Here is a 51881-nt window from a genome sequence, read left to right as displayed (position 1 = left end):
TGGTGTAAAAAACAACGGGTACCTGGGACCAACAGACCCCGAGAGATTGCAAATGGACACCGGTGAACTTGAGAAAAAGCTTCTGAGCATCATATCCGACATCGCCGAAGGGCTGTATTCCGACGACATCATGGAACTGACCAAGGACCACGTGCCGGACACCGTCCGCACCATAGCGGAAGCCGTGGCCCTCATGATGGTCAAGGTGGAGGCCCGGGAGTTCCAGCTTCAGCAACTCGTGGACGAGCTCAGGGAGCTCAATGAACAGATCAGGAAGAACACCATAGCGTCCGTTACCGCCATGGCCCATGCGTTGGAGGCACGGGACACGTACACCGAGGGTCACGCATCGCGGGTGGCGGACCTTTCGCATGCCATCGCCCTGAAGCTCGGCGTGGAAGGCGAGGAGCTGGAATACATCCGCCTCGGCGGCGCTCTTCACGACATCGGGAAGATCGGGTTCCCGGACATTCTCTTCGCCGACCATGAAGGGAAGCTTCCGTCGAACCTTGTCAAGGAGATAAACCGCCATCCCGCCATCGGCGTGAAGATCCTCAAGCCCCTCGATTTCCTGGGGCCCGCCATCGACTATGTCTCCGCCCATCACGAACGGCTCGACGGAAGGGGCTATCCCCGGGGGCTCAAAGGCGATCAGATCCCCCTGGGAGCCCAGATCGTGTCCGTTGCGGACATCTACGACGCCCTCACATCGGAACGCCCCTACCAGAAAACAAGGACCCGTGATGAGGCCCTCGCCATTCTCCACGGTATCGCGGGCACGCGCATCAGGATGGAGATCGTAGAGGCGCTGGAACGAGTGCTGGCCGATAACGGCGCGCCGCACAGCAACCCGCGGCGCCCCCTCGTTTCCGGCCCTTGAAACACTGGAACCGCTTCACTTGCTCAGCGCCTTCGCGTAGGCAAACACCGCTTTCACATAGCTGTCGCAGTGATTGTAAGCGTACACTGCCTGCCGATTCTCTTTCGGTCTCCCTTTTTCCCAACCGTGGCTCTTGAGGTAGTTGGCAACGCTCGCAACGGCGTCGCTCATTGTGAAGAGGTCGACCTTGCCGTCTGAGTTACCATCCACGGCGAACCTGACATAAGAAGACGGGATGAATTGGGAGATGCCGAAGGCCCCTGCCCAGGAACCGCGTATCGTAAAGGGGTCCCTGTTCTGCTCCTTGCAGATGGCGAGAAGTTCGGAAAGCTCCTTGCGGGCCCATTCCGAGCGCCTGTTATCAATGATGGCCATCGTCGCGAGACTGTTGAGGACCGGGTAGACCCCGGTTGCAGAACCGAAATTCGTCTCCACCCTGAGAATGGCTACGATGATCTCCTTTTCAACTCCGTACGATCTCTCGGCGTTTCTCAACGAATCCCCGTATGTCTCCAGCATGCTCCGGCCGCGTTTGATCGATCGTTTCGTCAAGAGGCCGAACCGCCGGCCCAGGTAGTTCATGCCTTTTCCGGTCCTGCCGACTATGCGCGGATAGAGTTCGAAGCGGCTGTCGGAAAAGATCTTCGCGAGTTCCTCGCTGGCGAACCCCTGTTTCTGGAGGTCTTCCTGAAGCCTGTCCAGACCCTCCTGATAAATGGGATCGACCCCGGCGTGGATGAGAGCTGAAAGGACCAGGAGGAAGAGTCCGGATGCAGCTGCAATGCATGCGGCCCGCCGCAACGCTCTCATCGCCCCCCCGAATAATGACGCATGATGCATCCTTCCTTCATCGTGCGTCGTGCATCTTTCGTTTATCGTGCATCCTCATTCCTTCCTCCTGCCATCTTGGTGACCATGGAACGAAGGCCCGCGGCATGGTCATTCTTCGCCGATCTCGCCACGAGGATGTCTGCGGGGCTGACATCCCTGCCGTAGTAAGCCTTGTTCAGCCCTCCCCTCACGGCAACGACGGCGCCTTCAAGAGAGACCCCGCCGTACAGGCCCTTTGAACGGGAAAAGCTGATGATATCGGCGCTCAGATTGGCCGTGGATGCTTCGGCGCCGCCGCCTATGGGGCCGACGGCGATACCGATATCCGCACCGAGCTTGACACTGCTCGAAAGAAGCGCCGTCACCCCCCGCTCTGTCATTGCGAGGAGGACCACCTCCGATGCGTCTCCGCCTATCTGGAGGCCGAAGCTTGCCTCACCAAGGGTGTAGAACGCGGGTCCCGTCCAATCGCCCCTATTCTTGTCGCGGACGAGAAAAACGCCGCTGCCGCCTGAAGCTCCGAAGATGAAGGCCCCCCTTAGTATCTGGGGTGAGACGAAAACACCGCGGGCATTCTTCATGAGATTCCGGAAACCCTCCATCTCACTGGCGCGTCCGAAGGATTCCAGTGTCATCCGCGCCTTTTCCACAAGCTGCCTGGCCTGCACGCCGTCATCGCCGAATGCGGGCACCGGCCCGAAAAGGGACACCCCGCACATGACAAACAGAAAAACACAAAAGACCGTAAGTAACCGAACCGATAACCGAGACATTCCTTTTCTCATTAAAATACTCCTCCATAGTGTCATCCGGCGGCATTCCCTCGAACCATACCCGGCCCCGTTGCATAACATGGTAAAGGAATACTTTTTCCTTGTCAATGCCGGGCAAACCGTTTTATGATTGCCCTATATACCGGATTCCCTGAAGGGAACAGGTCCATTTTTGCTTCCTGGTATTTATCTCTTTCTCCTCCCATGTTTCACGAGATGGCCCATTCGGGGCGCGCTATCTCGCTCGAAATATGAAAACGCGGTTTGACCCGAAGGGAGGTATCGGCAATGAATGGCAACAAGCTGTATGTGGGTAACTTGAGCTATTCCGTGACAAATGAACGATTACGGGAATTATTCGCCGGTTACGGGGAAGTGGGGGAAGTGCGGGTCATTGAGGGAAAGGGGTTCGGATTCGTTGAAATGGCAACAAAAGAAGATGCCGATAAGGCGAAGCAGGCCTTGAACGGGATGGACTTCGAAGGCAGAACGTTGAGGATCGACGATGCCCGTCCACAGAAGGAAAAACCACGGGGAAGGGGGGGGCCGCGCCGGTACTAGGAGGCGTGCGCACTCTGGGAATGCAGCGGATGGGGGTGAGGAATATAAACGACACACACTACGGAGGCTGCAATGGCATCAGCAAAATCAGGCGATACCGTCAAGGTCCATTACGCGGGAACGCTCTCAGACGGAACGGTCTTTGATTCGTCCCAGGACCGGGAACCCCTCGAATTCACCATCGGCCAGAACATGGTCATACCGGGATTCGAGAACGGCATCGTCGGCATGAATGAAGGGGATTCAAGGGAGATACCCATCCCCGCCGCGGAAGCATACGGCGCTTATAACGAAAACCTTGTCGCCGCCGTACCCCGCTCGCAGGTACCCGCTGAGATGGAACTTGAACTGGGGATGATCCTCCAGGTTCGTTCTCCCGAGGGAGCCCTTGCGCGGGCGATGGTAAGACAGATCACCGACGCGGAGGTCACCCTCGACCTCAACCATCCGTTGGCAGGCCAGGACCTCGTTTTCCAGGTGCAACTGGTAAAGATCGTCTAGAGAAGACAGTTTCGGGTTCCAGGCTTCAAGCTGAAAGAAACAGGAAGATGGTTTCAGAGTTAAGATCTTTTCTGTTTTGGCTTGAAACCTGGAACCCGAAACTGTCTTCTCCCCTGTCTTTGATTGACTTCATGAACTCAATTGGGTTAGAAAACAGTAATAAGATTTACGGGCATTATGGTCGGAGTTGACCCCTTTTGAGCTCACCGGGACGGAGGCGGCATATGCGGGCTAAGACCAATGATAAGGTGAAGGTCCATTACAAAGGTTCTTTGAGAGACGGCACTATTTTTGATTCATCTCTCAACAGGGAGCCTTTCGTCTTTGTCATTGGAGAAGGTTCGGTCATCCCGGGATTCGAGAAAGGCATCGTCGGCATGTGCGCCGGCGACACAAAGACCATCACTCTGCCGCCGGAAGAGGGATACGGTCTTCACAGGGAAGAGCTCTGCGCCGTGGTTGCCCGGTCCCGGATACCCTCCACGATCAATCTCCGGCAGGGAATGAAGCTCGAAGTGCAGTCATCGAGCGGCACCTCCGCCCAGGCCCTTGTCCTCCAGGTGACCGATTCGAACGTCACCCTTGACCTCAACCATCCACTGGCGGGAAAAGAACTCGTATTTGAGCTCGAATTGATAGAGATACTCTAGGGCAGGGCCGGGTACAGGATCCCCGTCCGTACGAAGAACTGGTCGGCGATTCCACGTTGCGCCTTATTCTCCCTGTTTGACCGTCCAGTCATGGTGTGAAGGATTTAGTAGAGAGACAATTGCCAATGATCGCAAGGATGATCCATTTCTTCAATGCCGGCATATGGGAGATCAAGTTCGAAGGGCTTCCCTTCTTCAAGGCGGCCGTGGTCCGTACGGCCCGCATCATCGTGATGGCCATCCACAAGTTCCAGAACGATCACTGTCAGCGCAACGCCTCGGTGCTCACCTATTATTCGTTGCTCAACATCGTGCCTCTCTTCGCCGTAGTGTTCGCCATCGCCAAGGGATTTGGATTGGAAAAACTGGTGTTTCGGCAGATAATACAATTGGCCGCGGACGCCAACTGGCAGCCCGACGTCACCGCCAGGATAATCCAGTTCTCCCGTTCCCTCCTCTCTCACGCAAAGGGGGAGATCATTGTGGGCGTGGGGATCGTTATCCTCTTCTGGACGGTCATATCGACGCTCGGCAGGATCGAGGAGGGCTTCAATACGATATGGGAGGCGAAACGGTCCCGTACCATCGTACGCAAGTTCACCGACTACCTGTCGATGATGGTCCTGGGCCCCATCCTCCTTGCCCTCTGGAGCAGTGTGAATGTGCTCATCGTGGGCGAGGTCAGAGGTTTCATGATCGATATGGGCTTCATCGGCTCGGCCGGCACGATCACCCTCTTCCTGCTCAAGCTCCTGCCCTATTTCTCCATCTCGATACTGCTCCTGGTCGTGTACCTTGTCATGCCCAACACAAGGGTGCCCGTCGGGTCAGCCGTAATTGCCGCCTTCGTTTCGGGCACGCTTATCCAGGCGGTCCAGTGGGTCTATATCACGTTCCAGATAGGTGTATCCACGCAAAGCGCCATATATGGCAGTTTTGCGGCAATTCCTCTTTTCCTTGCGTGGCTGCAGATAAGCTGGACGATCGTCCTTTTCGGGGCTGAGATAGCTCATGCGGCGGAGAATTGCAGGACCTACGGGTTCCATCCCGATTATTCCCGTATCGGCCAGGGCACCCGGCGGCGCCTCATGCTCAGGATCTTCCATCTTCTCGTCAAGAGATTTGAGGCGGGTGAGAAGCCTCTTAGCGTCGCGGAAACAAGCAGGATGCTCGAGATCCCCGAGCGTTTCGTCAGACAGATCCTTTTCGATCTTGTCGATGTGGACCTCGTTTCAGAGATAACAGAGGGAGCCCGAAAAGAATCCCGTTTCCAGCCGGCAAGGGCGATCGGCGACATAACGATCAAGCAGGCCATGGATGCCTACGAAAAGAACGAACCCGTCGCTGACGGCACCCAGGAATCCGACAGGCTTCTCCTTTCTCTTCAAACTCTTTTCGACACCATGGAAAAGTCACCGGCAAATGTGAAGCTGAAGGAGATATAGAGACAGTTTCAGCTTTCAGAAAAGGAATAATACAAATCCCTCCCTCCCCCTCCCTTTCTTGACACCGGGCATCACGACTGCGTACTATGTCAAGAAGATGATCGACGAAACGGCACTCAAGGTACTCCGGAAGAGATACCTTGCACGGGATGATGAGGGAAATCCCCTGGAGAACCCCGAAGATATGTTCCGCCGCGTCGCCGACCATGTGGCATCCGCCGAAAGGACCCTTGATCAGGCACAGAGGCGAGAGCTCGCCGATGCCTATTTCCAGATCATGAGCGACCTGGAATTCCTGCCGAACTCACCCACTCTCATGAACGCCGGACGGGAACTCGGCCAGTTGTCCGCCTGTTTCGTCCTGCCCGTCGAAGACTCCCTGGATTCCATCTTCGAGTCAGTCAAGGAAACCGCCAGGATCCACCAGAGCGGCGGAGGCACCGGGTTTTCCTTTTCGAAGCTCAGGCCTGCGGGTGACGTCGTAACCTCGACAATGGGTGCGGCCAGCGGCCCCATCTCTTTCATCAGGGTCTTCAATATGGCCACCGAGGTCATCAAACAGGGCGGCACCCGGCGGGGTGCCAACATGGGCATCCTCCGCGTGGACCATCCCGATATCGAGGAATTCGTGACCGTCAAGAACGATCCCCGGGAGCTCAACAACTTCAACCTCTCCGTGGCCGTCACAGATGCCTTTATCGCGGCCTGCCGGGAGGATGGGCCATTTTCCCTCGTCAATCCCCGCAACGGTCGAGAGGCGCGAAAGATACGCGCTCTCAGCCTCCTCGACCTTATTGCGCGCTCCGCCTGGGGATCGGGCGAGCCGGGCCTCGTCTTCCTCGACACCATCAACAGGTCGAACCCCACGCCCCACGCCGGCGCCATAGAGGCAACGAACCCGTGCGGTGAACAACCCTTGCTGCCCTACGAATCCTGCTGCCTCGGTTCCATCAATCTCGTGAAGGTCCTCCGAGGCGAGGCAATAGATTGGGAAAAGCTGGAGAGGCTCGTCCATCTGGCGGTGCGTTTCCTCGATGACGTCATAGACGCGAGCAGGTATCCCCTCCCGATAATCGAAAACATTTCGAAGGCAAACAGGAAGATCGGCCTCGGCGTCATGGGCTTTGCCCATATGCTCATCGGCCTCGGCATTCCCTATGATTCTGAGGATGCCGTGAAAATGGCCGGAGGCGTCATGGGCTTCATAGAAAAGGAATCGAAGATAGCCTCCCGTGAGCTGGCGCTGCACAGGGGGGTCTTTCCCAACTACCGGGGAAGCGTCTGGGAAAAGAAAGGCCTCCCGCAGCGGAACGCCACGACGACGACCATCGCCCCGACGGGCACTTTGAGCATCATAGCCGGGACATCGAGCGGTATCGAACCGCTCTACGACATCGAGTACACACGGATCATCTTCGGCGGGCTCAGCGTCCACGTCGTCGACCCGCTGTACAGGAAGGTGAAGGATTCCATCGATCCCTCCCGTCTCGAACACCTCTTCAGAAAAGCCTGCGACGTGAGCCCCGACTGGCACCTGGCGATACAGAAGGCCTTTCAGGGCCATGTCGACAACGCCGTCTCCAAGACCATAAACCTGCCCGCGCACACCTCTCACGAGGAGATACGCTCCATCTGCCTCAAGGCCCACGCAATGGGCCTCAAGGGTATCACCGTCTTCCGCGACACCAGCAGGGACGCCCAGATCCTGTCCTGCAGAACACAGCAAACGTGCTAATAAGGCAATGACCAAATTCCAATGGATCAATGAAGACATTTTCCCTGCGCCATCCGAGGGTCGATTTCCGGTAAATTGGGGATTTTTCCTTCTACCTCGTCATTGGTCATTCTCTTTTTTTCCCTGTGCTATAATTACACTAACAGGTGATTGCTTTGTCAGGGACGGAGTCATGGGCAGGAAGATCATAAGACAGGAGGTCATGACATTATGCTGAAACCGACGAAGATCCTGGTACCAACAGATTTCTCACGTTTTTCGGTCATTGCATACAGACAGGCCATCGACATCGCCGAACAGTACGGCGCCGAGGTCCACGTCCTGCATGTAGTCGAAGAAAAGGTCCGCATCAGTATATATGAGTATGATATGGCCGACAAGGAAATCTCCCCGGGGAGCATCAAACGGTTCGAGGGAAGGATGAGAAAAGAGGCCGAGGGAAGGATGATAAAGTTCATGAACAGGCACCCCCCGGGCGACAAGGTGAAAGTAGTTTCACATGTGGTCAAGGGCACCCCTGTTACCGACATACTGCAGTTCCAGAAGGATAAGAGCATAGACCTCATCGTCATTTCCTCTCTTGGCCACGGGGCACTTGCCGAGTATTTCATCGGATCGGTCGCCCGCAACGTTTTGAAGGGCGCCACCTGTCCTGTCCTCTTGACGAAGAGCTGACCCGGACCGGTTTCGGGCAGGCCCTTCGCTCACTGACGGGAAATCAAAAGGAGGAGGCTATGTTGAAACCAACAAAGATTCTGGTGCCGACGGATTTCTCGGAATATTCAGACAAGGCCCTCAAGCAGGGCATCGATATTGCGCGGCAATACAATGCGCAGGTATACCTTCTCCACGTCATCCCCGTGGAGCTCGCGCATGTTGTCGTGGATTATGCCATTCCCATAGAGGCAATCGAAACCTTTGAAAAGCAGCAGACAGAGCTCGCTCTGGAGAATATGAAGACACAGCTGGCGAAGTTTCCCGAGGCCCGGGGCGTAGAGGTCTTCATGGATATCGGAAGGGGTATCGCCTACGACGAGATACTCGAGGAAGAAGAGAGAAAAGGCATCGACCTGATAGTCATCGCCTCCCTGGGCAGAACTGGACTCGCAAAGTATTTCATAGGTTCCGTTGCCAGGAACGTCCTGATACACGCCATCTGCCCGGTATTGCTGACGAAGTGAATAAGACAGGTCCCGGGTTGCAGGTCATGGCCCATGGCAACAACCGGGACCGGCAGCGGGCGGCGGCTCATCCGCGGCGGCTTTCTGCCTCCTCCATCACCCATCACCTGCCTTCTTGTGTATCCTCCCCCTTGCCAGTGAAGCAAAGACGCCCAGAAAGGACAGGAAAGCAAAGATGAAGAAGGTCACCCTCGTGCTTTGCAGGAACTGTCCGAAATATTGTTCCGTTATCTGGATCCTTCCCATGAAAAGCATGAAGACAAACATCACGATGCCCATGCTCAATGTCTGTCCGATGACGCGCATCGTCGCCATGGTGCCCGAAGCAACGCCGAAGAACTTCTTGTCCACGGAACTCATGATGGCATTCGTGTTGGGAGAGACAAAAAGGGCAAAACCGAAGCCCAAAAAGAGGAGGTTGAGGACCACAAGATAGGTTTGCGTTCCCTCATTCAGAAAACCGAAAAAGATCAACGCTATCATAAGGGAGATCATGCCCATGGAAGACACGATGCGCGGCTCCACCCGGTCCGAGATCTTTCCCGTAAAAGTTGACAGGAGGGCCTGAACCAGCGGCTGGGAAACAAGGATGAGGCCCGCCGCCTGCGGGCTGAGCTTCTTGATGTATTGAAGGTAGAGGCTGATGAGAAAGGTGATGGCGAAGGTGGAGCTGTAGTTTATGAGGGTTGCAAGGTTGGAAAAGAGAAAGGCCCTGTTGTTCATGAAAAGGCGCATCTCGAGAACGGGGTGCTCGACCCTCAATTCCCAGACGCCAAAAAGGAAAAGCCCCGCGAGACCGCCAACAAGAAAAGAGAACCCCCTCATCGAGGGAAGACTGGTAAGACCGGACATTGCCGCCGTGAATGCCACGACATAGAGGATGGAACCGATGATGTCGAATCGTTCACCCTTTGCCTCCGCCCATTCCTCTTTGATCTTCCAGAGGATTATCACGATGACGATCATACCTATGACGACATTGGCGAAGAAGATGCTCCTCCAACCCAGGTAATCCGTAAGGATACCCCCGATGAAAGGCCCGGCTGAAAGACCCACATAGACGGACGTAAGGACAATGCCGAGCGCCTTGCCCCGTTCGTTGACAGGGTAAACGGAGGCGACAATGGTCACGCCCGTTCCGAATATCATGGAACTCCCGATACCCTGAATGACCCTCCAAAGAATAAGCTCCGTTCCCGAGGTCGAAAAGGCGGCAAGGAGGGCGGACAGGTTGCTGAGCGCCATTCCCCAGAGAAAGACCTTCTTTCTTCCGTATATGTCGGAAGCTCTCCCGACGGGAACGAGAAAGGCGGCAGCGGAAAGGAGGTATGCCGTTGCCACCCAGCTCAATGAGATGGCGTCCATCGCAAGGTCCAACCCTACACGCGGCAATGCGACGGTGACGGACGAAGCGGTGAACGGCCCGAGGAAAGAACTCAGTACGGAAGCAAAGAGGGCGTTTCTCTTGAGGCTTGCCTTAACATCCATAGGCCACTATTGTCCACCTGGTGAATAAGCCATATCACAACGACCCCGCCAGAGGGAGCACTTCCCCTGCTGGGCCCCGCTTGTCCATTCGATGTTGTCCATATCGCCAGGGATGATGGGAATACACTTCACGAGAAGCATTGTACCACAGACCGCGCGCCATTTCCTTCATCTTCAGGCCCGGTCACTTCCTTCCGGCAGGCGCAATGCCTGAAACAGGTCAACTTTTGACCCATTCACCGCCAGGAGATCACAGTCATCTATGCAAGCTTAATTCATCATTAAATCTTGAGAAAGGGGTCAAATGTAGGGGTAAGGCTGACAAAAAGACCAGGAGAGGAAAGATCCGGCGAGGACCTTTGCAGGATCTCTCACGAACTCCCCCGTGAGATCTGCCAACGACCGGCTTGAGGGAACGCTCCGGAAAGTCGCCGTCTTCTTCTGTCTGAAACTTGAAACCTGCGAGATGAAACGGTCACTTGAACTTGTGATGGTCCTTGTTCTTCTCGTACAGGATCTTCAGGCCTTCAAGAGTGAGGAACTCATCGACGACGTCGATCGTCTCGGAACCCTTGTAGATCAGGCTTGACAGGCCTCCTGTCGCAATGACGAGGGGATCGGTCCTGACTTCCTCTTTCATTCTCTTGACTATCCCGTCGACGAGGCTCACATACCCGTACGTAATACCTGCCTGCATCGCCTGCACGGTGTTCTTGCTGATGAGCGTCTTGGGCTGGACAAGTTCGACCCGCGGAAGCTTTGACGCCCGTTCGAAGAGGGCGTCCAGAGAAATGAGGATACCCGGGGCAATGGAGCCGCCGGCATACTCACCTTTGGGGGTGATGTAATCGAAGGTGGTAGCCGTTCCGAAATCAACTATTATCAGCGCCTTCTTGTGCTTCTCATAGCCGGCCACGGCGTTCACGATCCTGTCGGCGCCAAGTTCCGTCGCGTTCTCGTAAAGAATGGGCATTCCCGTTTTAATTCCCGGTTCGATCACGATCGGCATGATACCGATGTACTTCCTGCAGACAATCTCGAAAGGAATGAGCAACGGCGGCACGACACAGGACACAATGGCACTGTGTATCTCACTGAGACGTATCTTTTCGATATAGAGAAGGCTGTTGAGAAGGATGGCATATTCGTCCACGGTCTTCCCCAGGGCCGTGCTCAATCTCCAGTGGTTGACAAGCTTGCCCTCATGATAGACGCCAAAGACAATGTTCGTGTTTCCGATATCGATGACAAGTAGCATTAGAAGTTCACGTCTCCTGCAAGAATTTTTTTCGTAACGCCCATTATATCCAGAAGGATCGCACCATCGCGGTCGATACCTCTTGCTGTCCCGATGAACACCTCGCCCATCTGGTTTATCTCGAGGTGCTTCCCCCTGATCTGGGCCCTTTCTTCCCATATATCGCAGATGGCCCGGGCGCCGTCTTTCTTGAAAAGACCATAATATCTTTCAAGATTCGACAGAAGAATACCACACACCCTTGGTCTTTCATATATTTTTTTTGTCTCCATAAGCAAGGAGGTCGCCTTCGCCTTTATGTCCTTGTCCATGTCCTCCGGCCCCATGTTAACGTTAAGACCGATCCCGATAACGACGAACCGCACCATGTCGGCCTCGGTGGAGAGTTCAATGAGCGTCCCCGATATCTTTCTCCCTTCTACGAGCACATCGTTGGGCCACTTGAGGGTTGCCTTTATGCCCGTCAGTTCACCGATCGTGTCCGACACGGCGAGGGAGGAAAGGAAAGTTATGGGATAGACCAGCGAAGGGTGGATGGAAGGGCGCAGTATCACCGAGAGATAGATGTTTTTCCCCTGGGGAGAAGACCATTGTCTCCCGAGCCTGCCCTTGCCTTTTTCCTGCGCTTCGGCCACCACGCAGACTCCTTCGGCCTCGCCGGCGAGGGCCTGTTTGAAAGCGAAGACGTTCGTCGAATCCAGTTTGTCCTTGTGAATGATCTTCGAACCAATGCTGCCCGCGCTCCTGTACCGGTCGATCTCCCAGCCATAGAGCCTGTCAGGGGTGTCGATGAGCCGGTAGCCCTTCCCCTTCGACTTGTCGATATCGTATCCATAGCGCTCGAGCTGGTTCATGTATTTCCAGACCGCAGTGCGCGATACACCAAGCCTCCCGGCAATGTGATCGCCCGATATGAACCCGCTTGCGTCACGCAGGTGCCGGAGCACTTCACTCAGGTTATCCATTCTCTATCCTGTCGTAGCGGGAAAAGTACATCGTAAAGGAGGCCCTTCCCTGGGAAAGGGACCTGATATCCGTGGAATATCCGAACATGTTTGTGAGGGGAGCATCGGCATCGACGACGGTATACTTGTCCTTCGTAGTAATATTGGCTATATGGCATTTGCGGGAATTGAGATCGGCAATGATCTCCCCGAGAAACTCGTTGGGGACCGTCACCGTAAGCGACATGATGGGTGCGAGCAATATGGGCCCCGCCTGCCGACAGGCATCCCTCAGGGCGTCATAGGCCGCCATCTTCAAAGTAAGCCGGGCAAATTCAGGATTGTTGAAGGTTGCGTCGTTGATCTCGACACGCACGTCCGTCAAGGGATACCCTTTGAGCACCCCGATGTTGGACGCCTCTGATATGCCCTCCTCTACGGCGTTCACAAAAGGATAGACGGGGTTGTCTTCCGTTACCCGGGGGACGATGAGATTACCCTCCCCCCTGACATTGGGCGACACAGCAATCGATACCCAGCCCTTGCACAGAACATTGTTGATGACCTTTTCAAAGCTGTGCTCCCGGGACAGAGACCCTTCGATGCTCTCTTTGTACACGACCTGGGGCTTGCCCACCTGAAGGTCGATGCCGAATTCCTCCCTGACACGGTGCATGATAACATCAAGGTGCAGTTCGCCCATCCCCGATACAACGGTCTGGTAGGCGTCTTCGTCGGCCTTGATGACAAAGGTGGGATCTTCCTGGGCTATCCTCTGGAGGGCAAAGATGAGCTTCTCCTGGTCCACGTTCCGCGACGCCTCCACGGCCACGGAAATGACGGGCTGATAGATCTCGATAGACTCAAGAAGGAGGGGTTTGCCCTGGGTAAGGGTGTGTCCCGTGGAGGTCTCCTTGAGACCGACAATACCGACGATGGCCCCTGCCCTCGCCTCCTCGACACGGTCCTTGTGGTTGGCATGCATCTTGTAGATGCGTGATATTTTTTCCTTTTTTCCGAGGTTGACGTTATAGACGTCGCCACCGACCTTTATCGACCCCGAATATATGCGTATGTAGGTCAGTTTCCTTCCTTCTTCCATGACGATCTTGAACGCCAGGGCCGCAAGGTCTTCATCTTCGCTCGCCCGGCGCTCCTCCAGTTCCCGGGTCTCGGGATTCTCGCCCGTTACGGGAGGGACATCGAGGGGAGATGGGAGATAACGGATTATGGCATCGAGGAGCGGCTGGATACCCTTGTTCCTCAGAGCCGCGCCGCAAAGCACCGGGATGCACTTGAGGGCGATGGTGCCCTTGCGAAGGGCCCCGTAGATCCGGGAAGGCTCTATCTCCTTGCCCTCCAGGTAGAGCTCCATCAATTCATCATCAAAAAGGGAGAGTTTGTCGAAGAGCTTCTCCCGGTAAGAATCCGCCTCTTCCTTATATTCACGGGGTATGGAGATCACCTGGTATGTCGCCCCCAGATCATCGCCCTCCCAGACCATGGCCTGCATGGTCACAAGATCGATGACACCGTAGAAACCGTCTTCCCTCCCCAGGGGGATCTGAAGCGGTATCGGGTCTGCTCCGAACTTTTCCACGATCATGTCGATAACACGGAAGTAATCGGACCCGACGCGGTCAAGCTTGTTGATAAAGGCAATCCGGGGAACATGGTATTTGTCTGCCTGATGCCAGACCGTTTCGGTCTGCGGCTCCACGCCGCCGACACCGCAGAAGACGGCCACCATGCCGTCGAGGACCCGCAGGGAGCGTTCCACCTCAATAGTGAAATCGACATGGCCCGGGGTGTCGATGAGTTGGATCTCGTGGTCGTCCCAGTAGAGAGTGGTCACCGCGGAGGTTATGGTGATGCCGCGCTCCTGTTCCTGGGGCAGATAGTCCATGACGGCCGTGCCTTCATGGACTTCCCCGATCTTGTGGGTCCGCCCGGTATAGTAGAGGATGCGCTCTGTCACCGTCGTCTTTCCGGCGTCGATGTGAGCAGCGATCCCAATATTTCTGATCCTGGAAAGCCGCACCGGTTGTTTTTTCATTTTCGCATAAGATATAGACCTAAGATGAGGGAAAAGTCAACAAAGAAGGCTGAAAGCAAAGGGTTTTTGGCAACTTGAAAATCAGCTGCGGAAAGTGTTTACTGTAGAGAAACACGAGGGCACATCTCACGAAAAAGGACGAAGACAATGAAGACACCCCCCATGCTTTATTCCAAAGAGGAGAACATAGCCATACTCACCATCAACAGGCCTCAGGCGCGCAATGCGTTCAGCCCTGAAATGATAAGGCTGTGGCGCCAATATCTTGAAGAGGCGCGGGGCGACGACAGCGTCACCGTCATCGTCGTCACGGGAACGGGAGACACCTTCTGCTCGGGAGGCGACATCCGGGACATGGCGGAGGGAAAGCTCCGGTCATGGGACATGAAACGATTTCTGTGGGAAGGGGTCCATCGCGTCATCCTGACCCTCGAGGACCTCGACAAGCCCGTTATCGCAGCGATCAACGGCGCCGCCATGGGGGCCGGCATGGACATGGCCATCATGTGCGACCTCAGGGTCTGCTCCGATAGGGCGAGGCTCGGCGAATCGTACATTCAGATGGGCCTCGTCCCCGGGGACGGAGGGGCCTGGTTCCTCCCAAGACTGGTCGGTGTCTCAAAGGCCATGGAGCTTTTTCTTACGGCCGACATCCTCAGCGCGCAGGAGGCTTTGTCGCTCGGCATCGTCAACCGTGTCGTGGCCCATGAGAACCTTATGGAAGAAACCATGGGACTTGCCCGCAAAATTGCACAAAAACCGCCTCTGGCGGTGAGAATGATGAAACGGGCCGTTTACCAGGGGACGACGAGCACACTGAGAGCCCACCTCGACTACATCTCGTCACAGCTCTCCCTGCTTTCCGAGACCAGTGACCACGTGGAGGCTGCGCGGGCATTCCTGGAAAAAAGAAAACCGGTGTTTACGGGAAAATAACGGCTTCAGGTTGAGGAACTTTGGGTCTTCGTTCCTTGAAATAGCGGCCTGAAGGGACGTAAGTCCCTGAAAACTTTTGCGAGAATTTTTCTGTTTACTCCTGCGGTCATTTATATTATGTATTTGTAGGGCTTGGGCTGGTGTGTCAATAGGGGTTTTATCTGCCTTCGGGCATATTGATACTACACAGGGGGTTCACTATGGGTAAGCTCAGCTCAGCACTCGCACTCGCAGCAATCACCGTTTCTCTCTTGTTTCCTCTCCCGGCTCTCTCGCGGTCAACGGACATCATGTACCCCGAAACGAAACAGGTTCTCAGCATCGTTGAGGAGGCTTCACAAGCGGTCGCTCAAAAGGGAGAGGCTGCCTTTGCGGAGTTTCGGAAGAAGGGCAGCAAGTGGCTTCATGACGATACCTACGTGTTTGTCATCGATACACAGGGCAAAGTCATCCTCAACCCCACCCGTCCGGAGCTGGAAGGCAAGAACCAGCTGAAGCTCAAGGACGCTGTGGGAAAACCCTTCATCAAATGGTTCATCAAGGAAGTGACGGACTACCCCGGCAAAACACAGGGATGGTCACACTATGTCTGGTTCAAGCCGGGTCAGGAGATCCCGTCCTGGAAGACGTCTTTCGTCAAGTACGTCAAAACGCCGTCGGGAAAAGGATACATTGTCGGCAGCGGATCATACGAGATGAGACCCGAGAAGGCCTTCGTCGTCGACATCGTCGATGAGGCCGCACAGCTCGTAAGCAAGGAGGGACGCGGCGCCTTCGCTACGCTGCGCGACAAGACGGGGGAGTTCAACTATCTCACCACATATGTCTTTGTCATCGATTCAAGGGGTGTGGATCTTGTCAACCCGGCTTTCCCGCAGCATGAGGGCAGGAACGTTCTCGCCCTCAAGGACAGCAAAGGTAAGTTCTTCATCAAGGATATGATCGCCATGCTTGCCGGCAAGGATACCGGCTGGATCACTTATTCCTGGCCAAAACCGAGGACGACAAAACCGTCCGACAAGGAAACGTACGTGGAGAAGGTCAAATACGGCAATGACGTCTTCTACGTAGGGTCAGGCATATACCTGGAATAACGGCCTTTACACATCGTCAGAGCCCCGCAGGGATCTTTACGGGAGGCATGCCTCCCGTAGACGTCATCGCCGCATCTGAAGCCCGGCATGTGACCGCGGCAAGGATTCCCCGGAATGGCCTGTGATGGATATTTATTTTGGGATGCACGCGCAACGGGTCTGTACCCTGTGGCAGCATTGATAAAACAAAAAAGGGGGTAGCACAATGAATCCGGTTCAATCTGATCCTATGTTTCCGTGGTATATCTGGTGGTTGATGGTCATCGGCCTGTTCCTCATGACCTTTATCGGGACGTACATAGTCACAAGGAGGTGGGACGAATGAACACGCAATACATGCCCATCCCTGAGATCACAACCACGATGGCCATCACCTCGTCCATCGGCATCGCCATCCTGCTCGGGGTCTCCATCCTCCTCGGGCTCCTCGGCAAGAAGCAATGGAAGTCCTTCGACGAATACCTTGTCGGCAAGCGGGACATGGGTCCCGTGGTCACCGGCTGTGCACTTTCAGCTTCATATCTTTCCGGCTGGGCCTTCTGCGGCAGCACGGGCATCGTTTATTCCGTCGGTTTTTCCGGCATGTGGTTTGCCGGCATGTGGAGCCTCATCGGGGTCATCCCCTGCCTCTGGCTCGCATCCGCCAAAACAAGGGAGTTCGCCGTGAAGCTTGGCGCCGCGACAGTGCCGGAGCTCATGGGACGGCGTTACGAATCCAAGGCGCTGCAGACGGTGGTGAGCATCAGCATGCTTTTCTTCCTGTTTATCTATTCCGTGGGCCAGCTCAAGGCTGCGGGCGGCGTCTGGTACGCCGTGACGGGGTTCCCCCCGGCCCTGTGCCTGTTCCTCGGCGTTTTCATCGCCTGGATCTACATGGTCCTCGGCGGGTACGTGGGCACAAACTGGTCCATGGCCTTTCAGGGCGGATTTCTCGGCATCACCGGCGCACTGGTGGGCATCATCGCCCTGGTGAAGTCGGGAGGCTTCAGCGAAATATCAACGCAGATCATGGCTCAGGATCCAAGGCTGCTGCTCCTTGTCCGGCCCGACCTCCCCTCAACGGGGCCCACAGAGCTCTTCTCGAGCTGGATAGGGCTTCTTTCCATCCCCCTCATCTTCTTCACCATGGCCATCGGTTTCCCCCATAATTTGGGAAGGTTCCTTGGTATGAAAAAGATGAGCAAGAAGGAATTCTGGATCCTTGTCCTCATCGTCTGGGCCATCACAGGCATACCGGTCATGCTCGCCGCATCGACGAACGGCCTGATCACGAGGATGCTTTTCGGCCCCGAGCTCTTCAAGATAGAACCCTGGAAGGCCGACCTTGCGGCGCCGCTTCTCACCTATGCCGTGGGCGGCATCCCTCTTCAGACAATTTACGTCATGGGCCTGTTCGCGGCCACGCTCTCCACCCTTGCGGGCATGGTCATGATCATGAGCGCCAACGTGACGCGTGACATCATCACCCTCTGGCGTCCCAAGGTAAAGGACAAGACCCTCATCAGGCTTTCCTATTTCCTCATCGCCCTGTTCCTCTTTCTGCCCTTCTACTGGACGTGGAAGAGGCCGCCCGAACTCCTTTCCGTGTTCATGGGCCTTGCCGCCATGGGCCTGGGCGCCATCTTCTTCTTCGTCACGGCCATGTCCTACTACTGGAAGGGCGCATCAAAGTGGGGCGCCATGGCCACCGTCATCTACGGGACCCTGGCCTGCCTGGTGGGCGGCTATCTTGTCTTCCAAAAAAAGGTGCTCGGCATGGGCACCATGGAATGGATCCTCCTGATAGGCTGTTTTGTTCTCTACGTCGGGGTGAGCCTTATAACGAAAAAGCCTTCAAAAGAACTGATCGATCAGTTGTTCGCCAAGAGCAAGTGACGGAGCTATAAATAGAAGAGGCCGGAGGAAACCCTCCGGCCTCTTTTTCCCGGACAGATAACCAACGACCAAATATCAATCGACCATTGGTTATTATCTTCTACTCTCCATACGCGATCTGTTTCAACAATTCCATTGCCCGGCGGGCTTCTTCGACGCTGAGACTGCCGAGACCGCAGCTTGTGGTGAAAAGAATGCTGTCCGTGTCCGGGGCGGTCACCGTCGCTATCTTTTCGATGAACGATGCGGCGCGGTCCCGAACGGTATCGGGCGTCTCCTTCATAACCTCGGGAGATGAGGGAACGACACCGGGCGCGATCCATCCTCCCCTGTCAAGGAAATACTTGAGGTCATCATTGAAATAAAAGAGCGTATCGAGATAGGTGAAGGCATCGTAATTGACGATATCCACGTCCGACCGGAAAGGAACGGACCAGTCCGTATTTCCGCACACATGAATACCCCGCCGCGCGGGCAGGTCTTCGAGGACCTCATTCAGCGAGGAGATGACCTCTTCCCTGGAAATGGATATATACGCGGAACCGAAAGAGACCATGTAAGGTTCGTCAAAGAAAATGATGATATCCACACCCGGATAGGCTGTCTGGATGCTTTTTATCATCCACTTCGCTTTCATGTGAAGGGCCTTTTTTATTATGTCATAGAAGGCAAAATTGTAGATGACGGGTTTGTCGTTCTCGTCTTTCAGGCCGAGGCCCATGCTGAAAGGTCCCGTCACCTGGCACTTGATGAACTGAACGTCGTCCTCTATTTCACGGAGCCGATCCAGGAACCTGTAAAAGCCTGGCGCATACCTTTCCGATATGGCAAATGCACTGAGATTATCGGCTGCAACATTTTCGTAGAATTCCTCTATCCCGCTGGTTCGCCCCGTGTCGATGAAGATCGTGTTCTTTTCTTCATCGCTTACAATGCAGGGAACACCCTCGAGAAAAGTGGTGTACATGTTCTCCAGCGGGGAGCGTTTCGGCAACTGCGGCCAGAATGGTATCCCCCTGCAGGTGGAAAAAATGAGGTCGATCGCATCATCGATGCTCGTAAAAGGGAAACTGCCGATACCGGTTATCATTCTCATCCTCGGATAATGGACTTTAATGGCAATATTTAAGAAAATTTCTATCACAGGTGGCCCGGTGAAGTAAAGAGAAGACAGGTGATGGGCAGTAGACTGCGGGGTCATGGGTGACTGCGGAAGATGCATGAGCCATGCCTCTTCCCATCATTAACCTCATCGGGTCTTCTTGTCAATTCTCATCATACCTGATATCTTATCCCCACAAACTTATTTTATGGGATGATCGTGTGACAATCTACAACGGGGTTTCGGCGGCGGGTGTTCTGTGTTTTCTCGGCTTCCTGCTTCTCTTTTCACGGCATCGGCGGCGGGTGAGCCTTCGCGTGGTCGCCTGGGGAGTGGGGATCCAGATCGTCTTCGCCCTCTTTGTCTTTCTTGTTCCCTTCGGATCGAGGCTCTTTCTTGTCCTTAACGATATCACGATGCAGGTCATCGACAGCGCCTTCGAGGGTATCCGCTTCCTTTTCGGTCCCCTTGCCCTGCCCCCGGGTACGGCCGGGTCGCCGGGGTTCATCCTGGCCTTTCAGGCCCTGCCCTCCATCATATTCTTCGCGGCCCTCATGGAACTCATGTATTACGTGGGGATCATGGAGCGTCTTATCGGCCTTTTCGCGCGGGTCTTCGTAAAGGTCATGGGCATCAGCGGAGCCGAATCTCTCTGTGCCTCCGCCCAGATATTCCTCGGCATCGAATCAAACCTGACGGTGCGGCCCTATCTCAAGGAAATGACCACGTCTGAACTTATGGTGGTCCTCACGACGGGCATGGCTACCATCGCGTCGAGTGTACTCGGCTTCTATGTCATCATTCTTTCGGGCGTCTTCCCGAAGGTGGCGGGGCACCTTATCTCGGCCTCGATCCTGCTCGCTCCCGCGGCGATCGTGGCGGCAAAGATCCTCTTTCCCGAGACCGGCTCTCCGAAAACCCTGGGGAAGGTTATAGCGGTGGAATACCAGAAGGCGGCAAATCCCATTGAGGCGATCATCAACGGGGCCATGACGGGCGTCAGGATGCTCGTTGGCATCGGCGCGCTGCTCATCGCCTTCATCGGCCTCGTGGCACTTTTCGACAGCGGCCTTCTCTACCTTGGAAAGCTTATCGGTTCGGCGGCCGGCGCGACTGTCGATCTGTCTCTCAATCATATCCTCGGCTACATCTTCTACCCTTTCACCGTCGCCATGGGCGTTCCTCTCGAAGACGCCCCGCAGATAGCGCGGATACTCGGCGAGCGCATCATCATGACGGAGGTCAAATCTTACCAGGACTTGAGCGCCCTCGTGCAGGCGGGAAAGATAGTCCACGAAAGAAGCGTCTTCATCGCGACCTATGCGCTGTGCGGATTCGCCCACATCCCATCACTGGCAATCTTTGTGGGCGGAACATCAAGCCTCGTCCCGGAGCGCACAAAGGACATCGCCGTGATCGGACTCTGGGCCCTCCTCGCCGCCAATGTGGCCTGCTTCATCACGGGAGCCATGGCGGGGATCTTCTACACGGGAGGCGGGGGTATTCTCTTCACATTCTGAATAACCAACCGATAAAGACAATAACCAATGACCACATTCCGATCAACCACAACGGGGGCTTCTTCCTGCTTTCCTGTTGGGTCAATTGATCATTGGTAGATTGGTCATTCTCTGGTTATTGGAATCTGGTCATTGGTTATTCTTTCTTTACGAAGCACATCAGCGCCGCAGCAATTCCTGCAAGGCCTATGGCCACAACGAAGGGAATGGAGAAGGAGCCCGTTACATCGCGGATCATGCCCCCGAACCAGTGGGCGCTTATGGCACCGAAGGCGTAAAAGGGCGTGAATGCACCGATCACCGTCCCTATTATCTCCTTTCTGAAATAATCCCCTCCGCAGGCGCCATAGAGTGGGAAAGTCGCCCCGTAGAATATCCCGAAGAGGAAGATACCCGTATAGAGCATGCCGGCATTGGCCCCTGAAAGGACTATCCAGACAATGGTCGCCGCGATGAGAATATTCGAAACAAGTATTGTTTTCTTCCGCCCCAGGCGGTCGGAGATAAGAGGTATCGTGAGAACCCCCGCCACCTGGCCGAACCCATGCATGGTCGCCAGGAATGAGGCCCGGTCGTATGCGAAGCCCAGTTCGTAGCGCGCGTAGTCGACCATAAAGGTTGTGATCATGTACAGCGCGGCGCCAATCGCAAAATAAGAAGAGGCGATCATCCAGAAGCGCTTCGCCGAGAGGATCTCGCCGTAGCATGAACGCTGCTTTCCCCCGGGGGCCGCGGGCGCCGTCGTCAGGGCCGGATCGTCAGGCCTCGTTCCCCAGGGAAGACGCCCGGTGTCTTCAGGTTTGCTCCTCAAGAGGACCACGTTGACCAGGATCATGACGAGTGCGGCAATACCGAGAAAGTACCAGCAATACCGCCAGTTCCAGTGCGCGACTATGATGGGGTAGAGTCGTCCCATGGTCGCAAAACCGAGACCGAACCCCGCCGAAAGTATCCCGAGAGCCATCCCCCTTTTGTTGACGGCAAACCATCTCTGCACCAGCGTGATGATGGGCGTCCACATGGCGGCCGCCCCGATGCCGACAAAACAGAAGGTGAATGCCGCCTGCCAGAACCCGTCCGAATATCCCATCAGGAATGTCCCGACGCCCAGGACCACCCCGAAGACAGGTATTACGACACGGGCACCCAGCCGGTCTGTAAAGTATCCCACGAAAGGCGAGAAGAGGATGTACGCGTAGAAGTAGGCGTTGAAGATCTCCCCGCCTTCCTTCCTGGTGATGCCCATGGTCCGTATCATTTCCGGCAGAATTACGCCATAGCCCAGGCGTATGCCGTAATTGATGAAAAGGTTTACGAAACATACCGCGAGAATGATCCATGCCCAGTGGAGGGTTTGTGACTTAGCTGTTCCTGTACCTTCCATAATAACGCCCCCTTGCGAGGCACACGGGTATAAGGGTCTGCGCTGACGCGCAATCGGGGAAAAGATCAAATCATATTAAGGTTTGTGCCGTATATGCCCTTGCACTCTCGTGTGTCCTTTATTCCCTGCCCGTTGTGGTTCTGCATTGTGCAGCGATGCTCCGGTGCTGCTGCTGTCTTTCATCTTTTCTGACATTCTAGGATAGGCAAGCAAAGATTGCAAGAACAGAAGAGATGCTGACGGGCAGACGGGTCGGCGCTTCGCGCCCGTATGCATCTTTCCCTTTCCCCCGTGAACATGCTATAGTGAATAAAATATGAACGGAGGGCGCCATGATAATCGGCGAGATACAAAAAGTGGGCACCGATAAGATCATCGTGACGGTGAAGGAATTCAAGGGGAAGACTTACGTCGACGTAAGGAATTTCTTCGAGAACGACCAGGGCGAGATGGTCCCGACGAAGAAAGGCGTCTCCCTGACGCCTGAAAACCTTGACGAACTCATACGTCTCCTCGGCGAGGCAAAGAAACAGCTTCCGCAAGAAACTGATCCCGGCAGCACACCTTAAGCAGAACCGCATTCGGTCCCTTCGCGGACCCGCAGCACAAGAGGACAGGTGAGTGGAGCTTTTTTCAGACGATACCGTTTTCAAGGGAAGGTCTCAGAAACCTCTCGCGGACAGGGTGCGCCCCAGGTCGCTTGACGACGTCATAGGCCAGGAGCACCTTCTCGGAGAAGGAAAGCTCCTGCGGGTCCTCATCGACCGGGGGGATATTCCCTCTTTTATCTTCTGGGGGCCCAGCGGCGTCGGAAAAACAACCATCGGCTGGCTCATCGGCAGGATGATGAAGCTTCCCTATGTCTCCCTTTCCGCCGTCTCAATCGGTGTCAAGGAGGTCAAGGAGGTCATCCAGAAAGCCCGCAATCAGCGGATCATCCTCTTTGTCGATGAATTCCACCGCTTCAACAAGCTCCAGCAGGACACCTTTCTCCCCAATGTGGAGAACGGCACCATCATCCTCATAGGCGCCACTACGGAAAACCCCTCTTTCGAGATCATATCCCCGCTCCTGTCCCGCATGAGGGTCCTTACCCTCAAGCCTCTTGTCACCGCCGACCTGGCAAAGATCCTGGACAAGGCCCTGAGGGACGATGAAGAGCTGGCAAGAGCAAACATCTCCATAGATGCCGCTACGATAGAGGAGATAGCCTACCTGGCTGACGGCGACGCACGCCGCGCCCTGAACCTCCTGGAGGTGTGTTTCAAGATGGTCGGGGAAGGTCCTTCGGGAAGCCCCGTTATCGATCACGACATCGTCCAGGAGGCCTATCAGAAAAAGATCGCCCGGTACGATAAAACGGGCGAGATGCACTACGACCTCATAAGCGCGCTCCACAAAAGCATGCGGGGCTCTGACGCCGACGCGGCCCTCTACTGGCTTGCCCGGATGATCGAGGGCGGCGAGGACCCGCTTTTCGTCATGCGCCGCCTCGTGCGTTTTGCCTCCGAGGATGTGGGCAACGCCGATCCCCACGCCTTGACGCTCACGATCAGCGCCACGGAGGCCTTCAAGTTCATCGGGCCTCCCGAGGGCTATCTCGCCCTTGCGCAGGCGGCGGTCTACCTGTCTCTCTGTGAGAAAAGCAACGCCGTCTACACCGCGTACGGGGCAGCGGCCCGCGATGCCCGGAACCTCCCCGAATACCCCGTCCCTCTGCACATCCGCAACGCACCGACAAAGCTCATGAATGAACTTGGCTACGGTGAAGGATATCTCTACCCCCACGACCACCCCGGCGCCCTGGTCAAGCAGACCTACCTCCCCGAGGAACTCCTCGGCAAACGCTATTACCGCCCCACCGACAGGGGCGAAGAACGCCACCTGAAGGCCTTCATGGAGAAGGTTCGCAATTATCACAAAAAGTAGCGGCGGTTCCAGCAACAGGCCGAAGACGAGCTTACGTATGGCCGCTCCTTCTTTTATTCTTTTCCCTGAAACCTGAAACTTGAAACGGTTTTTTTGCTGGGTTATGATGTTCCTTCGTCATGGAGATATCGGAAAATAATTTAGTTGAGAGCATTCGTAAGTTTGCCCGGAAAAGTAATAGTGTCGTAAGGAGTATCGGTGACGACGGCGCCGTCGCGGACCTCGAGGCCGGCCAATACGTCTTCGCGCAGGACGCCATGGCCGAGCATGTCCATTTCGAGCTCTCTTTCATGGACCCTTACTACGTGGGCAAGAAGGCCCTGTACTCCAATATATCCGATGTCCTGGCGATGGGTGCAAGGCCCCTTTTCTATCTCGTGACCGCAGGCATACCTGCCAGGCTCTCATCGGGGGACATTCTGAAGATGTATCGCGGGATGGACAGGGCCGCCCGGGAATTCGGTGTCACCCTTCTCGGCGGAGATACCGTCGCAACGGCTCGGGACCTCTTCATCGATATCTCGGTGATCGGGAAACTGGCCTCCGCGCGATACTTCGGCAGGGACAAGGCGCGCGAGGGTGACCTCATAGCCGTCACGGGAAAGCTCGGGGAGGCTGCCCTGGGTCTCAAGATACTCAAGGAGGGAACGGGCACGGCGGGGATGAAGAACTGTATCCAGCGCTTTCTGAGCCCCAGCCCACCCTACGCACTGTGGAAGGAACTCGTGAAAAGTGATATAACAGATGTCATGATGGACGTGAGCGATGGGCTCGTCATGGACCTATCGAGAATGATGAACGAAAGCAGGAAACAGGCCCGTATCCATGTCGAAAAGGTCCCCATGCCCCGCCAGGCAAGGCAGAAGGGACTCGAAGAGCTCGCCCTCAGTGGTGGAGAGGATTACCAGCTTCTTTTCACTTTCCCCCGGGAGAAACTCCCTGCCGTCACGGCGATAATCGAAAAAGGCGGCGCCATCACCATTATCGGCGAGGTGATGGCGGGCAGGGGCGTAAGGGTCTATCGGCACGGTTCGGAAGTTGCGAGCCCGAAAAAGGGCTACGATCATTTTGGGGGCAAACCTTGAGCAAGACGACCTTTGTCAGCGACATCACCGGGAATCAGCATGAGGTCAACGATCTCTTCGTGGTTACAAAGAAAGGCACATACACCGCAAAGAACAACACAAAGTACATGATGATCGGCCTCAAGGACGCCACGGGGTCCATCGAGGGCAGGGTATGGGAACGCGTGGACGAGTTGGAAGGCCTCTTCGAAAAGGGCGACATCGTGTCCATACGGTCGAAGGCCCGCCTCTATCAGGACAGGCTGCAGCTGCATATAACCGACATCAGGAAGCTCGATGCCGACCTTGCCGTCAGCGATATCGCCCATTTCTATCCTTCCGGCAGCAAGGAAAGAAGCTGCCTGGAGAAGGAACATGCGGAGATCGTCGAAGAGATAGGAAACCCCTGGCTCAAAGAGCTCCTGAGGGTCTTTCATGACGACGCGCAGCTTCGGGACAGGTTCTTCTCATATCCCGCGTCGACCACCGTACACCATGTCTACGTCGGGGGGCTGCTCGACCATTCCCTGTCCGTGGCGAGGATGGGCATGGCCGCCGCATCCCTCATCGGAGGGGACCGCGACATAATAATCACCGGCTCCATCCTCCATGATATCGGAAAGACCCAGGAACTGGACATAACCCGGGGTTTCAGGTTCACCGACCGGGGCAGGCTCCTTGGCCATATAACCCTCGGCGTTATGATCCTCGAGGATATGATCCGGCGCATCGACGGATTCCCCCAGGAACTCATCGACATTCTCACACACATTATCGTCAGCCACCACGGCCTCGAAGAATGGGGGTCACCCAAGAAACCCATGTTCCCTGAGGCCATCATCGTTCATCACCTCGACAACCTTGACTCGAAGGTAATGGGCGTGAAGGAACACATGAAAGACAACATGGCAGATGAGCGCTGGAGCGAATATCATCGGCTATATGAAGCAAAATACTACAAAATAAACTGAGAGCCAGAATCGCACATGGAGATCAGAAGGGTTTTCGTCGACAAATTGAAGATCAAGAACGGCATGGTCCTCCTGACAGGTCCCATGCACAGATACATCATCGGTGTCCTCAGAAAACATCCCGGGGACAGGGTCGATCTCATTGACGGAAAGGGTTACCTCTATCGTTCCACCATCCAGAGCGTCAAAGGGAAGGAACTCTATCTGCAGGTGCTCGACGTTGTGCACAAACCTCAGGAAAAGAGGCCGAAGGTTATACTGTGCGTAAGCCCCATCAAAGGGCCTCGGATGGATTGGCTTGTCGAAAAAGCGACGGAGCTGGGGGCGGAAAAGATCGTGCCCACGGTGTTCAAGAGGACCATCGTGAAGTTCAATGACCACGGGAGCGAGAAGATCGAACGCTGGAGAAGGATCACCGTGGAGGCCTCTCGCCAGTCAGGGCGGTTCACAATCCCGGAGATAGCGGAGCCCACACCGCTCAGGGGAATCACCGAGCTTATCGGGGACGCCGAGGAGCGTGTGGTCCTCTACGAAAAGGAAAGGCATACGACCCTCAAGGACGTTTTCGGCTCCAAGAGGGGCGAAACAACGTGCGTCGTCATAGGGCCCGAGGGCGGTATTGAAGAAACGGAAGCCGAATGGCTCAAGGAAAATGGTTTCATCGCCTGCACCCTGGGAGAGAATATATTCCGCACCGAGACGACGCCGCTCATCGTTCTGTCGGTAATCCTTTACGAATACGCCAGTGCAAGCAAAGAAGACCGGGGGAGCCCTGTTGTTTCACAGAACACCTGTAAAGGGGAGGTATAAGAGGCATATGGGCAGTACAGGCAAGGCTGGTTGCGGGTGCCTCATCGGCATTCTTGTGATAGTAATGATATTGACTGGCGTACTTTTCCACCCCTTGAGCCTGAAGTTCATGGGGAAGGGTTTTCGGTACGAGGACAAGGTCGTCCCCGCTGACGCCATATTTGTGCCCAGATTTCCGGAAGACCATAAGGGAGAGATCTATGTCGAGGCCTTCAGGGAGTATTTTGCAGGCAACGGCAAAGTCGTGTATATCGAGGACGACAAGGTCCTGGGCACGGATATATACGATCTTGTGTCCCGGATGGCGAAGTCCCGGGGCCTCAAGGAAGGCGCAATGAAACCTCTGTACGCCGGAGACGGCAGGGACCGTGCAACGATAGTCTTCAAAGAGAGGTTCAAAGAGGCCCGCCTCAAGAAGGTACTTGTCGTCGTACCGGAATATGCATCAAGACGGTACCACCAGATGTATGATTCCTCCCGCGACGGGGGTGAGGTCCTTTACATGATCAAGCCCGCGAAGGTCGATTATTTTAAGGCAGACCGTTGGTGGCGCGATGATCTTTCGCGCTCGATCATGGCGCGTGAGTTCTTTACCTCTCTCTTGTACTATTATTCGCTCCTCCGAAAAGACAACGCAAAATAGGCCTGAAGACGTTTCAGGGATGATTTTTTGCAGCAGGATACGTATGGACGAGTGTTCCCATGGATGAAAAACGCGCCCTCATGGCATTGTCTCGGGTGAAAGGCTTGACCCGCCTGGCAAAACGCAGGATCTGCGACGCATATCCCGATGTCACCCGGTTATTTCAACCTGGCAGGAGTGATGACCCGGCACCGGCCGGCATTGCCGCACGCTTTCAGGACTGGAAAGGGATCGACAGGGACATGGGGCTTCTCGACAGGATGCATGCCCGGCTCCTCACCATAAGGGACCCCGATTACCCGCGCCTCCTGAGACATATACCTGACGCCCCGATCGTCCTGTATGCCCGGGGACCGCTCGCACCCGGGGACAGGGCCCTTGCCGTCGTGGGGTCGCGGAAGGCATCCGCCGAAGGCATCAATCTCGCCGGGAAGATCGGTGAAACCCTTTCGTCCGCCGGGATCACCATCGTCAGCGGTCTCGCTCGCGGTATCGACACGGCGGCCCATAGACAGGCCCTTACCGGGACAGGAAAAACACTGGCGGTCCTGGGATGCGGAATAGACATCTGTTATCCCCCCGAGAACGGGGAGCTTTTCGAAAAGATCACCGAGCAGGGCCTCGCGGTGACGGAATACATGCCCGGCGAACAGCCCCTGCCTTATCATTTTCCCGAACGCAACCGCATCATTGCGGGCCTGGCGAGAGGAGTGCTGGTCGTGGAGGCGACGGCAAGAAGCGGCTCCCTCATCACTGCGAGACTCGCCCTTGAATACGGCAGGGAGGTTATGGCGGTCCCGGGAAACGTGCTCAAGATGGAGCATACCGGCTCCAACAGGCTCATCAAGGAAGGGGCGAGGCTGATCGACTCGGTGGAGGACATCCTCACGACCTGTTTTCCCGACGTGCGCACGGCAAAACCGGAACCCGTGAAACTGGACAGCGGGGAAAACAAGGTTTATTCTCTGATAGGATTTGAAAAAGTACACGCAGATGAGGTAATAGAAAGAAGCGGCATGGACACAAAGGAAGTAATGGCCGCCCTCACCCGGCTGACCATGAAAAACGTCGTAACGGAGATAGCGGGGGGCTTCTTCATACGTCGATAAGGCCCGGAAAACCCCTGGCAGGAATGCGGGGTTTTAGGAATAAAGGAGAAATGGATGGGAAAGTCACTGCTCATTGTGGAGTCGCCGACAAAGATGAAAACCCTCTCGAAATACCTGGGAAAGGATTTCGTCATCAAGGCAACGTACGGCCATATCAAGGACCTTCCGAAGAGCAAGCTCGGCGTCGATGTCGAAGAGGGCTTCAAACCCCACTTTCACATCCTCAAGGGTAAATCGAAGGTGGTCGACGAGATAAAGAAGGCGGGCAAAGAGGCGGAAAAGATCCTGATCGGGTCTGACCCCGACCGCGAGGGGGAAGCCATTGCATTTCACGTGGCTGAGGTCATCGGAAAACACGATTGCATAGAACGCGTCCTCTTTCACGAGATCACCAAGAAAGGGGTTCTCGACGCGATGAGGTCACCCATCAAACTCGACCCGGCAAAGTACAATGCCCAGAAGGCGCGGCGCATTCTTGACCGTCTCGTCGGATACAAGATAAGCCCGCTTCTGTGGGAAAGGGTCAGCTACGGCCTATCCGCGGGAAGAGTACAGTCTGTGGCCCTGCGCCTTGTGTGCGACAGGGAAGCGGAGATCGAGGGCTTCGTCAGGGACGAATACTGGGTTGTCGATGTCGTTCTTGAACTCCCTTCGGGAGAAACCATTACGGCCACACTGGAACGAAGGACTCCCGAGAGTGTCCCGGAAGAGCTGTCTGATCGAAAAGGCGCCGATAAGCTCCGGATAACCTCCGGGGACGACGCTGCCGCCATCAAGGCATACATCGCCGGCAGAGAGTTCATCGTGACAAAGGTGGAACTGAAGGAAAAGAACATGTCTCCCCAGCCCGCTTTCATCACGAGCCGGCTTCAGCAGGAGGCATCGAGGATGCTGCGTTTTTCACCCAAACGCACGATGATGCTCGCCCAGAGACTTTACGAGGGGATCGATATAGGCGAGGAAGGCCCGGTGGGGCTCATCACTTACATGAGGACAGACTCGGTGAGAGTTTCCATGGAGGCCATCGCCGAGGCGCGGGAATTCATAAAGAATGGCTACCCGGAACGGTACCTTCCCGAAAAACCGAATTTCTACCGGAACCGGAAGACGGCCCAGGACGCACACGAGGCGATACGCCCCACCTCAGTGCTTTTTACTCCCGAAAAGGTAAAACCCTATCTTGACAAGGAACTTTTCGCCCTTTACGACCTCATCTGGAAGCGCTTCGTTTCTTCCCAGATGACCCAAAAAAGGGTCCAAACCAAGACGGTTGACGTTACGGCAGGCGACTACATCTTTGTGGCCCGGGGCACCAACGTGCTCTTCGACGGCTTTACACGGATCTATGAAGAGGTCGGGGAGGACGACGAGGCCGTGGCAACCCTTCCGGACGTCAAGAAGGGTCAGAAGATGCTGCTCAAGGAAACGGTCATGGAACAGCGTTTCACCAACCCTCCCCCTCGCTTTTCCGAGGCATCACTCATCCGGACGCTTGAAGGAAAGGGCATCGGAAGACCGTCCACCTACGCCACCATCGTCAGCACCGTGCAGGACCGCGACTATGTAACGAAGGAAAAAGGCAGGCTTATGCCAACACCCCTTGGCCGGACCGTGAACAGGCTCCTTGCGGAATTTTTCCCCACCGTCCTCGATGTCGGTTTCACCGCCAGAATGGAGGTGCGCCTCGACGAGATCGAGGACGGAAAAAAGGACTGGATCAAGTCACTGGAGAAATTCAACAGCTCCTTCGAGGGAGAGCTGAAAAGCGCCCAGGAGCAAATGAAGAGTCTCAAGAAGGAAGAGAAGGAAACCGACATCGAATGTGACAAATGTGGCAAGACAATGCTCCTCAGATGGGGAAAGAGCGGCGAATACCTTGTCTGTTCGGGAAGGCCGGAGTGCAAGAACAAAAAGAACGTAAGGGTCGAAGCAGACGGTAAGGTGACCATCGTCGAAAGCGAGGCCAGGGGGATCTGTCCGAAATGTGAAGGAAAACTTGTAGAGAAGAAAGGACGGTTCGGCCGCTTTCTCGCCTGCAGCAACTATCCCGAGTGCAAGCACACGCAGGCATTCTCACTGGGCTTTCCCTGTCCCATGGAAGGGTGCCCCGGCAAACTGGTCGAAAAGACATCGAAAAAGAAGAAGAAATTCATCAGTTGCTCCGAGTATCCCAAATGTTCCTTCGCAACGAACTGGGAGCCGGTGGAAGGCGAATGTCCCTCATGCGGCGCCCTGATCCTCTTCTCTTTCAGAAAAAACCTCTTCTGCCTTCGCAAGGATTGCGGATGGAAATCACAGTAATCGGGGGCGGCCTTGCAGGCGTGGAGGCCGCGCACCAGATCACCCGCATGGGGGGGCAGGCGGTGCTTTTTGAGATGCGCCCGACAGTAACCACCCCGGCACATCAAAGCCCCCGGCTCGCAGAGCTTGTCTGCAGCAACTCCTTCAAATCACTGGATCTCCAAAACGCCCATGGGCTCCTCAAGGAAGAGTTGCGCCGATTGGGTTCGGTCATCATGAAAGCGGCGGACGAGACGGCCATCCCCGGCGGCAAGGCCCTCGTCGTTGACAGGGACCGGTTCGCCGAGAGGCTCACGGAAATGGTCGCGGACAACCCCGGCATCCGCCTTGTCCGGGAAGAGGTGCGCCGAATACCGGACGGCATCGTGATCGTCGCATCGGGGCCGCTGACAAGCCCTCCCCTCGCCGAGGAACTGGGATCCCTGACGGGGGCGGACAACCTCTCCTTCTTCGATGCCATCTCGCCCATAGTCGACGCATCCACCATTGATCACACCAGCGCCTTCTACGCATCGCGGTATAAGAAGGAAGAAGGTGGCGACTATCTCAACTGCCCCCTCACGAGAGAGGAATACGACCGCTTCCACGAAGCACTTGTCGGCGCGGAGAGGGTTGATCTCAGGAGCTTCGAAAAGACATCCTATTTCGAAGGCTGCCTGCCCGTGGAGGTCCTCGCCGAGCGCGGGAAAAAGACGCTTGCCTTCGGACCGATGAAACCCGTGGGTCTCGAGGACCCCCGGGACGGAAAGCGGCCCTATGCCGTTGTGCAGCTCAGAAAAGAGAATGCCTCGGGAAGCATGTTCAACCTCGTCGGCTTTCAGACGAAGATGAAGTATCCCGAGCAGGAACGGGTGTTCAGAATGATACCCGCCTTGAAGAATGCCGTATTCCTGCGATATGGCAGCATACACCGGAATACATACATCAACGCCCCCCTGTGCCTCAGCGAAAAGCTTCAACTCAAGGCGGGCGGGCGAGTCTTCTTCGCCGGGCAGATAACGGGTGTGGAGGGGTACATGGAATCGACGGCGATGGGGCTTATCTCCGGCGTCTCGGCCTTCATGTCAGCGGCTGGCAAGGAGTTTCATCCGCCGCCGCCCGTGACCTGCGTGGGGGCGCTTGTCCACTACCTCACCACGGAAAACAAGAATTTCCAGCCAATGAACGTCAATTTCGGCCTCATCGAAGGTTATTCTAAAAAGGACAAAGAGGCGGCCGTCAACATCGCCTTGAGTGAGATAGAGAGCTGGAAGAAGGAAATGCTGGGATAAGCTCAGGCAAGAGGGTCTGGAAAAAGATACTCTGAAGTGGTATTGTAATCAACGACCTTTCAAGTTCAGGGTTCACGAAAAAACGTCCACACAGCTTGAAACCGTCCCTTTGACCGTTATCCCGGACCCGGCTCGGGATCCGGAGACCTATTCCAACCCGGATTTTTTCCTGGGTTCCGGCCCACGCCGGAATGACAAGATAGAAAGACCCGGAACCTGAAACTTTGAACTTGAAACTTGAAACCTTTTCCCGCAGGAGGCACCATGAAATCCGTTTTTGACAGATTGACCGATAAAGCAATCGAAACAAGGAGCATTTCTCAAGAAGAGGCCCTTGAACTATATGCGGAAGGGGGAAAGGACCCCTTTGGCCTGATGGCCTGCGCATCGAAGATACGGGAACACTTCAAAGGCAATGCCGTGAACCTCTGCGGGATCGTCAATGCGAAGTCGGGCGTGTGTCCGGAAAATTGCAGATTCTGTGCCCAATCCGCCCATTATCACACGCAGGCCCCCGTCTACCCCCTCATGTCCGCGGACGAGATCGGTGAAAAGGGCCGTCTTGCAAAAGAAAGCGGCGCCCATATGTTCAGCATCGTGACGAGCGGCACGCGCATCGTGACGGACGAGGAATGGAACACCATCTATCGGGCGATAGCGCTGTTGAATGCGGCGGGGATCAGACCGTGCGGTTCGCTGGGTATGCTCACAGAAGAAACTGCCCGGAACCTCAAGAAGGCCGGCCTCTACAGGTACCATCACAATCTTGAAACGTCGCAAAGCTTCTTTAGCAACATCTGTTCCACTCACGACTACAACGAGGATACGGAAACGGTGCGTATCGCCCGGGCGGCGGGTCTTACCGTCTGCTCCGGCGGCATCATGGGGCTTGGCGAAACCATGGGGCACCGCGTAGAGATGGCAATGACCCTCCGGGAACTCGACGTGGATTCCGTTCCCATCAACATCCTCAATGCCATCCCCGGCACGCCTCTCGAGAACATTGCCCCGCTGACACCGATGGAGATCCTGCTGACCGTCGCCCTTTACCGCTTTATCCTCCCCAACAAGGACATCAGGCTCTGCGGCGGAAAAGAAAAGAACCTGAGACAACTCCTCCCGCTGGCCGTGGTAGCCGGATGCAACTCCCTCCTCACGGGTAACTACCTGACAACCCTGGGGCGGGACACCGCCGCCGATCTGGAAATGATCAGCGACCTGGGCATGATCGCGAAGTTCGACGACGCCTGACGGCGGTCCCGAAAAAAACGTTTCAGGGAAAAGAGAAGAAAGAATGTTTCTTAGCCTACCGCCTGGCCGAGTTTGAAGATGGGGAGGTACATGGCGACGATGAGACCGCCGAGAACCACACCGAGGAAGACCATGATCATCGGTTCCATCATGGCAGTAAGGTTTGTGACCATGGTATCGACGTCCTCTTCGTAGAAGTCGGCGATCTTGTTGAGCATGCTGTCGAGGGCTCCCGTAGACTCACCGACCTGGACCATCTGAACAACCATGGGCGGAAAGATACCGGCCTGTTCGAGGGGTTCCGCCATAGTGCGGCCTTCACTGATGCGGGAGCGGGCCAGGAGAAGGGCCTCTTCCACTATCTTGTTGCCCGCCACCTTCGCGACAATGATCATGCTTTCCAGGATGGCGACGCCGCTCATGAGGAGCGTCGCGAGGGTCCTTGTCACCCTGGCGACGGAGGCCTTGATGGTAAGGAGTCCAAAAAGAGGGAGTTTAAGGATGAGGCGGTCGATGTTACGGTGCCCGCCTTCGGTTGTGTAGTAGTACCTCAACGCCAGAACCAGGCCGACAACGCCCCCGATAATGATATACCAGTAGCTTTGCACCATCTGGCTGAGGTTGATGACTATCTGCGTCGGTACGGGCAGTTCGGCGCCCATCTCCTTGAACATCTTCTCGAACACGGGGATGACGAAGAGGAGAAGCACGATCACGACGACAAAGGCCACGATGATGATCGAAACAGGGTAGATCATCGCCGACTTTACCTTCTTCTTCAATTTTTCCGTTTTTTCAATGTAAATGGCGAGCCTTTGCAGGACGTTGTCCAGAAGACCGCCCTCTTCGCCGGCTACGACAAGGTTGACATACAGCTCGTCAAAGCATTTCGGATAGTCCCTCAGGGCGTCGGCGAAGCGCGCGCCCCCTTCGATCTTCTCCTTGATCTCCTTGACGATGCCCCTGAAATTGACGTCTTCTATCTGGTTCGCAAGGATCTCGAGCGATTGGACGAGCGGCAGTCCCGAGGTGATCATCGTCGAGAGCTGCCGGGTAAAGAGCAGGATCTCAATGTTCTTTATCTTTTTCTGGGGACTGAATTTCTGTTTCCCCTCTTCCTTCGTTTCCGTCATGGAGGTGACGATGACGCTTTCTTTTCTCAACGCTGCGCGCAGCGCATCGCCGGACGCCGCCTTCGAAACGCCCTTGCGCGTCTCTCCGGACACCGTTCTTCCTTCCCATTGAAACTGTGGCATGACTCAATAATACATAAATAATTTTTGTTTGCAAAGAGAAAATTATCAAAACAGGTGGTTAATAGAAAAACAGGTTCCAAAATTTACGTTTTACAGTATAAGCTTGGATAATAATTGAATAATTATGTGATAATAGTCACAGTTGAGCCAGGTGACAGGTAAATAGGAAAGACCTTTCCCATGACCTGTCACCTGTTTCTGGCCTTATTCCCTTATTACTGCATAGAATGTCGCGTTCTCGCGCTGTATCAGCATGATGATGCCTTCCTTGACGTTGGAGCGTTTCACCGCCTCCTTGAATTCCGCGACACTCCTCACCGGCTTTCTCCCGATCTCCCTGATGACGTCGCCGGAACGGATGTCCGCTTCCTGGGCGGGGGAACCGGGAATGACATCGGTCACAATGACGCCCCGTTTGTCCTTTAGATTGAGATGCTTTGCTACCTCGCCGGTGATGTCCTGCACGACAAGTCCAAGATCCTTTTCAATCTCGGTCTTTTTGGATGCCCTCAGACCCTCTTCCTGGAGTTCGCCGATGACCACGTCCACTTCCATCCGTTTCTTGTCCCTGATGAGGACGATCCTTGCCTTCTTGCCTATCTCTGTCGAAGCGACCAGGCGAGGAAGCGTCTCGTTGTCCTTGATCTTCTTGCCATTGTAGGAAACGATGACATCGCCGCGTTTGATGCCCGCTTTATCCGCAGGACTCTGCTCCATGACGTCGGCGACGAGCGCCCCTTCCAATTCCTTGATACCGAAGCTTTTCGCGATCTCCGGGGTGATCCTCTGGATGACCACACCAAGCCAGCCGCGGGCCACCTTCCCCTTGCTCTTCAACTGGGCAAGCATGTCCCTGGCCACATTTATGGGTATGGCAAAACCGATACCCTGGCCGCCGGAGACGATGGCGGTGTTGATCCCCACCACCTCCCCCTTGAGATTCAGAAGCGGTCCGCCGCTGTTGCCGGGGTTGATGGAGGCATCGGTCTGAATGAACTCATCATAGGGTCCTGCCCCGATGATCCTGCCCTTGGCACTGACGATGCCGGCGGTGACCGTGTGCGCGAGACCAAAGGGATTGCCGATGGCGACGACCCAGTCTCCCACCTGCAGCGCCTCGGAATCTCCGAGAACGGCCGCGGGGAGCAACTGCCTGACATCGATCTTGATAAGGGCTATGTCCGTCTTCGGGTCGCGCCCTATGACCCTGGCATCGTACTCCTTCTCGTCGGAAAGCTTCACCTTGATGCTCGAAGCCTTCTCAACGACGTGGTTATTCGTCAGAATATACCCTTCCTTATCGATAACGAACCCCGAGCCGAGGCTGCGCTGTTTGTACTCACGGCGCGGACCGTTGCCGAAAAACTTGTCGAAGAAATCGTCACCGAAGAAATCCTTGAAGGGATTATTGGGGCCCACCATCGGGCCCTGGCCGCCCGGGCCCCTGATGACCGCGGTGGTACTGATGTTGACAATCGACGGCTTCGCCTGGTTGACCAGTCCCGCCAGGCTTGGCAATCCATTGCTGGAAGCCGCCACGGCCCGGACTTTTTGCGTGGCGGGCCACGCAGGCTGTTTGTCGGGCAGTATCTGGGCCCTTACGTATGCGAAACCCAGCGCGGCAACGATAAGAACGCAAACGGTTGAAACGAGTCGTTTGTCCTTCATAAAGTATCCTCCATCATGACATGGGCAGCTTAATTGTAAACAGGCTTCCCGCAGCGGGCCTCGATTCGACCTCGATGGTGCCCCGGTGGGCCTCGGCTATCCACTTGCTTATGCTCAGGCCGAGGCCGCTGCCGCTCTCGCGCTTGCGGGACCTGTCTGCGCGGTAAAACCTGTCGAATATGTATTTAATGTCGCCCGATGATATGCCGGGACCATCGTCCTCGACATTTATACAGGCAAAACCGTTCTGCTTGTACGATGACACCGTCACGTGTCCGCCGGGGTGTCCGTATTTGATGCCGTTCTCCACCACATTGGTGATCATCCTGCGCAATTTGAGCGCATCGCCGACGATGCGAATGTCCTCGAGTTCCTTCGCCACCACCTCCACCCCCTTGTTCTCGCCGAAAAGCTTCATGCCAAGACAGACATCGGCAAGAAGGTCGCGCAGGTCGATCTTTTCGAGGTTCATGCCGATGTCCTTCGTTTCGGCCTTGGAGAGCAGAAGCAGGTCGTCGATGATCCGGCTCATCCTGTCGATCTCTTCGAGATTGCTCTGCATGGACCGCTTGTATTCTTCGTTCGTCCTGTCCTTCCTCAACGCCAGTTCCGTTTCGCCCTTGAGAATGGTCAACGGGGTCTTGAGCTCATGTGAGACATCGATGCTGAACTGGTTTATCCTCTGAAAGGAGTCCTTAAGCCGCGAGATCATGGCATTGAAGGTCTCCGCGAGGCGGCCAAGTTCGTCCTTGCGCCCCCTGATGTCGATGCGCTCGTCGAGGTTTGTCGATGATATCTTGACGGCAGCCCTGCGGATCTGGTCCACGGGCCTCATTGTCTTCTTCGCCATGAAATAGCCGACGACGATGGTGACGCTGATGGAGGTGGGAATGCTGATGATCATGATTATGAGGAGGCGCTTCATGGTGTCCTCGAACTCCTCCATCGACGATCCGACCTGGACAATGCTGATGACCTTCTTGTTTTCCTGAATCGGCATCGTGATCATCCGCAGCCGGGGACGGGCGGTCTCTATCGTTTCATAGACGATCTCTCCCTTGAGGGCCCTCTCCAGGGTGACAAAACTGACGGGGACCGCCTCTGCATCGAGGTCGTTCAGCCTCGCCCCTATCTTGCCGGAGGCGTCGATGATCTGGATGAACTTGCCTTTCGGTTTCTTGCCGAGGGCATTCTCGAGGTAACGCTCGAAGTTGCCGAAGAGACTCTGGCCCTGGGCCTCGGTCATTGACGAGGCCAGTACCCCGGCAATCGATTTTATCTTCGTGTCGATGCTCCTCTGCAGGCTGTTCCGGAAATAAATATAGACCCCGCTGGAGAAGGTGACGAGTATCAGGGCAAGGATGCCGCCGTACCATAGAGTCAATTTCCATTTGATGGGAAGGCTAAATCTTTTCATCTTCTTTGAGGATGTAACCCACCCCGCGGACGGTGTGGATGAACTTCTTGTCGGTAAGGACCTCTATTTTCTTTCGGAGGAAATTCACGTAAACATCAACGATGTTCGAGGAATCATCCTGGCTCTGCCAGGCATATTCGGTCATCTCCTTCCTGGAAAGCGGCCTCTCGCTGTTGCGCAGCATGTACTCCATGATGAGGAATTCCTTTTCGGTAAGCTCGGCTTCCTTGCCCCCTATGGACAGCTTTCTGTTGTACGGGTTGAGAACGATCTCCCTGTACTCGAGGGTGAGCGGGACGGCCTTGCGGCTCCTCCTTAAGAGCGCCCGGATCCTGGCCAACAGTTCTTCGAAGGAGAAGGGCTTGGTCAGGTAGTCGTCGCTGCCCGTATCGAGCCCCTTGATCACGTCTTCCTTGGTGCTCTTCGCGGTGATGATAAGGACGGGGGTCTCTATGCCGGCCTGGCGCATCCTCTTCAAGACCTCCAGGCCGTCTATCTCGGGTATCATCAGGTCAAGAAGAACGATGCCATAGTCGTGCATGGTGACAAGGTCAAGGCCCGTTTTGCCGTCCTCGGCCACCTCCACCACATATCCTTCCTCTTCGAGGCCCCTCATAATAAAATTGGCGACCTTCGATTCATCTTCTACAAGGAGAACTCTCATGACCATAATAATATAGTATAAAAAAGCCGGTTGTACAATTCTTCCGTGTGGATGAAAGGGCATCGGGGTCGCGGCCTGCCGGCGGTCACCCCTTTTTTAGTGAATTTCTTTGACAAAACAGGGGGGATACTATTAAGTATTCAAGGTTTCCGGGACCATCGGAAGGGGTATTTTCCACACAAAGAGGACAAACCCATAAAGTGATACAGGGAGGTCCACATCCATGAATCTTCGTGAGGCGTACATCATCACCTTTATCGCGAGTTTCTGCACCCTTGTGATCGAAATGGTAGCGGGCCGCATCCTCGCGCCTTTTGTCGGGGTTTCGATCTACACGTGGACGAGCATCATTGGTGTCATCCTTGCCGGGATCAGTATCGGCGCCTTTATCGGGGGCAAGCTCGTCGACAGGTATCCCTCCAGGAAAACCCTGGGGTGGCTCCTCCTCATATCGGGCGCGATGGCGCTCACGATCATTCCCCTTACATACGCCATCGCCGCTTACCGGTTCCCCGTTTCCCTGATGATGCGGATCTTCATCGTCACGTCCATCATATTTTTCATCCCGGGCTGTGTCCTTGGCACTATCTCACCTGTCGTCGTCAGGCTTACGCTGAAAAACCTCGAGAACGCAGGGAACGTCATCGGCAAGATCTACGCCATTTCGACACTCGGTGCCATCATCGGCACATTTGTTACGGGCTTTTTCCTCATCTCCTGGATGGGCACGAGGACGATCATCCTGTCCATGGGCATCATACTTCTTCTGGCGGCCCTGCTGTCAGGCTCGATCTTCCGGAAGAAGGCGAGCATGGCCATATTCATTGTCATTGCCGCTCCCTGTCTCTTTTTCATCAATTCCCATCTCTATGCCATTCCGGCCAGCAGCACAACCTACCTTTACAGGGAAAGCGACTACTATACGATAAAACTGTCAAAGACGGTGAGTTCCGACAAGAAGACGGAACTCGTGGCGATGGTCCTCGACAACCTCATACATTCTTACGTGAACCTCCAGGACCCAAAACACATCGAGTACGAATACGAGCGCATCTATGCCGACGTCCTCAAGTGGAAGTTCACCGAAGAGACACCCTTTAAGAGCCTTACCATAGGCGGAGGCGGTTACACCTTTCCCCGGTACATGGAGGTCACCTACCCCAGGGCAAAGATAGATGTCGTCGAGATCGACCCGGAGGTGACGAAGATCGTTTACGACCATCTCGGTCTGCCGAAAGACACGAAGATAACGAGCTACAATACCGACGGCAGGTGGTTCGTCATGAACTGCAAGGAGAAGTACGACCTCGTGTTCACCGATGCCTACAACGACATCTCCATCCCCTACCATCTCACAACAAGAGAGTTCCTTCAGCAGATCAATGATATCATGAACCCCGGGGCGATACTCATGTCCAACATCATCGACAATTTTCAGAAGGGGCTCTTCCTGCCTTCCTATATAAAGACATTGAGAAAGGTCTTCGGGGAAAACAACGTCTATCTCATCTCCGTAAGCCCCAATTTCAGGAAGGTCCGCATAAGCACCTTCATCGTCATTGCCGGCAAGGGCAACTTCGATATCACCAGCTTCCAGTCATTTATCCAGGACGGGCTCGGTTCCCGCGCCACGTCCTCCATCGTACCCGAAGACCTTATGAATGAATTCATCAACAGGAAGGATGCCATGGTCATCCGTGACGACCACGCCCCCATCGACAACCTCGTAGCCCCCGTCTTCGAGGAAAGATTCGGGTATAACAGGAAAAATTGAAACTTTCTTTTCTTTACTTTCCATGCCCTTTTCTTTTAGAATTATATCCTCGGTGCGGGAATAACTCAGCTGGTAGAGTGCAAGCTTCCCAAGCTTGATGCCGCGGGTTCGAGCCCCGTTTCCCGCTCCATTTTTTAAAGACAACGACCAATGATCCCATTGAAATGACCAGGCGGGTTCACACGACCGGCAATCATATTCCAATAACGAATTCAGCCATTTTCTTCTGTTTCGTCACTGGTTAATTGGTAATTGTCTTCATCATTGCTCACTGTAATTTGGTCATCGGCCATTGTCCTCAATCCCGTTGACATTCATTCCCCCTCCGGTTATCCTTGCGGCAGGATGGTCCCTGATAAGACTCCCTGAACCGAAAGAAAGGAGGTATTCTTCTATGAGAAAAACAGTGCGCTCCACCTGGCTCCTTTTGGCCGTGATCATCGGTCTTTCATTTTACTCATTTCCGGCTCGGGGCCAGACAACCGCCGAGGCGTTGCCTCTCAACACAATGCTTACGATAAAAGCACCTGGCGAGGCCGTCAACAGGAAGACGGTCTATAAGAAGATCCTCAGATACTGCTCCTTTGAGAGCCAAAAGCTCCCCGATTACGTCAGGGTCTTTCACTTCCAGGTGGCCCCGGGACAAAAGTACACCTTTTACGATTGCCACCCCGCACCCCCCGACCGTGCACCGATATTGATCTACCTGTCCGGCGATACGCCTCTTACCGCCGACACTCATTCCTACGGGACATCCACCGGATTCACGCGCTCGTTCGTCTCGCGGGCACAGCAGCCCTGGCCCATACGGCGGGGTGAACAGGCCTCATGCGACCTTGTCCGCCATAATATCACCATCGCACCGCAGAGTGAACACGACAACCTTTATATTATCGTCAATTTCAGAAGACCGGACATGTCCACACGGATAATGCTGAAGCATCCGGCGGACGGTGACGATGTGGTTGCGAAGTCGGCCAACAGGTCGCGGGGAACCGTCTGGAAGGCGCCCTTTCTTCTCACCAATATCCCCGGCGACCGGACAGGCGCAAAAAAACCTCCCCTGACACCGGTGCCGCCAACAGGCTCCACCGCAGGCCAAACCCCGGGTACCACCGCACCAGGCACCGTCGCGCCCCCTCCTCCCAAACCGGACGCTTCCCTGCCGCCCCGGTCGGGCTTTGTGAAAGAGGCCCCGGCGTACACGGGCAATGCGACGGTCATCCCCTACGATTCAACGGTGCATGCCTACATCGACCGGTCGGACTACGATGCGTTCCGTTTCGACTTCCCCGGCGGAAAAATGCGCATCGCTTCGCAGAGAGGCCTCGACATTGTGGCTGACCTCCTGGATTCGAAAGGGAACAGGCTCGCACGCGACGGACAGGATACCCGAAAGGACTTCCTCATTGAGGCGAACATGCCGGCGGGCACGTATTACGTCCAGATCAGGTTCATGTACCACGCCGGACAAGGACCGTATACCCTCATACTCGGCAACGGCAGCTCGGCGGTATTGAAAGAGGCCGACCGTTAGGATGACCCCCATACGTGACCATGCAGGAGACGCCTGCAACCGGTCGGCCCCGTGAAGAACCGCGGCGAAGAACAGGGCATGCCGGGACGCAGGGCTTTCTGGGTGAAGGCCGGCCTCGTCGTCATCGTGGGTCTTATCGCCATGTTTCGCTCCGACGTCCTGACGGTGTTCTTCACCTTTGCCGTCCTCGGCCCCGTGAAGGTCTATCACGTCCTGTGGGCGCTGACCGTGTTCATACTAATCAAGCGCATGGTCCCCCGGTTCAACAAGAAGATCTCCTCCCGGAAGGTCTTCGGCCGGTTCTACCGGGAAGCCGGGGGCATCACGCCCGCGCGAGATGAAAAGCTCCGTTCCCTGAAAGCAAAGACCGACCGGGGCGCCCTGAAATCAGCCTTTTACTGGCTCCTGCTGCTCGCCGATATCTCCCTCTGGCGCATGGTGGGCATGCTCAGCGACACCTGGATCTACATCATCGTTCTCTTTTTCGTCTTCATGGACCAGTTCTGTGTCAGTGTTTTCTGCCCTTTCAAGTGGCTGGCGCAGGGCAAATGCTGCAGCACCTGCCGCATCAACAACTGGGGTTACATCATGGCTTTTTCTCCCCTTATCTTCATACAGTCCTTCTGGACGTGGTCCATCGTCGCCCTTTCCATCATCATCGTCATTCAATGGGAGTATCTGTATTACCGGTTTCCCGAGCGATTCTATGAAACGCACAATGCCGCCCTCATGTGCAGGAACTGCACAACGGAGTGCACGGGAAAAAGAAAATTACGTTGAATATTACCGGTGGATTCCTTACAATGAAAAACACGCCAGGCAGCCGCGTAAGCTTGGAGAGGCAATTATTTCAGGAGGTTTTCGGGCATGTCGGAGCAGTATGAAGCTATAGTCATCGGCGGCGGCCCCGCGGGTCTGACGGCCGGACTCTACCTTATGCGCGGCGGGATCAAGACGCTCCTTCTCGAAAAGGTCCTTCCCGGCGGCGCGCCTCTCAACACGGGTCGCGTGGAGAACTATCCGGGGTTTCCCGAGGGAATATCGGGCAGGGAACTGATGGAAAGGTTCACCGCCCACGCAAAGGCCTTCGACCTTCCCATCAGGGAGTTTGCCGAGGTCCACAGCCTGACGCGCGAGGGAACGCGCTTCACCGTGACTGTGAATGATGCGACGATCGAAGCCGGTGGGGTCGTCGTAGCCAGCGGAACCGAACCGGTGAAGATGGGGATCCCCGGCGAGAAAGAACTCCTCGGCAGGGGCATCTCCTACTGCGCCACCTGCGACGGCATGTTCTTCAAGGATCTCGATGTCGCCGTCATCGGCGGCGGCGATTCGGCCATCGAAGAGGCCCTGTCGCTCGCCAATATCGTCAGGAAAGTATACGTGGTACATCGCAGGGACGCCCTGAGGGCGCAAAAGATCCTCCAGGAACGCGCCTTTCGGAACCCGAAAATGGAGTTCCTCTGGAACAGTCGTCCCCTCCAGATCACCGGCAAGGACCAGGTGGAATGCCTTGTCATTGAGGATACGAAAACAGGCCGGCGCGGAGATCTGCAGGTAAGCGGCGTCTTTGTCTACGTCGGCAGCCGCGCCAATACAGGTTTTCTCGGAGACCTGGTCGAACGCGACCCCGCGGGCTTCATCATCACCGACGAAGGGCTCGCCACCGCAACCCCCGGGCTTTATGCTGCGGGAGACATCCGCAAGAAGACGCTTCGCCAGGTTTCCACGGCGGTCGGCGACGGGGCGACAGCGGCGGTCGGCCTGGAAAGGTATATCCTTGGAGCACACCGTTAAACCCGTGTATTCACACAGGACAGGAGCGCAGTCGTCACCTATGGGCAAAGTCCTCCTGTGTCTCACCGCATTTTTTCTGCTGACATGTGCACCATCCCTGTGCGGGGCGGAACACATTGTCCTCTCTCGTGCGGGTGTCCACGACGACGCCATGTGGAATGTCTTTAAAAAATACCTGGCCGACAAGGGGCTTACGATGACCGTCTATAACTCCCCCGGGTCGATGGAAAAGCAGGTCGAGACGGCCAACAAGGTAAATAGGGAAAGGGCTCTCTTCATGCTTGCAGTCGAACTGGTGCCGTCGGACCACACCGACGCCTTCGTCGCCGTGAGCAACGCGAAAAAAGGAGAGGGCCTTATATTGAATGCCGATGAAGTGCCGGGCTCGCACGCCGCCCGGTCGGGAAGCCTCGCGTCGTCCATCGCCGCCCCGTTCGGGAAGAAGGTCAAGCCTATCCCTCTTTTCATGTTTCTCGGGATAGATATGCCGGGCGTCTTTGTAAGGCTTGAGGTTCAGAAGAATAAACCTGGCGATGCCTTCGACAAATTGTATGAAGGTATGCTGAACTATATGAAAAGAGGTAAAGATGAGAGAGAATTCAAGGGCGAGCGACGAAATACGTCACCTTAGGATCGAAAAGAGCTTCCTGCGGTATCCCGAGGGCTCCGTGCTCGTTGAGATGGGCGGTACAAAGGTTATTTGCGGCGTCAGCGTGGAAGAGAAGGTCCCCCCTTTCCTGAAGAACAGCGGCAAGGGCTGGCTGACCGCCGAGTATTCCATGCTCCCCCGGGCCACCCACAACAGGTCCATGCGTGAATCCGTTTCCGGGCGTATCGGCGGCAGAACGCACGAGATCCAGCGCCTCATTGGAAGGGCGCTTCGGGCCATAGTCAATCTCGATATCATCGGCGAGAGGACCATCTGGGTCGACTGCGATGTGATCCAGGCGGACGGCGGAACGAGAACCGCAAGCATCACCGGCGGCTACGTCGCCCTCGTTGAGGCCCTGTGGGGTATGAAAAGACGGGGTATGATCGACAAGGTCCCCCTGCGGGACAGCGTCGCGGCCATCAGCGTCGGCATTGTCAGCGGCGACATCGCCCTCGATCTGTCCTACGAAGAAGATTCGAAGGCCGAGGTGGACATGAACTTCGTCATGACAGGCAAGGGACAGCTCATCGAGGTCCAGGGCACCGCGGAGAAGAAACCTTTTACCAAGGAACAGTTCGACATCATGTACCAGTACGCCCTGAAAGGCATAGGTGAGATCACAACGCAGCAGAAAGCGACCCTCGGCCCCCTCTTCCCCCTATGACAAACGTCATCATCGCGACGACGAACAGGGGCAAGTTCGGAGAGATCCGGGACCTCATATCGGGCCAATTCACTCACGCCTATTCCCTCCTCGATTTTGAGGACGCCATCGTTGTCGATGAGGACAGCCCCCATTACGCTGACAATGCGATGAAAAAGGCGCGCAAGGTCGGGGAGCATTTCGGCATGCCCGCCCTTGCCGATGATTCCGGCCTGGAGGTCGCCGCTCTCGGCGGAAGGCCCGGCGTCCATTCCTCCCGATACGGCAGGAACGATGAAGAACGCATAAGACGTCTTCTCGGCGAGCTCAACGGTGTACCCTGGGAGGACCGCAAGGCAACCTTCAAGGCGTATGTGGCTTTGTACCTGCCGCAGAAGGACCGCTGCTACGTTTTCTACGGAGAACTCAAAGGATACATTGGTCTCGGCGAACATGGTTCGGGCGGCTTCGGATACGATCCCGTCTTCTATTCCCCGGAACTCGGCAAATACCTGGCTGAACTCTCCACGGAAGAGAAAAACACCCTGAGCCATCGCGGCCGCGCGATAGCAGCACTCAAGAACTTCGTCGGGAATGGGTGAGGGGTCAGGGTCTTGATAGGACCTACAGGACGCATAGGCAGCAGGAGGTGTTTTCCTGGAAACTCCGGAACTTTGGAGCCTGAAACTTGGAACGGTTCTTAATGTGGTCCCAACGAGAATCGAACTCGTGTTTTCGGCGTGAGAGGCCGACGTCCTGGGCCGCTAGACGATGGGACCGCCAAGCATGAATAGTATCAGAAAAGGACTTTCATTTCCACTAAAAAACCGACAAAAAGCTATACATTTTAATTGTTTCCTATTATAATTTGGAGGACATAATCAAAAGGAGGAAGGAATGTTTGGCCTCGGAATGCCGGAACTGATCATAATACTTGTCATCGTCGTACTCATTTTCGGCGCCGGCAGGATCTCGGAGATAGGTGGGGCGATAGGGAAAGGTATCAAAGGCTTCAAAAAATCCGTAAATGAGCCCGATTCCATTGATGTCACACCGGAACAAAAGGAACGACAGGAAAAGGACAAAGCCTCTCAGAAACCGAACGAACCGAAGTGAAACCCCTCCATACCTTCCGCAACGTCATGAACAGACAGCCATCAGGCCCTGCCTTCTTTTAGCCGACTGAGCCGAGAAAACCCATGGAGATCCTCAACGGGAAGGAAAAAGAATCGATCCTCAAAGCGGTGGAGATCCTCGAGGCGGGAGGTATCGTTGCCTTTCCCACGGAGACCGTGTACGGCCTCGGCGCTCTCGCCCAGAACCCTTATGCCGTCGCAAAGATCTTCGAGGTCAAGCAGAGGCCCCACTTCGATCCCCTTATAGTGCACCTTGACGGACCACAGCGGCTGAAGGACTACGTGAGCGATGTCCCCGGGGACGCCAGACGGCTTATGAAGATATTCTGGCCCGGTCCCCTCACCATGATCCTCAGGAAAAACCCATCCATTCCCGACATTGTCACCGCCGGTCTTCCCACGGTCGGAATCCGTGTGCCTTCACATCCCGTGGCGCTGGCGCTCATCGGCGCCCTTCAAAAACCCATCGCGGCACCGAGTGCCAATCCTTTCGGCTACATGAGCCCCACCCGGGTGCGCCATGTTGCCAGGTCCTTCGCGGACCGGGTGCCCCTTGTTCTCGATGGGGGGGATTCCGCATACGGGATAGAGTCGACCATCATATCCTTCCGGGAAAAAGGGGTATTCGTTCACCGCCATGGCGCCATAAGCATTGAGGAACTGTCGGAACACGTGCGCATAATTGAAGACAAGACGGCCCCCGGAACCTGTGAATCCCCGGGGGAGCTTCCTTATCACTATGCCCCCACGAAACCGCTGCGGCTTGTCAACGGCCCTTCTGACATCGGGCACGAGGCATCGTCCTATCTCGCGTTTCAAGAGCCAGCGGAACCGGTAAGGTCAAAACACGTGAGGGTCCTTTCGCCGTCGGGCGACCTCAGAGAAGCGGCATCCAATTTTTTTTCCGCTCTTATCGAGCTGGACAGTGATGATGTGGACGTCATCTATGCCGAAAAACTGCCGGAAAGGGGCATTGGCCGGGCAGTCATGGAACGGCTCAGAAAGGCCGCCCGCAAGCACCCCCCGCAGGCGGTACACAACCCGTTGAATATTTAAATGAACCGTGATAGTGTATGAGTGGAAGCGCGACCGGAACAAAATGAAAGCCAATCATGAAAGTCTTTGATAAGATTGAAAAAAAAGTTTGCACGGTCTTTAGGCAGAGGGGAGATTGTATGTGTAGAATCAACAGGTTACAAACGTTTTTTTACAACTTGTCAACAGGTTTTCCACAAAGATTGTGGAAAAGTCTCAAAAGTCCCTATTTTTCAAGAACCTGTATCGTACTTCTGTCCTGCTTTGTTCTGGTTTCCTGTTCTTATATGAAAAAGGTTACAGGAAAGCCGCAGCCGACCATGGAGAACGCGCTTATCTCCATGAGCGAGGACGAGATCCGGAAGAAACTGGGTGAACCCACCATGGTGAGCCTTACACCCGACGACAAGATCATCTGGACATACCGTCCCGAGTGGAAGCTCATGCCTGACAACAAAGGTACGGTTTACGTGGAGTTTGATAACGGCAAGGTGACAAAAGTGATCAAGGCGGAAAAATGACCATGCTATGCGAAACGTGCTCAAGGGAATTCGAGAAAACAGCCTGCCCGCGCTGCAAGGAAGACATATTCCGGTTTGGTGCTTACTGCTACCTTTGTGGAGGGGAACTGGCCGGTGAGTCACCGGTCGCGGAGGAACCCGCCGACGACGATTTTTCGAAGAGGGTCCTGTGCAGCGACGGGACCTGTATCGGCGTAATAGACGAGAAGGGTATCTGCAAAGTATGCGGAAAACCATACAAAGCGGAATCGGAATAGTCCTCGTAACCTGTCTTTTCTGTTCCTGCACGACCTACAACAACTATTCGCGGCAACTTGGGGCCGGTAAAAGCCTTCTTTCCGAAGGCAGGTACGACGAGGCCCGAAGGCACCTTGAAGACGCGGCCCGGCACAACATCGACGGCGCGGCGTACACATACCTTGCCCTTATGGCCTACAGGCACAATGACCTGGGGAGTGCTCTGGGCTACATCGCCAGCGCGGAGAACGCGCCGCCCGATATGCTCTCTTCGCTGAGAATGTACGCCTGCAAAGCCCTCATCCTCCTCGGTCTCAAGGCTCCGGTGGGAATGAAGGCACTTCAGGAATATGTTGACCGCTACGATGGGTTCTACCCCCTCGAATCCATCAATGACATAAAGGAAATGTTGCGGACCGGCACTGTTGACCGGGAACGACTGGAAACGATCATGGAAGAGCAACTGCAAACGCACGAACAGGACATGGAGCTTTACATATATAGTAATGTGGGTTTTTACACCCGCGATAATCGGGACGGAGCGTATTAGGGGACAATACTATGGGATTTTTCGAAAAGATAAAGAACGGACTGACAAAGACCCGGGATCAGCTCAAGACAAAGATCGAATGGATGGTTGCGGGAAAACCGATCGAAGAGGACGCCTTCGATGAGATCGAAGAGGCATTGATACTTGCCGATGCGGGTCTCGAAACGGCACAACTCCTCGTGGATGCCCTCAAGGAAAAATGGAAGCGGGGACTCATACGGACAACTGACGACATACGGTCGTCCATGAAGGAAGAGGTGCAGAAGCTCCTCACCCCCATCGAATCCCCGATAATGACCAACGGCAGCAAGCCCTTCGTCATTCTTGCCCTCGGTGTGAACGGCGTCGGCAAAACGACGACGATCGCCAAGATGGCCGGCATTTACCTCAAGGATGGCAAAAAGGTCCTCCTCGGTGCATGCGACACCTTTCGGGCTGCCGCCATCGAGCAGCTCGACGTCTGGGCTAAACGGCTCAATGTGGAGATGGTAAGGCATGCCGACGGATCCGACCCGGCCGCGGTCGCTTTCGATGCCGTCAAGGCGGCGAAGTCCCGCGTTGCCGACATCGTCATCCTCGATACGGCCGGCAGGCTCCACACGAAGGCAAACCTCATCGAGGAGATGAAAAAGATACATCGTGTCATTTCAAAGGAAGTGGCGGGGGCGCCCCACGAGGTGCTTCTCGTTGTGGATGCCACCAACGGTCAGAACGCCATCGCCCAGGCAAAGACATTCAACGACGCCGTCGGCGTCACGGGCATAGTCATCACGAAACTCGACGGAACGGCAAAGGGCGGCTTCATCCTCCCCATAGCCCACCTCCTGCGCATACCCGTCAGGTACGTGGGTGTAGGCGAGAAACTTGACGATCTCATACCTTTCAACGCAAAGGAATTCGCGGAAGCAATGTTCGAGTAAAACATAGTGACCAAATTCCAATAAGCAAATAAAAAGCGGCAACAGAACGAGCCGACCGTTTCATCCGGTGTATTGAGATTTGGTCATTGTCATCCGTCCTTCCTGAGGACAATCTCTCCCGCCGCTATCCTCTCCAAAGTTGCCGGATAGAGGATGTGTTCCTGGACGAGGACACGTTCTGCCAGTTTCTCGGGGGTGTCGTCGGGCATGACGGGCACGCGCACCTGGGCAAGGATGGGCCCCCTGTCGTATTCCTCGTTCACAAGATGGACGGTCACACCGGATTCTTTCTCTCCCGCCGCGATGACAGCTTCGTGGACATGAATGCCATACATCCCTTTCCCGCCGTGCTTTGGCAGGAGTGCCGGGTGGATGTTGAGAATGCGCCCCCTGAAACGGGCGAGCGTTCCGGGGCCGAGCTTCTTCATATAGCCGGCAAGGGCAACCACATCGACCTTGTGCAGGATAAGCGTGTCCAGAATGGCCCGATCCAGCCCTTCCGGGTCGGGGTGCGTCTTCCCGCTCAAGCAGTAGTTGGGGATACCCTCCGCTCGTGCCCGTTCAAGAGCCCGGGAATCGCCGTTATTGCTGATAACGACAACCGGGGCCGCATGCAGCTTCCCCGCCCTGCAGGCATCGATGATGGCCTGCATGTTGCTACCCCCATGTGACGCAAGAAACCCTATATTCATGGCATATCCTCGTAAAGTTGGCCCGGCCCCCGAACCCTCCGCAAAAAAACAGGTTCTCCGCCCTTGTCTGAAACTTGAAACCTGAAACTATCTTCTAAAGACAAATCCTCTCCAGGCGTTCTTTCTCGCTTCCATCACCGGCTCCCAGGGCAGGAAGAGCCTCAAGGCCTCATTTTTCTCCCGGCCGATGATACCCGAGGCGACAAGGGTCCCTTTCTTTTTCAAAAGGCCCATGATATGTCCCGACGACAGTGCGAACGTGCGGATGTCGAGGTTGGCGAGAACAATGTCGTACCTTCCGCCGACGTCCATGAGGTCGGCGCAGACGACCTCTATCCCCGATGCTTCGTTGAGAAGCACGTTCTTTTGCGCCGAAAGGACGGCGTCCAGGTCGTTGTCGACGGCGTAAACGCGTTTCGCCCCCTTCAACCGGGCATAGAGGGACAACAGGGCGGAACCGCAACCCAGGTCGAGGACGCGCTTCCCTGTATGGTCTATCTCCTTCATAAGCTTTACCATGAGCCTCGTCGACTCATGCCTGCCCGTCCCGAAGGCCATTCCGGGCTCGATCGTGATATACGTAACGCCCTTGCGCTTCGAGTTCCAGGGGGCCCGGATCACGATGTCCTCCACCGTGACGGGCCGGAAGTATCGCTTCGCCATTTCGGAATAATCACGACGCTCCTCCTCGCTGACCCGGATGTCCCCGAGGGGGATGCCGCTTTGCCGCATCGCCGCAAGGAATGTCTCCACGTGTTCCGGGTAGGTCCGGATGACCGTTTCGTCACCGTCTTCCACGATCCATACCCCCGACGGGGAGTGGATCGTGTAGATCTCTTCCGGGAGCAGCTCCTGTGCACCCCGCTCCACCACGATATCGACGCGCATCACCGTTTCCGGCACATCGCCCTTCACAGCCATCCCCCGGCCTCAGGGAATCCTTTATCATCTCTCATTTTTGTAAACGCTCCTTCCGGTGGTCCATGAACTCCATCGCGAACATGATCCCCATCAAAGATTATAGCGGAAAGCCTCCCCGTTATCAATCCAGGTCTATGTCTCACGTTTGACACCAACCCGTGCTCCTGCTATAGTACAGACACCGCGCCCCATCGGTGAGAACCCGCGAGAACGCCGCGTATGGGCATCGCGGTCAAGCCATGTATGAAGAGAGATTCTATCGCCGCATATCGAAACCCGCGGAGCTTGTCTGCTACAACGTTCAATGCAAGGAAACAGACCTTTTCTGCTGCACCAGCGGCGATCTCGGCCCCTTCATAAAAGAACGTGTCCTTTTCTACCGAAACCAGCTCGAGGAATACATCCGGACAAGGCCTTCTTTTCAGGACAGTCTGCTGCCCATTGAGGATGACCGGCTTGCCCCTCCCATTGCCGGGGAGATGATCCGTGCCGGGGCCGTCGTCGGGGTCGGACCGATGGCCACCGTCGCCGGGGCCGTCGCGGAGTTTATCGGCCGTGACATCATGCCCCTCACTGGCGACTTCATCATCGAGAACGGGGGCGATATCTATCTGCGCACATCGGCGGAACGGACCATACAGATCCATGCCGGGGCCTCGCCCTTCAGCGAGCGGATCGGCATCAAGCTGCAGCCAGCCCCCGATCCCCGAGGGGTCTGCACCTCGTCGGGAACGGTAGGCCACTCCCTGAGCTTCGGCAAGGCCGATGCGGTCTGTGTCGTGGGACGCTCTTCCCTTTTCACCGACGGACTTGCAACTTACCTCGGTAATATTGTAAAAAAGAAGGACGATATCGCTGCCGCCGTCGAAAAAGGACAGCGCTTTCCCGGTGTAACGGG

General features: G+C 55.5%; 49 protein-coding genes, 2 tRNA genes and 1 pseudogene (1 of these 52 only partly in view). 37 read left to right on the top strand and 15 right to left on the bottom strand.

Features of this window, described 5'->3' with window-relative positions:
• Positions 1-880, top strand: an 880-nt coding sequence (locus PHC90_04240; GenBank protein MDD3845550.1) for an HD domain-containing protein, incomplete at its 5' end; no start/stop codon positions are given.
• 15 nt (positions 881-895) lie between these two features.
• On the opposite strand, the gene PHC90_04235 is transcribed toward PHC90_04240, so the two are convergent.
• Positions 896-1690 carry a lytic murein transglycosylase gene (locus PHC90_04235; GenBank protein MDD3845549.1) on the bottom strand — a complete coding sequence of 265 codons (795 nt, stop codon included), beginning with the start codon at positions 1688-1690 and terminating at the stop codon, positions 896-898.
• Positions 1691-1752: 62 nt separating this feature from the next.
• A complete protein-coding gene (locus tag PHC90_04230) occupies positions 1753-2484 on the bottom strand; it encodes a lipid-binding SYLF domain-containing protein (protein ID MDD3845548.1) in 732 nt (243 codons plus the stop codon).
• A 288-nt stretch (positions 2485-2772) separates the two neighbouring features.
• On the opposite strand from PHC90_04230, the gene PHC90_04225 reads away from it, so the two are divergent.
• From PHC90_04225 to PHC90_04195, 7 genes and pseudogenes are all read left to right on the top strand, one after another.
• Positions 2773-3045 (top strand): hypothetical protein, encoded by a 273-nt coding sequence (locus PHC90_04225; GenBank protein MDD3845547.1) that lies wholly within the window; start codon positions 2773-2775, stop codon positions 3043-3045.
• A gap of 93 nt (positions 3046-3138) precedes the next feature.
• Positions 3139-3546, top strand: a pseudogene (locus tag PHC90_04220) (peptidylprolyl isomerase).
• A 224-nt stretch (positions 3547-3770) separates the two neighbouring features.
• On the top strand, positions 3771-4196 hold the full coding sequence (locus PHC90_04215) for a peptidylprolyl isomerase (protein MDD3845546.1): 426 nt from the start codon (positions 3771-3773) through the stop codon (positions 4194-4196).
• A gap of 125 nt (positions 4197-4321) precedes the next feature.
• Positions 4322-5641: a YihY/virulence factor BrkB family protein gene (locus PHC90_04210; protein ID MDD3845545.1), complete on the top strand. Its 1320-nt coding sequence runs from the start codon at positions 4322-4324 to the stop codon at positions 5639-5641.
• A gap of 97 nt (positions 5642-5738) precedes the next feature.
• Positions 5739-7376, top strand: coding sequence for an adenosylcobalamin-dependent ribonucleoside-diphosphate reductase (locus PHC90_04205; protein MDD3845544.1), 1638 nt, complete (start codon positions 5739-5741; stop codon positions 7374-7376).
• 210 nt (positions 7377-7586) lie between these two features.
• Positions 7587-8051 carry a universal stress protein gene (locus tag PHC90_04200; protein ID MDD3845543.1) on the top strand — a complete coding sequence of 155 codons (465 nt, stop codon included), beginning with the start codon at positions 7587-7589 and terminating at the stop codon, positions 8049-8051.
• 59 nt (positions 8052-8110) lie between these two features.
• Entirely contained in the window at positions 8111-8557 is a 447-nt protein-coding gene (locus PHC90_04195; protein ID MDD3845542.1) for a universal stress protein, read from the top strand.
• A gap of 96 nt (positions 8558-8653) precedes the next feature.
• Here PHC90_04195 and PHC90_04190 read toward each other — a convergent pair whose 3' ends face one another.
• The 4 genes from PHC90_04190 to fusA all read right to left on the bottom strand — a co-directional run bounded on the left by PHC90_04190 (position 8654) and on the right by fusA (position 14303).
• The gene (locus PHC90_04190) at positions 8654-10045 is read right to left on the bottom strand and encodes an MFS transporter (GenBank protein MDD3845541.1); all 1392 of its coding nucleotides are present in this window, start codon (positions 10043-10045) and stop codon (positions 8654-8656) included.
• Positions 10046-10520: 475 nt separating this feature from the next.
• Positions 10521-11303: a type III pantothenate kinase gene (locus PHC90_04185; GenBank protein ID MDD3845540.1), complete on the bottom strand. Its 783-nt coding sequence runs from the start codon at positions 11301-11303 to the stop codon at positions 10521-10523.
• Positions 11303-12268 carry a biotin--[acetyl-CoA-carboxylase] ligase gene (locus PHC90_04180; protein MDD3845539.1) on the bottom strand — a complete coding sequence of 322 codons (966 nt, stop codon included), beginning with the start codon at positions 12266-12268 and terminating at the stop codon, positions 11303-11305. The genes PHC90_04185 and PHC90_04180 overlap by 1 nt, the downstream gene beginning before the upstream one ends.
• The gene (gene fusA, locus PHC90_04175; protein MDD3845538.1) at positions 12261-14303 is read right to left on the bottom strand and encodes an elongation factor G; all 2043 of its coding nucleotides are present in this window, start codon (positions 14301-14303) and stop codon (positions 12261-12263) included. Before fusA ends, PHC90_04180 begins: the two co-directional genes overlap by 8 nt.
• A 147-nt stretch (positions 14304-14450) precedes the next feature.
• Between fusA and PHC90_04170 the strand changes: the two genes are divergently transcribed.
• The 3 genes from PHC90_04170 (at position 14451) to PHC90_04160 (ending at position 18208) form a co-directional block, all read left to right on the top strand.
• Positions 14451-15239: an enoyl-CoA hydratase-related protein gene (locus PHC90_04170; protein ID MDD3845537.1), complete on the top strand. Its 789-nt coding sequence runs from the start codon at positions 14451-14453 to the stop codon at positions 15237-15239.
• 200 nt (positions 15240-15439) lie between these two features.
• Positions 15440-16333: a cache domain-containing protein gene (locus tag PHC90_04165; protein ID MDD3845536.1), complete on the top strand. Its 894-nt coding sequence runs from the start codon at positions 15440-15442 to the stop codon at positions 16331-16333.
• Positions 16334-16654: 321 nt separating this feature from the next.
• Complete coding sequence (locus PHC90_04160) at positions 16655-18208, top strand: hypothetical protein (GenBank protein ID MDD3845535.1); 1554 nt, start codon at positions 16655-16657, stop codon at positions 18206-18208.
• Between the two features lie 100 nt (positions 18209-18308).
• On the opposite strand, the gene PHC90_04155 is transcribed toward PHC90_04160, so the two are convergent.
• The gene (locus PHC90_04155; GenBank protein ID MDD3845534.1) at positions 18309-19298 is read right to left on the bottom strand and encodes a hypothetical protein; all 990 of its coding nucleotides are present in this window, start codon (positions 19296-19298) and stop codon (positions 18309-18311) included.
• 233 nt (positions 19299-19531) lie between these two features.
• Here PHC90_04155 and PHC90_04150 point away from each other — a divergent pair, with 233 nt between their 5' ends.
• The gene (locus PHC90_04150; protein MDD3845533.1) at positions 19532-20830 is read left to right on the top strand and encodes a nucleoside transporter C-terminal domain-containing protein; all 1299 of its coding nucleotides are present in this window, start codon (positions 19532-19534) and stop codon (positions 20828-20830) included.
• A 136-nt stretch (positions 20831-20966) separates the two neighbouring features.
• Here the strand turns inward: PHC90_04150 and PHC90_04145 are convergent, their stop codons facing one another.
• Positions 20967-22214: an MFS transporter gene (locus PHC90_04145; protein ID MDD3845532.1), complete on the bottom strand. Its 1248-nt coding sequence runs from the start codon at positions 22212-22214 to the stop codon at positions 20967-20969.
• Between the two features lie 332 nt (positions 22215-22546).
• Between PHC90_04145 and PHC90_04140 the strand changes: the two genes are divergently transcribed.
• The 10 genes from PHC90_04140 to bioB all read left to right on the top strand — a co-directional run bounded on the left by PHC90_04140 (position 22547) and on the right by bioB (position 33563).
• Positions 22547-22783 carry a transcriptional coactivator p15/PC4 family protein gene (locus tag PHC90_04140; protein ID MDD3845531.1) on the top strand — a complete coding sequence of 79 codons (237 nt, stop codon included), beginning with the start codon at positions 22547-22549 and terminating at the stop codon, positions 22781-22783.
• A 52-nt stretch (positions 22784-22835) separates the two neighbouring features.
• A complete protein-coding gene (locus PHC90_04135; protein MDD3845530.1) occupies positions 22836-24143 on the top strand; it encodes a replication-associated recombination protein A in 1308 nt (435 codons plus the stop codon).
• Between the two features lie 119 nt (positions 24144-24262).
• Complete coding sequence (gene thiL, locus PHC90_04130) at positions 24263-25228, top strand: thiamine-phosphate kinase (protein MDD3845529.1); 966 nt, start codon at positions 24263-24265, stop codon at positions 25226-25228.
• Entirely contained in the window at positions 25225-26178 is a 954-nt protein-coding gene (locus PHC90_04125) for an HD domain-containing protein (GenBank protein MDD3845528.1), read from the top strand. Before thiL ends, PHC90_04125 begins: the two co-directional genes overlap by 4 nt.
• Before the next feature lie 15 nt (positions 26179-26193).
• On the top strand, positions 26194-26988 hold the full coding sequence (locus tag PHC90_04120; GenBank protein ID MDD3845527.1) for an RsmE family RNA methyltransferase: 795 nt from the start codon (positions 26194-26196) through the stop codon (positions 26986-26988).
• 7 nt (positions 26989-26995) lie between these two features.
• Entirely contained in the window at positions 26996-27631 is a 636-nt protein-coding gene (locus PHC90_04115; GenBank protein MDD3845526.1) for a hypothetical protein, read from the top strand.
• Positions 27632-27690: 59 nt separating this feature from the next.
• Positions 27691-28740, top strand: coding sequence for a DNA-processing protein DprA (gene dprA / locus PHC90_04110; GenBank protein ID MDD3845525.1), 1050 nt, complete (start codon positions 27691-27693; stop codon positions 28738-28740).
• A 54-nt stretch (positions 28741-28794) separates the two neighbouring features.
• Positions 28795-31041, top strand: coding sequence for a type I DNA topoisomerase (topA, locus tag PHC90_04105; GenBank protein ID MDD3845524.1), 2247 nt, complete (start codon positions 28795-28797; stop codon positions 31039-31041).
• Positions 31026-32312, top strand: coding sequence for a methylenetetrahydrofolate--tRNA-(uracil(54)-C(5))-methyltransferase (FADH(2)-oxidizing) TrmFO (gene trmFO / locus PHC90_04100; GenBank protein ID MDD3845523.1), 1287 nt, complete (start codon positions 31026-31028; stop codon positions 32310-32312). The genes topA and trmFO overlap by 16 nt, the downstream gene beginning before the upstream one ends.
• A gap of 264 nt (positions 32313-32576) precedes the next feature.
• A complete protein-coding gene (gene bioB / locus PHC90_04095) occupies positions 32577-33563 on the top strand; it encodes a biotin synthase BioB (GenBank protein MDD3845522.1) in 987 nt (328 codons plus the stop codon).
• Between the two features lie 50 nt (positions 33564-33613).
• On the opposite strand, the gene PHC90_04090 is transcribed toward bioB, so the two are convergent.
• From PHC90_04090 to PHC90_04075, 4 genes are all read right to left on the bottom strand, one after another.
• Positions 33614-34789, bottom strand: a complete 1176-nt coding sequence (locus PHC90_04090; protein ID MDD3845521.1) for a type II secretion system F family protein — start codon at positions 34787-34789, stop codon at positions 33614-33616.
• Between the two features lie 234 nt (positions 34790-35023).
• Entirely contained in the window at positions 35024-36487 is a 1464-nt protein-coding gene (locus PHC90_04085; protein MDD3845520.1) for a DegQ family serine endoprotease, read from the bottom strand.
• Positions 36488-36500: 13 nt separating this feature from the next.
• Positions 36501-37904, bottom strand: a complete 1404-nt coding sequence (locus tag PHC90_04080; protein ID MDD3845519.1) for an ATP-binding protein — start codon at positions 37902-37904, stop codon at positions 36501-36503.
• Positions 37891-38568 carry a response regulator transcription factor gene (locus PHC90_04075; GenBank protein ID MDD3845518.1) on the bottom strand — a complete coding sequence of 226 codons (678 nt, stop codon included), beginning with the start codon at positions 38566-38568 and terminating at the stop codon, positions 37891-37893. Before PHC90_04075 ends, PHC90_04080 begins: the two co-directional genes overlap by 14 nt.
• 223 nt (positions 38569-38791) lie before the next feature.
• On the opposite strand from PHC90_04075, the gene PHC90_04070 reads away from it, so the two are divergent.
• The 8 genes from PHC90_04070 to rdgB all read left to right on the top strand — a co-directional run bounded on the left by PHC90_04070 (position 38792) and on the right by rdgB (position 45573).
• The gene (locus PHC90_04070) at positions 38792-40342 is read left to right on the top strand and encodes a fused MFS/spermidine synthase (GenBank protein ID MDD3845517.1); all 1551 of its coding nucleotides are present in this window, start codon (positions 38792-38794) and stop codon (positions 40340-40342) included.
• A 54-nt stretch (positions 40343-40396) separates the two neighbouring features.
• Positions 40397-40472: transfer RNA gene (locus tag PHC90_04065), tRNA-Gly, on the top strand.
• A 264-nt stretch (positions 40473-40736) separates the two neighbouring features.
• Entirely contained in the window at positions 40737-41879 is a 1143-nt protein-coding gene (locus PHC90_04060; protein ID MDD3845516.1) for a hypothetical protein, read from the top strand.
• Positions 41880-41930: 51 nt separating this feature from the next.
• Positions 41931-42659, top strand: a complete 729-nt coding sequence (locus PHC90_04055) for a hypothetical protein (GenBank protein MDD3845515.1) — start codon at positions 41931-41933, stop codon at positions 42657-42659.
• Positions 42660-42746: 87 nt separating this feature from the next.
• The gene (gene trxB, locus PHC90_04050; GenBank protein MDD3845514.1) at positions 42747-43676 is read left to right on the top strand and encodes a thioredoxin-disulfide reductase; all 930 of its coding nucleotides are present in this window, start codon (positions 42747-42749) and stop codon (positions 43674-43676) included.
• Positions 43677-43716: 40 nt separating this feature from the next.
• On the top strand, positions 43717-44307 hold the full coding sequence (locus PHC90_04045) for a hypothetical protein (GenBank protein MDD3845513.1): 591 nt from the start codon (positions 43717-43719) through the stop codon (positions 44305-44307).
• Positions 44264-44992: a ribonuclease PH gene (gene rph / locus PHC90_04040; protein MDD3845512.1), complete on the top strand. Its 729-nt coding sequence runs from the start codon at positions 44264-44266 to the stop codon at positions 44990-44992. Before PHC90_04045 ends, rph begins: the two co-directional genes overlap by 44 nt.
• Positions 44989-45573 (top strand): RdgB/HAM1 family non-canonical purine NTP pyrophosphatase, encoded by a 585-nt coding sequence (gene rdgB, locus PHC90_04035; protein MDD3845511.1) that lies wholly within the window; start codon positions 44989-44991, stop codon positions 45571-45573. Before rph ends, rdgB begins: the two co-directional genes overlap by 4 nt.
• A gap of 104 nt (positions 45574-45677) precedes the next feature.
• On the opposite strand, the gene PHC90_04030 is transcribed toward rdgB, so the two are convergent.
• Positions 45678-45750, bottom strand: a tRNA-Glu gene (locus tag PHC90_04030).
• 118 nt (positions 45751-45868) lie between these two features.
• On the opposite strand from PHC90_04030, the gene tatA reads away from it, so the two are divergent.
• The 6 genes from tatA (at position 45869) to ftsY (ending at position 49370) form a co-directional block, all read left to right on the top strand.
• Positions 45869-46087, top strand: coding sequence for a twin-arginine translocase TatA/TatE family subunit (gene tatA / locus PHC90_04025; GenBank protein ID MDD3845510.1), 219 nt, complete (start codon positions 45869-45871; stop codon positions 46085-46087).
• Positions 46088-46170: 83 nt separating this feature from the next.
• A complete protein-coding gene (locus PHC90_04020; GenBank protein ID MDD3845509.1) occupies positions 46171-47163 on the top strand; it encodes an L-threonylcarbamoyladenylate synthase in 993 nt (330 codons plus the stop codon).
• A 266-nt stretch (positions 47164-47429) separates the two neighbouring features.
• Positions 47430-47663 (top strand): hypothetical protein, encoded by a 234-nt coding sequence (locus PHC90_04015; GenBank protein MDD3845508.1) that lies wholly within the window; start codon positions 47430-47432, stop codon positions 47661-47663.
• Positions 47664-47665: 2 nt separating this feature from the next.
• Entirely contained in the window at positions 47666-47920 is a 255-nt protein-coding gene (locus PHC90_04010; GenBank protein MDD3845507.1) for a hypothetical protein, read from the top strand.
• Positions 47887-48450 (top strand): tetratricopeptide repeat protein, encoded by a 564-nt coding sequence (locus PHC90_04005; GenBank protein ID MDD3845506.1) that lies wholly within the window; start codon positions 47887-47889, stop codon positions 48448-48450. The genes PHC90_04010 and PHC90_04005 overlap by 34 nt, the downstream gene beginning before the upstream one ends.
• An 11-nt stretch (positions 48451-48461) precedes the next feature.
• Complete coding sequence (gene ftsY, locus PHC90_04000) at positions 48462-49370, top strand: signal recognition particle-docking protein FtsY (GenBank protein MDD3845505.1); 909 nt, start codon at positions 48462-48464, stop codon at positions 49368-49370.
• Positions 49371-49459: 89 nt separating this feature from the next.
• On the opposite strand, the gene purN is transcribed toward ftsY, so the two are convergent.
• Both purN and PHC90_03990 read right to left on the bottom strand, forming a co-directional pair.
• A complete protein-coding gene (gene purN, locus PHC90_03995; protein ID MDD3845504.1) occupies positions 49460-50062 on the bottom strand; it encodes a phosphoribosylglycinamide formyltransferase in 603 nt (200 codons plus the stop codon).
• 87 nt (positions 50063-50149) lie between these two features.
• Positions 50150-50983 (bottom strand): 50S ribosomal protein L11 methyltransferase, encoded by an 834-nt coding sequence (locus tag PHC90_03990; protein ID MDD3845503.1) that lies wholly within the window; start codon positions 50981-50983, stop codon positions 50150-50152.
• Between the two features lie 239 nt (positions 50984-51222).
• Between PHC90_03990 and PHC90_03985 the strand changes: the two genes are divergently transcribed.
• A protein-coding gene (locus PHC90_03985; protein ID MDD3845502.1) for a UPF0280 family protein crosses the window boundary here: on the top strand, positions 51223-51881 show its 5' portion. It continues 64 nt past the right edge of the window; the window shows 659 of its 723 coding nt (coding positions 1-659); the start codon lies at positions 51223-51225; its stop codon lies beyond the right edge, outside the window.

Source organism: Syntrophorhabdaceae bacterium (assembly GCA_028698615.1).
Classification (GTDB): domain Bacteria; phylum Desulfobacterota; class Syntrophorhabdia; order Syntrophorhabdales; family Syntrophorhabdaceae; genus Delta-02.
The sequence above is the reverse complement of the archived record's forward strand: the minus strand, read 5'-3'. Positions and strand labels throughout refer to the sequence as shown.

Excerpts from the sequence above, each read along its gene's own strand:
- PHC90_04235 (MDD3845549.1), bottom strand. The coding sequence starts at position 1,690 with ATGAGAGCGTTGCGGCGGGCCGCATGCATTGCAGCTGCATCCGGACTC.
- PHC90_04230 (MDD3845548.1), bottom strand. The coding sequence starts at position 2,484 with ATGTCTCGGTTATCGGTTCGGTTACTTACGGTCTTTTGTGTTTTTCTG.
- PHC90_04225 (MDD3845547.1), top strand. The coding sequence starts at position 2,773 with ATGAATGGCAACAAGCTGTATGTGGGTAACTTGAGCTATTCCGTGACA.
- PHC90_04215 (MDD3845546.1), top strand. The coding sequence starts at position 3,771 with ATGCGGGCTAAGACCAATGATAAGGTGAAGGTCCATTACAAAGGTTCT.
- PHC90_04210 (MDD3845545.1), top strand. The coding sequence starts at position 4,322 with ATGATCGCAAGGATGATCCATTTCTTCAATGCCGGCATATGGGAGATC.
- PHC90_04205 (MDD3845544.1), top strand. The coding sequence starts at position 5,739 with ATGATCGACGAAACGGCACTCAAGGTACTCCGGAAGAGATACCTTGCA.
- PHC90_04200 (MDD3845543.1), top strand. The coding sequence starts at position 7,587 with ATGCTGAAACCGACGAAGATCCTGGTACCAACAGATTTCTCACGTTTT.
- PHC90_04195 (MDD3845542.1), top strand. The coding sequence starts at position 8,111 with ATGTTGAAACCAACAAAGATTCTGGTGCCGACGGATTTCTCGGAATAT.
- PHC90_04190 (MDD3845541.1), bottom strand. The coding sequence starts at position 10,045 with ATGGATGTTAAGGCAAGCCTCAAGAGAAACGCCCTCTTTGCTTCCGTA.
- PHC90_04185 (MDD3845540.1), bottom strand. The coding sequence starts at position 11,303 with ATGCTACTTGTCATCGATATCGGAAACACGAACATTGTCTTTGGCGTC.
- PHC90_04180 (MDD3845539.1), bottom strand. The coding sequence starts at position 12,268 with ATGGATAACCTGAGTGAAGTGCTCCGGCACCTGCGTGACGCAAGCGGG.
- fusA (MDD3845538.1), bottom strand. The coding sequence starts at position 14,303 with ATGAAAAAACAACCGGTGCGGCTTTCCAGGATCAGAAATATTGGGATC.
- PHC90_04170 (MDD3845537.1), top strand. The coding sequence starts at position 14,451 with ATGAAGACACCCCCCATGCTTTATTCCAAAGAGGAGAACATAGCCATA.
- PHC90_04165 (MDD3845536.1), top strand. The coding sequence starts at position 15,440 with ATGGGTAAGCTCAGCTCAGCACTCGCACTCGCAGCAATCACCGTTTCT.
- PHC90_04160 (MDD3845535.1), top strand. The coding sequence starts at position 16,655 with ATGAACACGCAATACATGCCCATCCCTGAGATCACAACCACGATGGCC.
- PHC90_04155 (MDD3845534.1), bottom strand. The coding sequence starts at position 19,298 with ATGATAACCGGTATCGGCAGTTTCCCTTTTACGAGCATCGATGATGCG.
- PHC90_04145 (MDD3845532.1), bottom strand. The coding sequence starts at position 22,214 with ATGGAAGGTACAGGAACAGCTAAGTCACAAACCCTCCACTGGGCATGG.
- PHC90_04140 (MDD3845531.1), top strand. The coding sequence starts at position 22,547 with ATGATAATCGGCGAGATACAAAAAGTGGGCACCGATAAGATCATCGTG.
- thiL (MDD3845529.1), top strand. The coding sequence starts at position 24,263 with ATGGAGATATCGGAAAATAATTTAGTTGAGAGCATTCGTAAGTTTGCC.
- PHC90_04120 (MDD3845527.1), top strand. The coding sequence starts at position 26,194 with ATGGAGATCAGAAGGGTTTTCGTCGACAAATTGAAGATCAAGAACGGC.
- PHC90_04115 (MDD3845526.1), top strand. The coding sequence starts at position 26,996 with ATGGGCAGTACAGGCAAGGCTGGTTGCGGGTGCCTCATCGGCATTCTT.
- dprA (MDD3845525.1), top strand. The coding sequence starts at position 27,691 with ATGGATGAAAAACGCGCCCTCATGGCATTGTCTCGGGTGAAAGGCTTG.
- topA (MDD3845524.1), top strand. The coding sequence starts at position 28,795 with ATGGGAAAGTCACTGCTCATTGTGGAGTCGCCGACAAAGATGAAAACC.
- trmFO (MDD3845523.1), top strand. The coding sequence starts at position 31,026 with ATGGAAATCACAGTAATCGGGGGCGGCCTTGCAGGCGTGGAGGCCGCG.
- bioB (MDD3845522.1), top strand. The coding sequence starts at position 32,577 with ATGAAATCCGTTTTTGACAGATTGACCGATAAAGCAATCGAAACAAGG.
- PHC90_04085 (MDD3845520.1), bottom strand. The coding sequence starts at position 36,487 with ATGAAGGACAAACGACTCGTTTCAACCGTTTGCGTTCTTATCGTTGCC.
- PHC90_04080 (MDD3845519.1), bottom strand. The coding sequence starts at position 37,904 with ATGAAAAGATTTAGCCTTCCCATCAAATGGAAATTGACTCTATGGTAC.
- PHC90_04075 (MDD3845518.1), bottom strand. The coding sequence starts at position 38,568 with ATGAGAGTTCTCCTTGTAGAAGATGAATCGAAGGTCGCCAATTTTATT.
- PHC90_04070 (MDD3845517.1), top strand. The coding sequence starts at position 38,792 with ATGAATCTTCGTGAGGCGTACATCATCACCTTTATCGCGAGTTTCTGC.
- PHC90_04060 (MDD3845516.1), top strand. The coding sequence starts at position 40,737 with ATGAGAAAAACAGTGCGCTCCACCTGGCTCCTTTTGGCCGTGATCATC.
- trxB (MDD3845514.1), top strand. The coding sequence starts at position 42,747 with ATGTCGGAGCAGTATGAAGCTATAGTCATCGGCGGCGGCCCCGCGGGT.
- PHC90_04045 (MDD3845513.1), top strand. The coding sequence starts at position 43,717 with ATGGGCAAAGTCCTCCTGTGTCTCACCGCATTTTTTCTGCTGACATGT.
- rph (MDD3845512.1), top strand. The coding sequence starts at position 44,264 with ATGAGAGAGAATTCAAGGGCGAGCGACGAAATACGTCACCTTAGGATC.
- rdgB (MDD3845511.1), top strand. The coding sequence starts at position 44,989 with ATGACAAACGTCATCATCGCGACGACGAACAGGGGCAAGTTCGGAGAG.
- tatA (MDD3845510.1), top strand. The coding sequence starts at position 45,869 with ATGTTTGGCCTCGGAATGCCGGAACTGATCATAATACTTGTCATCGTC.
- PHC90_04020 (MDD3845509.1), top strand. The coding sequence starts at position 46,171 with ATGGAGATCCTCAACGGGAAGGAAAAAGAATCGATCCTCAAAGCGGTG.
- PHC90_04015 (MDD3845508.1), top strand. The coding sequence starts at position 47,430 with ATGAAAAAGGTTACAGGAAAGCCGCAGCCGACCATGGAGAACGCGCTT.
- PHC90_04010 (MDD3845507.1), top strand. The coding sequence starts at position 47,666 with ATGCTATGCGAAACGTGCTCAAGGGAATTCGAGAAAACAGCCTGCCCG.
- PHC90_04005 (MDD3845506.1), top strand. The coding sequence starts at position 47,887 with ATGCGGAAAACCATACAAAGCGGAATCGGAATAGTCCTCGTAACCTGT.
- ftsY (MDD3845505.1), top strand. The coding sequence starts at position 48,462 with ATGGGATTTTTCGAAAAGATAAAGAACGGACTGACAAAGACCCGGGAT.
- purN (MDD3845504.1), bottom strand. The coding sequence starts at position 50,062 with ATGAATATAGGGTTTCTTGCGTCACATGGGGGTAGCAACATGCAGGCC.
- PHC90_03990 (MDD3845503.1), bottom strand. The coding sequence starts at position 50,983 with ATGGCTGTGAAGGGCGATGTGCCGGAAACGGTGATGCGCGTCGATATC.